Below are 57,671 nucleotides of genomic sequence, written 5' to 3' on the forward strand. Positions count from 1 at the left end.
ATGCCTGTCACATATGCACAGGTGGCCGATGAGAAGGAACGGCTGGACAGCCTGTATATAGAAGAGGTGGAGGACGGAAAGCACCGTACCGACAAAGTGCTGCATGCCGAACCGCTCTACATAGACCTCATTCGCGATCTTGGCGCCCGCAAAGGCGAACATGAGCTCAATATAGGCCTGGGCATCACCGATAACCAACGGTACGACCATTATACCACCCTTGTAGAATACGAGTTCGCCCCCATCGATCGCCTGGGGCTGGAGGTAGAGCTTCCATTCCTGTTTTACTACCCCAACCAGGCCGATGTAAAAAAGGACAGCATACCGTTCAGCCGTGTCAGCAGCCTTAAGACCGCCGCCCAATACTCCTTCTACGTTTCGGAGAAGCACAGTACATCAATGGCCATCGGCTACATTCACGAGGTGCTGCTGCCACCGCTCAGGCACTATGGCAAGGTCACATTCGTTCGCGGACATGGCTATAACCCCTTCTTTGTTGCCGCCAAACGACTGGGCAACAATTTTCACACGTTATTGTATACCGGGCCTTATATAGAGAAACAAGCTGCCCATAGCAGCCATACCGAATGGCATATGAACAGCAACCTGCATTATATGATACCCGGCACGCGCAACTTTATAGGACTGGAGCTGAACAAGAAATATGCGCACAATGGCGATACCAATACCCGCGACTTCGATATGACCATCAGGCCACAGATGCGCCTGGCCATAGCCGACAACCTGATGATAGGTATAGTGGCCGGTGTGCCCATAAAAAGAGAGAACGAGCGTTTCAGCACCTTTATGCGCCTCATATACGAGCCCGGCAGCCGCAGCAGTGCCCATAATATGTAGATACCGGTAAAAGGCGCTTTGCTGCCCAGTACCTACACCAGCAGGTCGGGCCGCTCCCTGTACACCTTCCATACGAACTCTCCGAACAGTGTGTTCGCCCATGCGAACCACGCCCGGGTATATTTCGTAGCATCATCCTTATGAAAGGCCTCGTGCATGAAGCCCGTACCGCCATGGCAGCCCTGTAGCATCTTCAGGCATTTTGTTATCTCATGTTCGTTAGTGGCCGTTATGCCGCGTATGGCTATGCTCATGGGCCATATATGGTCTACCCCCACATGGGGGCCGCCTATACCCTCTCCTGCCCTGCCCATATAATAAAAAGGATTATCAAATGACAGCACGAATTTCCTCGTGTTCAGGTACACTTTATCTTTCGCCATACCCGGCATCAGGTAGCCCAGGCCCAGCAGAGATGGTACATTGGCATCATCCATCAGGTTATAGCTGCCATAGCCATTCACCTCGTAGGCATATATGTCCCCATATTCCTTATGGTGCACAGTTGCGTTCTCTTTCAATGCTTCCCATACTTCCTTGCGCAGCGCAGCGGCCTCTGCCGCCACGGTCTTGTGGCCCATCGCGTTCAGCATTTCCTCCATTTGCCGCAGGCTCTCTACAGCAAAGAAGTTGGCAGGTACAAAGTGCGGGTACACTGTGGCATCATCGCTCGGGCGAAACATAGAGCATATCATACCATTGGCTTTGACAGGGTAGCCATAACCCGCCAGCGGCAGGCTGTCTGTGGCCCACTCGGTGCGCCTCATAAAGTGGTAAGGCCCCTTGCCCTCCTTTCGCTGCTGTTCTTTGAATGTCTTTATCACCAGTTTCATGGCTTCCAGCCATGCGTCGTCCAGTACTGTTGTATCACCTGTTTCCTTATAGTAGCCATGTGCCAGCCTTATGGGGTAGCAAAGGCTGTCTATCTCCCATTTGCGCTCGTGTATACCCGGCTGCATATCGGTCAGGTCGTTCTTCCACTCGCTTACTTTGTTCTCGTTCTTGTAAAAGGCATTGGCATAAGGGTCCTTCAATATGCATTTGGTATGGCGGTTCACTACCCCTGCTATCAGCAGTTTTAGTTGCGGGTCTTTTTTGCACAGCGGCAGGTAGGGCCATACCTGTGCCGATGAGTCTCTGAGCCACATGGCATCTATATCGCCCGTTATCACATAGGTGTCGGGGCGGCCATTTACCATGCTATGGTCTACCGTTGTATCCAGCGTGTTGGGGAAACAGTTGCCGAACATCCAGGCCAGTTCCTTATTGCCTATCCTGGCCTGTATCTCCCCTATCACTTCCTCTACGGCCGGGCTGGTGAAATTCCTTTTTTTCAAGGATATGCGCACCTCCGGGAATTTGGTACTACCGCTACCCCATGCCCTTGTATACGGCGCCAGCGCTATAGCGGCCCCTGCCAGCGATGCCTGTGTTATGAAACGTCTCCTGTCCATATGCCTTTTTCGTTCTGATAAAGATAGTGCTATGGACCACAAAACAAAAGAGGCCATCCATCAGGATAGCCTCTTTGTTATGAACATTTTTGTATTCGATAGTTATTATGCTTCTGCGCTTGCTTCGCCTTCTGTGCTTTCAGCACCTTCGGCGCTATCATCGGCAGTTTCAGCAGCAGCAGCCTTGGCCAGGTTCTTCTCTTCTATCTTGCGTACAGACTCTTTCATGGTCTCGTTGCGCTTGTCGGCCTTGTGCTTGCGGTGTGCTTCTTCACGGCGGGCTACCAGCTCTTCGTGTTCGCCATTCCACTTCTCGAATTTCTCCAGCGCTGTCTGCTGATCGAACAGGCCAAGAGATACACCACGCATCAGGTGTTTCAGGTACAGTACGCCTTTGAAAGACAGTATCCTGCGGCAGGTATTCGTAGGCTGCGCACCCTGGTCCAGCCAGTGCAGCGAGCGCTCACGGTTGATACGGATAGTTGCAGGAACGGTCAGCGGGTTATATGTACCCAGCTTTTCGATGAATTTACCATCGCGTGGAGCGGTAGTGCTAGCGGCAACAATGAAGTAGAAGGGGCGTTTCTTTGAGCCGTGCCTCTGAAGACGGATCTTTACTGACATAAATAATAGAAATTATTTTGTATGGGTTAAACAATAAAATTTTCAGATCGCAAATATAGCCCCTCACATTCAATTCTCAAAAAAAACAGCAGTATTTTAATGGTATTCTAATATTATTACCCATTATTTACTCCATTTTACCCGCGCAAAACGTGCCAAAGCCCTTGCCGCGGACGTCCATTTACCTACTGCTGACATTTGAGTATTTCCCGGTGCGGCATTGGCGGGCGGCACGGCCGCAATGGCGTTCCAATATCGCTCCAGGCATTTTTTCATAGCGAATTCCTGTTCGGCAACCGTCCTTGCCGCCCTCATGCGCCTGTCGGTAGGTATGGCTGCTACGGCTTTTATCTTGTCTACCGCATCGGCAATGCCGCCTATGCTGTATACTCCTATACAGTCTTTGGCCATGGGCAGATGCTCCATATCTTCTACACCGCTCACTCGTGTACCCACAAAACCACAGCCTGCGGCCAGCGCTTCCATCATAGATACCGGCATACCTTCCGAGTTCGATGTGAGCAGCAGTACATCTGTTCGCCGCAGCAGGTCCTGTACCCCATCATTGCCCAGCCACCCATGGAATGTCACATATTCTTCCACCCCCTCCTTTCTTAACATCTCAGCATATTCCGGCCTCGATGTCGCGCTATCGCCCGCTATATGCAGCCTGAAGGCCACGCCCTGCCTGTACAGCATGGCGCATATGTTCACCAGGTCGTATGCCCGCTTCTCATGGTCGGTAAGCCGCCCTACAAAGGCCATGCGGATCTCTGCATGGGCATCAGCGCTCTTGGTCATAGCAGGCAGGTTTATGCCGCAGGATATCACTTTTATCCTGTCGCGTGCTATGGCAGGGCATTTTTCCGCCAGCTTGCGCCCTATCCTGCCCGATACACATGCAGCCAGTGTCAGGTATGCCTTATATGCAATGGCTATATCGTAATAATGGTCCTGGTCGCCATGCAGTACACCTATCATGGGGTAAGAGCCCGCTACGCGGCTTGCCGCGTTCCACACATCCATATCGTCCGATACTACCAGCGGTGTCCCCTCCGGCACATTTTCCATTATCAGCCGTGTATATATGGATGAGCGATATGCCCCTGTACCGAACTCGAAAAGGAAACTGGCGGGTGCGTATACCAGCTTTATCTTATCGGCATAGGGCTGTATCAGGGCTGCCATTTGCTCCCTGCCTCCTGCATTCACAAATTCGCTCGTAGGCTTTACCGTCACGACCCATACTTCGCTATCCTCACTGGCGGCTATGGCCGCATCGGCCATCCAGCGGGTAACGCCGCCGCGGTGGTAAGGGTGGCACAAAAAAGCTATGCGTCTCTTCGGGGACATGGAGATATATTCGTTCAGTGGGCGAAAATAAACTCTTTTTATGCTATACTGCCGCAAAACTTCATACACACGCATATGCCTTGATCCGGCCTTTGAAATAGCTGCTTACTGCGTACATTTGCGCCATCACAACAACTATTATGAGCGAAGAAAGGTCACTGAACTTCCTGGAAGAGATCATTGAAGCAGATATAGCCGCAGGCACCCATGGCGGACGGGTACATACCCGCTTCCCGCCAGAGCCCAATGGCTACCTGCATATCGGTCATGCTACATCCATATGTCTCAATTTCGGGCTGGCTAAGAAGTATAACGGCAAATGCAACCTGCGTTTCGATGATACCAATCCCGTTACCGAGGAGACAGAATATGTAGAGAGCATAAAGTACGACATACAATGGCTGGGCTTCAAATGGGACAATGAACTCTATGCCTCCGATTACTTCGAGCAGTTGTACCAGTTCGCCGTTACGCTTATAAAGAAAGGCCTGGCCTATGTGGACGACAGTACTGCCGAGGAGATAGCCGCGCAAAAGGGGTCTACCACAGCCCCCGGCACCAATAGCCCCTACCGCGACCGCAGCGTGGAGGAGAACCTGCAGCTTTTCGCAGATATGCGTGCAGGCAGATACAAGGATGGTGAAAAGACCCTGCGTGCCAAAGTAGATATGGCCCACCCCAACCTGCTGCTGCGCGACCCGCTCATGTACCGCATCAAGCACGAGCATCACCACCGTACCGGCGATGCATGGTGCATATACCCCATGTACGATTTCGCCCATGGCCAGTGCGACAGCATAGAGGAGATCACTCACTCTATCTGCACGCTCGAGTTCATTCACCACCGCCCGCTCTACAACTGGTTCATAGAGCAGTTGGGTATCTTCCCCTCGCACCAGTACGAGTTCGCACGCCGCAACCTCACCTATACGGTCATGAGCAAGCGCAAGCTGCTGCAACTGGTGAATGAGAACCATGTAAGCGGCTGGAACGACCCCCGCATGCCTACCATCAGCGGTATGCGCAGGCGCGGCTATCCTGCCGAGGCGCTGCGCAATTTCAGCGATACCATAGGCATAGCCAAACGCGAGAATATAGTAGATATAAGCATGCTGGAGTTCTGCGTGCGCGAGGTGCTGAACAAGACGGCCAACCGCGTGATGGCCGTACTCGATCCGCTGAAGCTGGTGATAACCAACTATCCCGAAGGCCAGGTAGATCACTTCGAGACCGACAATAATCCCGAGGATGAAACCGCAGGCAGCCGCACCCTACCCTTTGGCCGTGAGCTGTGGATAGAGCGTGAGGACTTTATGGAAGATGCGCCTAAGAAGTTCTTCAGGCTGGCGCCGGGCAATATGGTACGCCTCAAAAGCGCCTATATAGTAAAATGTACCGGCTGCGTGAAGGACGAGGCCGGCAATGTGACCGAAGTACACTGTACCTACCTGCCCGAAAGCAAGAGTGGCAACGATACCAGCGGCCTCACGGTAAAGGGAACTATACACTGGGTAAGCGTAGAACACGCAAAGACCGCCGAGGTGCGCATGTACGATCGCCTCTTCCGTGTAGAGGACCCATCGAACGAGGATGGCAATTTCAAAGACTACATCAACCCCCACTCTATGGAGGTGCTGGAAAAGGTATACATAGAGCCCTCTCTGGCCACTGCACAGCCCGGAGACCGCTTCCAGTTCATGCGCAAGGGGTACTTCTGTGTAGATACCGACAGCACTGCCGACCGCCTCATCTTCAACCGTACCGTTACGCTGAAAGACGCATGGGCAAAGGAGCAGAAAAAGGGGTGAGACGAATAGCATTGATAAAACAGAAAGGCCGTGAACTTCTATCGTTCACGGCCTTTCTGTTTCAGTATATCTGCATATTCTATCTTTACTTGTCCTCGTCTGTGACGAGGATATAACGGCAGTGCGTTTGCAACGCGCTTGTATCATTAGTGTTTTGGCCGGTCTCCAGACCGGCCAAAACACGCATCAAGCCTCCGTTTGCCGTAGGTCGTACCTACTGCAAAAATGGTTGCCGGTATCTTACCGGCAACTTAAAGCTCATTACTTACCGCCTGTAGCTATCTGCAGCTTTGTTCACCTTGGGCAGAGGTTTACGGGGTAGCTTCTGTGTGCGCATGGCCGTGTGATATACGAAGGAGGCCACTATCACCGATGCCTGCTGCAGGTCGTTGGCGCTTACGCGGTCATAAGAGTCCATATTGGTGTGGTGGGTACGGGTACCATACTCCAGTGGGTCTTGTATGAATTGGAAGCCCGGTATACCCACTTCATCGAACGATATATGGTCCGTAGAGCCTGTGTTCCTGAGGGTCACAGTGGTAGCGCCAAGGTCGGCAAATGGCGCCAGCCAGCCAGCGAATATACTGCGCACCTCATCATTCTCCTGTGCAAAGATGCCCCTTATCTTGCCTCCGCCATTGTCCAGGTTGTAGTAGGCCGATACCATCTTTTGTCCCGGCTTCAGCTTCATGGTCAGCCTGTCGCCAAAGTGTTTCTTCACATACCCGCGCGATCCCAGCAATCCCTGCTCCTCGCCGCTCCACAGGGCCAGCCTTATGGTGCGGCGGGGTTTTGCACCTATTGCCTTCAGTATCCTTATGGCCTCCATCATCACCGCCGATCCCGTACCATTGTCGGTAGCCCCGGTAGATGCATGCCAGCTATCCAGGTGGGCGCCCAGCATCACCACCTCATCTTTTAGCTGCGGGTCGGTACCAGGTATCTCGGCTATCACATTATACTCGGTAGAGTCGGTAGTTATGAACGATGTCCACGAATCCATTTCCAGCGTCACCTTCTTGCCTGCATCCAGCAGGCGGCCCAGTATGGCCAGGTGCTCATTGCCCATTTCCATCTCGGGCAGCACGGGCTTCGCATCCCACTTGCGCGATGCCCCGTTCGATGTGAATACCGTACCCATCGTTCCCCTGCCGCCGCTCAGTACCGCTATGGCACCCTCCTCCATCAGGAAGGAGTCTATCTGTGGCCGCAGGTTCACCCGGGGCCTGCCAGGCTGTGCCTTACGGCTCAGGTTGGTGGCCACTTCTTCGGTATGGTTATCCATTTCCATCTTGTGCAGCTCTTCGTCCGTCAGCCTGCGGGCATCGGCGGTAAAGTTGGGCTTCGTCTCATTGTTCAGTGTCGATAGTACTACCATCTTGCCACGCAGTTTGCCGCTGTATTGTGCCATATCTTCCAGCTTCTCTATGCGCACCAGTATGGCGTCTCCGCGCAGCATACCTTCGGTGCCCGGTGTCCATGCACGCGGTACGCCTATCAACGGCTGGTAGTATGGCTCGCGCATGGCTATATAGCTCTTGTCTATCTGCCAGCCCTTGCCAAAGCCGCCCCAGCGCTCTATATGCACATTTTGCATACCCCACTTCTTCAACTGTTTGGCGGCCCATAGCTCGGCGGTATACATTCCCTGCGACCCCGTAAGACGTGGGCCGTTCACATCCGTCAGCTCGAACAATGTATTCATTACCTGCGAGTTGCGAAAGCCCTCGTTCTTAATGAGCGATACGGTATGCATATCTACCTGCCCCGCATTATCGCCCCTGAACGACATGCTTATTATGGCCGCGCCGGCAACTGCGTATTTGGCTATTTTTCTCATGGATATATTTTTATGACAGTGCGAAAAGTAAGCAAAAACATCCATATCGGCCAGCCCTTATCGTCCCTGCACACTGCCTATACCGCAATATCCCCCTATCTCCTCCCCTTTTTCCTGGCGGAAAATATATGGCAGTATGCTATTGTACTTCACGAATTTTTATATCTTCGCCCTAACAAAAGCGATATTATGACAAAAATTTTTGTTCCTGTATTTGCTGCCGCCTTACTAACCATTGGCACGCTGAATGCACAAACACCAAAGGGCAAACCTGCCCCTGCGGTAAAAAAAGAGACCGCTCCTGTCAATAAGGTGCCCGTTCCTGTGGCCAGGCCGGTGGTCCCCGTTACCAAGCCTGCTCCGTCTGTAGTGAAGCCGGCCGTTCCGGTGGCCAAGCCTGCCGTGGCTGCTCCCGCGCCTGCACCCAAGCCGGTTCCGGTACCTGCCGCCAAGCCAGTAGCAACTCCCAAACCCGTACCTGTGCCTGCTGTCAAGCCGGTACCAGTACCTGCAAAACCAGTTGCGGCCAAGCCTGCAGCACCTGCAAAAAAAGCACCCGCTACTATATCTAAGGCTCCTGTAAAGAAAGCCGCTGTAGCTAAGAAAGCCGCAACAAAGAAGCCAAAGGCCTCTCCTGTGACCGAGGACGAAATAATGCCATCGCGCGTAGCTCCCAGGAGCCGTTACAGCGATGACGAGCCTGTACGCAGGGTAGAAGAAAAACGCATAGTGATACGCGAAGAAATGGAGTCTGACAACGAGCATGAAGAAAAACCATGCTGCGCCAAGAAGGCATCTTGCAAGTCTTACACTGACGGTTGCGCCCAGGAGTGCTGCCGCGGCAGGTACAGCAAAAGGCGCTACGACAAGTACAACTACCTGATGAACTACTACAAAGAGAAGAACGACGAGTTCAGGAAGGCACACAGCAAAGGCGAGTGTGGCCACCACTAAACTCGATCCTTACCATATCTAAAGAGAGCCTTTGAATATCCCTTCAAAGGCTCTTCTTTTTATACCGTACTCCCCTAGTGTTAACATTTTCCTGTACCAACTTCATCTTACTTTTGGCAGCTCAAAGAACCGGATAAGAACCACATGTATCTCACCATACTCACCATCATCGTTACCGTCATTATTTCCATAATGGCCTTCAGCAACAATGAGCTTATGGACAAGTTCATACTTTGGCCCCGCCGTATGGATAGCCCGCAGGAATATTACAGGCTGCTCAGTTCGGGCTTCATTCATGCCGACTGGAACCACCTGCTGTTCAATATGTTCTCGCTTTATTTCGTAGGAACGTATGTAGAAATGGTACTCGGGTTCGGGTTCTTCACCCTTTACCTCACCGGCATCATAGTAGCCTCGCTGCCCTCATTTATCAAGAATAAGAACAATTCGTATTATCGTTCCCTGGGTGCCTCCGGCGGGGTATCGGCTGCCATGTTCTTTTTTATATACTTCCAGCCATGGAGCTCCGTCAATATCATGTTCATCCCCATCGGTATCTATGCCATCGTATTCGGTGTCATATACCTGGCCTGCGAGGTATACATGTCCAAAAGAGGGATGGGAAATGTGAACCACGATGCCCATATATGGGGTGCTGCCTATGGTCTTTTGTACGGGGTGCTTATCGATCCCACGCACGGCGCCGGCTTCATACAGCAGATGCTGCATCCACCGTTCTGATCATTTTGCCGTTCGTGTCACCACTAGTACCTGCCTGGTAGATGGCCGCACCTTGAAGCGCTCATCGGGCCTTATGCCCGCTATCCACACAATGCGTTTGTTGCATTCCAGCACCCATACATGTTCTTTTTCGTGCAGGGGCACTTTCAGGTCTATCAGCAGGCGACTCACTTTTTTCTTTTTCATGCCCATACCCAGCGGGTACAGGTGATCGCCGGTACGCCACCGGCGCAGCAGTAGCGGAAAGGTGATGGCCCCTGCATCTATATACGCTACATCCTTATCGGCAGGTATACTCGCGGGTACATCTTTTATGGCAAATGAGAAGCTGTATCTGTCCGTATCTATAGTACAGGGCGCGCCTTCTACCTGTATCATGTCGGCATCGGCCGGGGCCAGCGCGGTTATCACCAGGAACTCCCTGTCGCGTATCACCCTGTGCGTGCCCGATGTCATGTACTTACCCGCACCTGCATCCAGCAGGGCCATGGCCTGGGGTATTTGCGCTGCGGTGAACCCGAACGGCTGCAATAGCTCATAACATATGGTGGCCAGCGGTGTACGGTGGCGCAGCTTGCGTATGGCTATGTAGTGGTCGCTGCCGCGTTTTTCTATCAGTATTACTATCTCGGCCTTTACAGCTTTGTTGTACAGTTGTTCTGCCTCGGCAAAACGGCCTATGCTGCCGTTCACATTATCCACCATTCCGGGGAAGAGCTTCTGCACCTCGGGTATCACATTATGGCGTATGGCATTGCGCAGGTAGTCGTCGCTGGCATTGCTTTCGTCATCGCGCCACGTTATGTTATTGGCCACAGCATACTCCATTATCTGCTCGCGCGTGGCCCATAGCAGTGGGCGCACCAGCTTGCCGTTATCGGGCAGTATACCATGCAGCCCCTGTATACCCGTACCCCGAAAGAGGTTCATCAGCAGGGTCTCTACATTATCATTGGCATGGTGTGCGGTCACCGTCCTCACATACCCGAACTCCTGCTGCAGATCCCCGAACCACTCATAGCGCAATATCCGGGCCGTTTCCTGTGTACCCTTCTTCCACTCTGCGGCCATTTCTTTGGTGGCAAAGCGGGTGATATGGCATACCACGCCCGCCTGCAGGCAGCGGTCGCGCACCAGTACCTCGTCCAGGTCTGATGCCGCTCCCCGCAGCCCGAAGTTGCAATGCGCCACGGCAAACGGTATACTGCTGTCTATGAATAGCTGCAGCAGCGCCATAGAGTCTACACCGCCGCTTACGGCCAGCAGCACGGGCTTGCCGCCCAGCGCTGCAAATGCACTATGCCAGTGTGTACGGAACTGCGCCAGTAGGTCGTTCAAGATGTTCGCTTTTTTATTGGGTGTATCAGTATACAAGGTCCTCATATGCGCCCTGTAGCTCGTTGTAGCTGTGCATATCCTTGGCGGCCTTGGCGGCAGCCATGCCGCGTTCGTATATGGCTATAGCCTCCTGCTGCGCGCCGGTACGTTCCAGCAGCTTGCCCAGGTGGTAGTAGGTGGCCACATAGCCCGGGTCGTTGGTCATATTCAGCTCGAAGTGTGTACGCGCCGCGGCCTCGTCGCCGGCCTTCACATATTCCAGCGCCAGCGCATGGTTCAGAAAACAGTCCTTCGGACTCGCCTCCAGGAATTTTCGTAATTTCTCTATTCTTTCTGTCATTGGTATCTGCTGCTGGGAAGGTCAAAGTTACACACACATCGTTATGCAGGCCGTACGAATTCGTGCAGGTTGGCCATTGCATGTTCCAGCATCTTTTGGGTGGTATCCGCGTTCAGCACCTGGTAGCGGGCGTCTATGGCTTCAAATTCCTTTAGTTCATCATAGAGCTTCGCAAAATCCTCCACGCTGGTCGATGCCTCCAGCAGTTCCCGGTTCAGTACATATACCTTCAGCACATCGTCCAGCACCTGCGCCATCTCGGGCGCGCCCAGCTTGTAGAACTGCTCTACCATATTGGGCAGCAGGCCCACATATCCATTCTGCAGGAACTGTATGAAGCCTCCCTGCCCTACCTGCATATGCATATAGTCGCTGGTGAGCAGCAGTTGCTGCTCCCACGATAGCTCGTCCAGGAATTCAAAGGTCTGCCGCTTGTACAGCTCCTCATGCAGTGGCTGCACCAGCATATCGAACACCCGCTCCTGGTCGCCTGCCTCGTATGCTTTTTTTATTTGGTCTATATCGGCTACAGGCAGAAAATTACTACTCATAACATTATCTTTGGGCGCTTGGTATATTCTTGGGGTATACCGCAATTCTTATTTTTAATGAAGGCAACATTACTAAACTTGCCCAACACGGCCAAACAGGCCGTGTTCATATCGTGTCTTGCAGCACTTGTTCTCCTCAACATCTTCTTTGCCTTTCCGCCCCCTGCCGCCCTGGCCATGGGTATAGCCATAGCCCTGGTCACCGGTCACCCCTACATACACCTCAATAAAAAAGCCACTACCATGCTGCTGCAGGTATCGGTGGTATGCCTCGGCTTCGGTATGAACTTCGAGCATGCCATGAAGGCAGGTAAAGAAGGCTTCCTTTTTACGGTATGTACCATCGCCGTCACCCTTGTTGTCGGTTATTTCCTCGGCAAAAAATTGAAGATCGACGACAATACGTCCCTGCTCATTTCCAATGGCACCGCCATATGCGGCGGTAGTGCTATAGCGGCCGTAGCGCCCATAGTAAAGGCCAATGACAACCAGATAAGTGTGGCCCTCGGTACGGTATTCATACTCAACTCTGTGGCGCTTTTCATATTCCCACCCATAGGTCATGCGCTTGGCCTCACGGCCGAGCAGTTCGGCACCTGGTGCGCCATAGCCATACACGATACCAGCTCTGTAGTAGGCGCCGCATCGGGCTACCGCGATGCAGCCGGCAACGATGCCCTGGGCATAGCCACCACCATAAAGCTGGAGCGCGCGCTGTGGATCATCCCCATTGCCCTTGGCACTGCCTACTTTCAGCGCTCTACCGGCAAGGTCAAGATACCTTACTTCATCCTGTGGTTCATAGTGGCCATACTGGTATCTACCTACCTGCCACGTCTTGTACCCGCCCTCAACGATACCTTTGCCGATAAGACCATCTTTCAGCACCTCTATACCCTGGGCCGCAAAGGGCTTGTCATTACACTCTTCCTTATAGGTTCGGGCCTCTCGCTCAAGACCATACGCCAGGTGGGCTTTCGCCCTGTGTTACAGGGAGTTATACTGTGGATACTCATCGGCAGCATCTCCCTATCCGTCATAAAAGGTGTTATTTAAGTAGCTTCCTATTAATTGTTCACAAGCTATTTAAATAAAATTATATCAGACAAAACACAACTTTCTTGTAAATTGCCGCCCCATCCGGTCATCTGTGTCATTGTTCGTTATACATGTGCATGAGTATGCGTACATGATCGGTGGTTATTTTAATCAGGTAAAGTGATAATGAGAGTATTTACTGCTACACTTCTGCTTACTGCTATATGTGCAGCGGCCCACGGACAGGACCTGAAGAAACAGGCCGCTCCGGCCAATGACCTGAAAGCAGAAGGGCTCAGGGGAAAGGTGAAGGTGATAACAACGCGCGGCTTCAAGGCCACAAAGGGTGTGCAGAATACTGTGCTGAAGGGCAGCCTTGTGCATACTACCATAAAGCGGTACAACCCTGCAGGTTACCTTATGGAAAGCACTTCCAGCATAGGTGGCAATACCATCAATGGCAAGGAAATGCCCTACCGCTCTGCCCGCATAGTGTATAAGTACGATAATCATTACAACCTGGTAGGCAGCTGCAGCTATGATACTTATGGCAAGCTGCAGGATTCCTCTGTACACTTCGTAGATAAGATGGGAAACCGCATATACTGGCAGATATACAAGGGCAATGGCTACCAGGAATGGGAATACATCTCTGAGTACGATAACGCAGGCAACCTCCTCGAGACCAACGATTTCCATTACGGTAAACTCGTTACGCGGCATACCTACAAGTACAACGACCGCGGCGAATGCGCTATAGAGAACGACCTGAACCCCGATGGTACGCTGAAGGCCAAAAGGCTTTTCAAATACGACGACCGCAGCAATCGCATAGAGTCGGAGGAGTGGAACGGTAATGGTTCCTTCTCGGTAAAGCACACATACCGCCATAATGCTATGGGCAAGGTAGTGGAAGAGCGCGAGTACAAGCAGGATGGTGTGGACAAGTACTCCAAAATACTCACCGACTACGATGCCGAAGGGAATGTGATAGAGATAAAGCAGTATGGCGAAAATGGCAAGCTCATGTACATGGGCAAGATGGATAAGTATGGCAACCACCTGGCCGATGTGGGCTACAACCCCGATGGCAGCGTGCACGACAAGATAACTGCCGAGTACAAGTATGACGAGTATGAGAACGAGATAGAGGAGATCCTCAACTACAGCGATGGCAGCCCATTGGTGAAAAGTACCTACAAGTACGTTTACGATATGGACCTGAACTGGGCCAAGAAGACGGTTTGGGAAGATGGCGACCCGGTACGCGTTACCGAGCGCGAGATAGAATATTACTGATCTCCTACCTATATACTACCACATGCAGGCGAACTGGGAAAAAGAGGCGAAAGAGCATCAGAAGGCATACAAACATATGCTGGAAAAGGGCAACAGGAACAAAATGCTCCGCGAACTGCCGCGCCTGCACGAGGAAGCATTCAGCAAGATAGATTGCCTGCAGTGCGCCCGCTGCTGCAAGAACCACTCTCCCCGCTTCAAGCAGCCCGATATAAAACGTATAGCCAAAGTACTGCGCATAAAAGAGGGCGACCTTGTGGCCCGCTACCTGCGGCTGGATAGTGATGGCGATTATGTGACCCAGAAAAGCCCCTGCCCCTTCCTGGCCGATGACAATACCTGCAATATCTACGACGACCGCCCCAGCGACTGCCGCCGCTACCCCTATACCGATGAGGATGTACTGCTGAAGCGGGTGCAGCTAACGCTGAAGAACGCCACGGTATGCCCCGCCACCTATGCCGTGCTGGAAGAGCTGCTGAAGCTACAAGGTCACTGATCGCCAAAGCCTATCAGCAGTATGGCCGTAAGGGCCAGTATCAGCCCGGCTATACGCCATTTGCCCGCCCGCTCGCCAAAGAACAATATGGCTGTGATGGCCGTTGCTATCAGTATGCTCACATTCAGCAGCGGTATAGTTGCCGAGCTCTGGAAAACCCCGCTGTGCAGCGCCTTCACCAGGAAGAATATGGAAAAGAAATTGGGTATGCCCACGCATATGCCCGCTACTATGTTCTTTAATTTTATTTGGGTCTTCCCCATCAGCACCATAGCCGTAAGGATGATGACACCTGTCGCCCCTGCCGTGGCAAAGCACACTATGGTACATGCCGCCTGAGCCTCGTTGGTGTGCAGGTAGGTGATCTGTATATGGTTCACCAGTGTGTCCAGGCTGCCACTGGCCACAAAGAGCAGGGCCGGCCACAGCAGGTTGCGCGATGCACCCTCACCTCCCTCGCAGGTGCGGGTTATGAGGTATACCGCAGGAAAGGCCATTATTATACCCGTTATCTTAAAGGCTCCTGCGCTCTCGTTATACAGTACCAGCGAGCATATCACCGGTATCACCAGCGATAGCTTGTTGGCCAGCACCATGGTGGTCATGCCGCTCACCTTGGTACAGTAGGCCATCAGGTTGAAGATGGAAATGAAGGCCACACCCATCATCAGGGTCCATGGCAGCCAGGGGGCCTGCAGTGTGGTGGTATTAAAAGGCATCTGCCCCGTGAACAGGCAGCCCGTCACCACACATACGCAGTAATTCACCACTATGGCCTGCAGTGGGTCTATTCTGAAACGCCCGAATAGCTTCAGTATGGCCGATATGACCACATTCGTCAGTACAGTGGCTATGAAGTAGAACAAGGGTGGAGATGTTTATGCAGTAAGGCCTTATTTACCCTTTTTCTCTTCCAGCAGTATCTTTATGTGGCTTACCAGGGTGTCCAGCTTGTTGTCGTCCAGGCCGTCATACATACCCCTTATCCTGCCGTAGTTGTCTACAAGTACATAGTGGTTGTCGTGTATGAAGTCCTTATCTATGCTTATGCCCGTAGTATCGTCCTCCGCATTTATCAGGTAGCTGTAGCGGGCCATATCATATAGTTGCTTTTTATCGCCCGTCAGGAACATCCATTGTGTTGCATCGGCATCGAATTTCATGCTGTATGCTTTCAGTGCGGCTACAGTGTCTTTCAGGGGGTCTACCGTATGCGATAATATCATCACATCTTTGTTGCCTTTGAATTTTCCATATATCTTCGACAGATTCTCGTTCATCTTCGGGCATATACCCTTACATGTAGCAAAAAAATATTCCACCACCACTACCTTGTCCTTTACATCCTCATTGGTTATGGTCTTGCCATCCTGGTTAATGAACGAGAAAGGCGCTACCCGGTGTTCGGGCACATTGCCCAGTACGGGTAGCGAGGGTTTGGTGATATTGGCCCTTGTTACCTTGTAATAGTAACCAAGGAACGCAACACCGAATATCATGAAAAAAACTATGAGAAATATACTTGTCTTGCTGGTCTTCATGCGGCAAAAATAACGAAAACAAGAGGCATGTTACCATCAGGTAACAGTAAAATAAGTTGCGTTCCATTATCACATTTTTTCGTGTCATATGTTCATTTTCTATACTGCTTACAAAAAAGCGTGCCCGATCTTTGTTTTTACATGGATAATCCCTACTTTGCGTATTATATTGCCGAATTGTAATTATATTAACTTTTAGCAGTATTGTTCTTATCACATAAGAGCATTCGCTGAAAATATGTTCATTCGGTAATGACCTGCATCAAACCACTCTTTTTTGTATGAAAAAAAGTATACTTCTATCTACTGCGGTCCTGCTTTCCCTGGCAGCATCTGCGCAAAACACGGTGTATGTCTACGCCAGCGGCCCTACAGGTTCGTTCACTACCGGCAACTCTACCAACACCACCCGCAACGATAACAACATCGTTACCTCTAATACCCCGGGTACGCGCGGATATGCTGTGTTCGACCTTACTACTATGCCGGCCACAGCTATTGTGAACAATGTAGATCTGTTCTACAATATGGCCGTGGTAAGCCCCGGCGGCGGTTTTGGCTGGAATACGCGTGGCTATACCGGCGACCTGTCCACCATCACGGCCGCAGGCGCGCTATATACTACCATGGGCCTTGCCCCCACCATATGGACCACCGCCTACCCTACTACCCCGGGCAATTATTCTTTCGCATCCATACCTGCGGCGGTCACCTTCATCGATACCAATATAGGTCGCAAGGTATCTTTTATATGGAACACCAATTCCAGCAGAACATATACTATCACCGGCGAAAGCGGCACTACCACCAGAACAGGTACCCATGCTCCCTACCTCGCCATCACCTACAACTGTGCCGATATCACATCTATATCGGCCGGAGGGCCGGCGGTAGCACCCTGTCCTAATACTGCATTCGCACTCTCGGGCACTGCTACAGGCTCTATAGCCAGCTATCTGTGGAATGGCCCTTCCGGCTTCACCTCCACTATGGCCAACCCTACTGTGAGCAGCGGTCTCCCTGCTACAGGCGGTTATACGCTTACCGTTACCGATGTAAATGGCTGTACGGCAAGGGCGTTCACAACTGTGAACGTGACCCCTGCGCCCTCATCGGCTGTCAGTGCTCTTACAGCGGTGGCATTCTGCGATGGTGGCAGCGCTACCCTCAGCGCAGTGATGCCCGGTATGGACTACCAGTGGTACGATGGCGGCACTGCCATTGCCGGCGCTACCGACCAGACGTATGAGACCTTCGGCTCGGGCGAATACACGGTAGAGGTGAGCGATCCTGCTACTACCTGCTCATCCATATCTTCGACGCCTGCACGCACAGTTATGCTGTCCAACCCCGATGTGACCCCTGCCGATTCTGTCCTTCTCTGTACAGGTAGCGTAGGTACCCTTACCGTCAATACCAATGGTGTTACCACGGGTATCACTTTCCAGTGGCAAAAAAATGGTGCCAATATCCCCGGTGCAGGCGGAGCCAGCTACACGGTATCGGAATCCGGCATATACCATTGTGTGCTCAATGTGCCTGCCAATAGCTGCAACACCACATCTAAAGATGTGAAGGTAGTGGTGAACGAGTATCCCATTCCTACTGTCAGCTACTCGGGCGCTATGCTCAGTACTCCGGCTATCTACTCACACTACCAGTGGTTCCTCAATACCGTGGCCATACCCGGCGCTACCAATGCCACTTATGCACCCACTGCCAATGGCAGCTACCGCGTGCGTGTTACCGATGCCGCCGGTTGCATAGCTTACTCTACAGGTTATTCTGTCAATACGGTGTCTGTCGCCAATATCACCGGCAGCGATATCAGCCTCTACCCCAACCCCGTTAGCAATGTGCTGAAGATAGCTGCTACAGGTACGGTAAAGGCCGTTGTGAGCACTATAGAGGGTAAGGTACTGCTTTCACAGGATGCTGCTGTTTCCATAGACTTTTCCTCATTCCCTTCAGGTATGTACATTGTCACTATATATAGTGCCGACGGACAACGCAGGCTGATAGAGAAAGTGACCAAACAATAAAAGCATCAAAAGGAAAATATTTCATTTGTCATCCCATAACATTCACTGTTTATAATAATATGAAAAAGATACAGGCCCTCGTTCTAGCTTGTAGTATCGGCATGGCCGCTCAGGCCCAGATAACAGCCATAAGCCCTACCGGTGTCGGTGGTTTCGAATCCGGTACCGATCTCTCTTCTAACGGCTGGACGGAGATCAACCCGGGTACTGTGGCCAACCAATGGGTGGTCAACAATGCAGCTCCTGCCTACGCAGGCGCCCGCGGCGCTCACGTCAGCAACGATGGTACCGCATACGCATACACCACCACTGTGGCCCGCACTTGCCACTTCATGCGCGATGTGGTGATACCTGCCGGTGCAGATGTGATAACACTTTCCTTTTATTGGAAAGGTATGGGCCAGGTAGGTTTCGACCGCCTGCTGGTATATACCACTACCCCGGCCATAGTACCTGCTCCCAATGTTCCGGTGTCGCCTGCCACAGGTATAGGCGGCGCTACCCTGGTATGGCAGCAGTCTGCTACGGCTGCCGCCTATACACTGGCCACTGTGAGCCTGCCAAATACACTGGCAGGTACCACGGTACGTCTCCTGTTCACATGGCAGAACGATGCCACTGGCGGTACTTCGCCCGGTGCGGCCATAGACAACATATCGCTTACATATGTGTGCGGCACACCTGCCCCCATCACCGGCAATGCGCCTGTATGTATCGGCAATAGCGTATCTGTCGGTAATGCGTTCTCTGGCGGCACATGGGCAAGCGGCAATACTGCTGTAGCCACTGTATCACCCACAGGGGTGATAACAGGCGTAGCGGCCGGTACAACACTTATCACCTATACTTCTGGCTCCTGTGTCAGCAATGCGGTGGTATCAGTTAGCCCTTTCCCTGCCGCCATCACCGGTCGCGATACCGTATGTGTAGGCAGTACTACAGCATTTGCCAATTCTGTTATGGGCGGTACATGGAGCAGCAACTACCCTGTGGTAGCGTCTGTGCTCACTACATCGGGTGTCATTACAGGTCATATCGCTGGCGCCTCTACCATTACATACACTATGCCCGGTGGCTGCTATATCACCGATACCGTTAACGTTGTCAGCAATCCCGGCGCTATCACTGGTGGTATGTCCATATGCCCCGGTACTACTACCACACTCAGTTGTGCTCCATCAGGTGGTAAATGGCACAGCCTGAACCCCGGTAGTGCCTCTGTCAACCTTAACTCCGGCATGGTCACAGGCATCGCTGCCGATACCGCTGTTATAAGGTATACCACACCTGCGGGCTGTTCTTCTTTCGCTACTGTTACTATCAATCCGCTGCCTGCTCCCATCATAGTGCGCAACATCAGGTGCGCACAGGGCCTGGATACGGCATACAATGCTACACCGGGTGGTGTGTGGAGCTCGCTCACCCCTTCCCTGCTTACCATCAGTACCCTCACCGGCGAGTTCACGCCTACGGGTGTGGCCGGTACAGGTACCATCAGGTATACCCTGGGTACAGGGTGTAGTACCACAAAGAGCGTTACATTCAACCCCTTGCCCGCCATTACCGTTTATTTCGACGGCTTCTCTAATACCCTGTATACCGACACCCCATATGTTCATTACCAGTGGTATCACAACATATTCGGCAAGGTCGTAGGTGCCAACACCTTCAAGACGGCAGGCCTTTTCAATGGTTCTTATTATGTTGAAGTGACCGATACCAATGGCTGCGTAGGAAGGTCGGCCATGTTCGCATACAATACCGACATGAGCGCCGGCATTATAGCAGGTGCAGGCTCGGTACAGGTATATCCTAATCCCGCTACCGATGTGCTCCATATAAATGCCGCCGTTCCGGTAGATGCTGTTATCACCGCCATGGATGGCAAAGTGCTCATGAGCACTAAGAACGCCCGCAGTATGAATGTGAGCCAGTTGCCTTCGGGCCTCTACATGCTCACCGTTTACGATGCCGAGGGCAGAAAACTGGCCATAGAGCGATTTGTGCGCCGGTAATGGGCGCAAAGTGACAGAACAGAGATACCGCGTAAGCTGTATTTTACTAACTTTATACTACCGAACAACGCCTTATCAAATAGCTAGCAGTTATACCTGCGATACTCAGAACTGGTAACCGTATTTTTTGAACAACTTATTGATAGCTGAATGAAGAAGTTATTCTTTTTGTTTATAACCTGCTTTTTAGGCCTTACCGTATCGGCGCAAACATATTCGCCCTCGGCGGTCACTTCCTTTACCGGTGCCAATACCTATTGTGTAGGCGCTGCCATCACTACCCCGCTGGTAGTGAACTACAATACCTGTGCCGGTGGTGCAGGTGCGCCAACCGGTGTTACCTGTACCGTTAACTGGTATTACAATACCACCAATAGCACTGCCATACCCGGCGCTACACTGGTAAGCGGCCCCAATATAGTTACCTGCGCGGCTGCGGCTACAGGGTCTATCTCTTATACCCCCAGCACAGCGTCACTGCCTGTTGGCGGAGATTACTACTTTTTCTGTGTCATTTCCTGGACAGGCGGTGTGGGTGCATGCCCCGCCACTGGTTCCATTACTACCAGCACTACGCAGCTCATACGCGTACAGCCGGCTCCCATCACCCCTACTGCTCCCGTACTCAATGTTTGCGTAGGTTCTACACTTCCGCTGTCGAACCCCATGGGCGGTGGTAACTGGAGCAGCTTCAACCCTGCTGTTGTGAGTGTCAATGCCAGCGGTGTTGCTACAGGTGTTTCGGCAGGCGGTTCGTTCATCACCTATACTATAGGTTCCTGCTATGTTACCGCATATGTATATGCCAATGACACTCCTTCTACCATCACTACATCCAGCAACTTTACCCCTTGCGAGGCTACTACGCTCACGCTGAATAGTACTCCCGCCAGCGGCACATGGACATCTAACAATACTTCTGTTGCCAACATCAATATATCATCGGGCGTTGTCAACACAGGTTCTGCTGGTACAGCACGCATCACATATACCAATTCTGCCACCGGCTGTTTTGTTACCCGTGTGCTCACTGTCATAGCCAACCCTCCTGCTATAACAGGCACAACGGGTGTTTGTATCACCAACAATACTACCCTTAGCAACCTTTCTCCCGGTGCATGGAGCAGTAGTAACCCTACAGTTGCATCCATCACTTCGGGCACGGGTGTTGTTACCGGCAACAACCAGGGTACTGCTATCATTACCTTCACAGCATCGTCCAATAACTGCCGTGTTTACACCACAGTTACAGTAGGTCTGCCTCCCAACCCCATTACCGGCCCCAATACGGTATGTGCCGGTAGCAACATCACACTGGCCAATACCATATCGGGTGGTGCATGGAGCAGCCAGTCGGCTGCCGTTGCCACGGTCAATGTATCTACCGGCGTAGTAACAGGTGTTACCAATGCCACGGTCAATATCAGCTACACCACACCCGGCTGTACTGCCGTGTTCAAGAACATCACTGTCAATCCCCTGCCCGGCACCATACTTGGTGTGCTCACTACCTGCTATGGCCAGTCCACATCGCTTACCAGCACAGTATCGGGCGGTACATGGTATAGCGATATTCCCACTATAGCATCTGTAGATAGCGTTTCCGGTGTTGTCAGCGGTCACTCTATGGGTTCTACCATTATCACTTACAAGGTAGGTTCCGGCTGTATGACCATGGCCAATGTCACCGTTAACCCGCTTGCGCCCATCGTTGGTCCCGATAGTGTTTGTGTTGGCTCTAAGATCCTCCTTACCGATATCGTAGGTGGCGGTACCTGGATCAGCAGCAACCCTGCCATAGCATCTATCGATCCCGCTTCCGGTGTTGTTACCGGCCTCATCAATGGTATCACATTCATAGGTTATACACTGCCTACGGGTTGTGCCAGTACTTTCTTCCTCAATGTTATTCCACCACTGCCTCCTATAGCAGGCCCTATGGAAGTATGTAGCGGCTCTACTGCAGTACTGTCCAACGGTGTGGGCGGTGGCCGCTGGGGCACCAGCAATATGTATGTGGCCGAGATAGACAGTGTTACAGGTGGTATCATAGGCCGCTTCCCCGATACTGCCACTATCACTTACACAAGGTTCGGTTGCATCACCAAGACCCATGTCACCGTTAACCCGCTGCCTGTCGTTACCCTTACATACGACTGGCTGATAGCCAAGCTCAGCACCCTGCCAGTATATGCATCATACCAGTGGTACGATAGCACCGTTGGCGCCATACCCGGTGCTACTACCAATACGCTCATACTACCTAATGTAAAGGAAAGCTACTACCTGCGTGCTACCGACTTCAAGGGCTGTGCCAACAATTCCGAATGGTTCCGTTTCCCTCTTGGCATGCGCGAGACCGATATGGCCGCTCAGTGCAAGATATTCCCTAATCCCGCTACCGCTATTGTACACATAGATGCGCCCATCAGGGTAAAGGCTGTTATCAGCACTATAGAAGGTAAGGCCGTATCTGTAACACCCGATGCCAGGGAAGTGAACGTGAGCAACCTGCCACCCGGCTTCTACCTTATAGGTCTGTATGATGACAGCGGACAACTGATAGTAATGCAAAGACTCACCAAAGAATAAACATTATACTTTCAAGCCAAGAGAGGCTGCACCTTAGGGTACAGCCTCTCTTGCTTTTGTGGGCGATCCTTTATCGCCCAACGGTCATTTGCTAATATCCATACTTCTCCTTCCAGCAATGGCGCAGGTATTCGCGTATACGCGCTTCCGATGCATTGTTGCCCGGGTCGTAGAGCTTGGTACCTTTTACGGCATCGGGCAGAAATTCCTGGTCTACGAAATTGCCGGGGAAATCGTGGGCATACTGGTAGTTCTTGCCATAATCTAGCTTCTTCATCAGGCCGGTAGGTGCGTTGCGTATATGCAGCGGCACGGGCAGGTCGCCGGTACGCGTGACCATTGACTGCGCATTGTTTATGGCCATATAGGCCGCATTGCTCTTGGCTGATGATGCCAGGTAGGTGACCGTCTGCGACAGTATGATGCGGCATTCGGGATAGCCTATCATCTCTACCGCCTGGAAACAACTAGTGGCCAGCAGCAGGGCATTGGGATTGGCATTGCCTATGTCTTCGCTGGCCAGTATTATCATGCGCCGGGCTATGAACTTGGGGTCTTCCCCACCCTCTATCATGCGTGCCAGCCAGTATACGGCCGCATTGGGGTCGCTGCCGCGAATGGACTTTATGAATGCCGATATGATATCGTAGTGCTGCTCACCGCTCTTATCATACAGCGCCATCTTGCGCTGCACTATGTCCTGCACCAGCCGGTTGGTGACGGTGGTATCGCCTACCGGCATAGAATCAGCTATTATTTCTGTCAGGTTCAGCAGCTTGCGGGCGTCACCACCACTCAGTTGCAGCAGGGCATCCCACTCTTCTATCACCAGTTGCTTGCTGTGCAGCCATTCATCTTTTTCCATGGCCTGCTGCACCAGCCTTTTCATATGCTCCTCGGTAAGGGGTTGCAGCACATATACCTGGCAGCGGCTAAGTAGGGCGCTTATGACCTCGAAAGATGGGTTTTCTGTGGTAGCGCCTATAAGGGTGATGATGCCCTTCTCTACCGCTCCCAGCAGGCTATCCTGCTGGGCCTTGTTGAACCTGTGTATCTCGTCTATGAACAGTAGCGCATGGCCTGCTTTGCGCGCCTGCTCTATCACTGCCCGCACCTCTTTCACGCCACTATCTATGGCGCTAAGGGTAAAGAAGAGCATATCAAGGGAATGGGCTATGATCTGCGCCAGGGTGGTCTTGCCCACTCCGGGCGGCCCCCAGAAGATGATGGAACGGGCATGCCTGTTGCGCACCATCTGTTCCAGCACTTTGCCGGGGCCCACCAGGTGTTCCTGCCCTACAAGGTCTTGGAGCGACCGTGGCCGCACCCGCTCTGCCAGTGGTATATGGTCGTTGGACATAGTAATAGTATTATGAAGGTTTTAAGTTATTAATGCCTAAATTAGCCGTTATGTTACGAAAGACGCTATTGGCCGTACTGCTGTCGCTGCCTGCATTATCGCAGGCCCAGCAGGATGTCAAAACTACGCAAAATAACCCCCAACCCAATATAGACTACAAGCAGCCGGGAGCGCCCCTGCCGCCCTTTATAGTGATGGCATACAACGATACATCGGCCAAAGGGAAAGAGAACCTGAAGAAGAAAGAACGCAGACGCTCTGCGAAGAATGTGGACTCTACAGGCGGCACCTATACTGTACTAACAGAGAAGGACCTGGACAATGGCGCCAACCTGCTGGTGATGATGTTCAACCCCACATGCCTGCACTGCGAGGATGTGACCTTTATGATGGAGAAGAACATAAGTGACTTCAAGCGATCGAAGGTGGTGCTGGTGGCCAGCAAACCGATGGCCGAGTATCTACCCGACTTTGCGCAGCGCCACCATATAGCCAGCTACCCTGCTATGTATATAGGATGGGATAGCTCCCGTATAATAGATAATGTATACCTGTACCAGGCCCTGCCGCAGATAAATATATACGATGGCAAGCGCAATCTGCTGAAGACCTATACAGGCGAAGTGCCTATAGACACGCTGAGGAAGTATATTGAATAAGGCGGTATATGGTAGTAGCAAAAGGGTCTCCTACCCCTTTGCGCGGTCTTTTACATAGTCGCGTATCTTGTGTACATAGTCCAGGTAGCCGCGCTTCATGCGCAGCCAGAAGAGGCCATATATGATGGCATCCAGCCCCAGGAAGGTGAACATTATCTTCTTATCGCCACCGCTGGTGAATAACAGCACTATAGCGGCCACAAGCAAAAAAATGCAGAAAATGATGATGAGCTGTGGGCCCCCGGCATCAAGCTGGCGTATGCTGGACCGCATGCTTATCCTCTGTCTTCCGTTGTTGCTTTTGAGGTCTACCCATGTGATAGGCAGTGTTTTTATGGATGTGACCTGCTCTGCATGCGGGGCTATACATAATCTTTCCTCCTGCTCGTAGATCTCGAAATCGAGGTTGTGAATGGTAACATGTTTTCCGATGAGCTTTTTCATGAACTCATCCCTGCTTCCGCCAAGGTCGAATTCGTAGGTACGCGTAAAGAACATAGATGATATTGTTTTATGGTGAGGTAGAACGATATATAAATATACACTATTCCATCTGGTAAATCAAAATGATAATGTCAAAAATATTTATAGGTGTCTATACACGGAAATGAGCAAGATTATTTATCATTAGTTAATATTATTGTGTTCTGTAGTAACAAGACGTGCGCATTCATATTTCTGTTAGTTAATGGAAAATATAATTATTATTTACAAACAGAAGGAATGATATGAGGTGGCACAAAATATATATCATCAAATAGAAGTGTGGTACATTTTTTGCTATTAGTAATACGACCTCTATTTGTCATAGTTTTGTTTGCTAGATAAAGGTGTATATATCTATTTTGTCATCACTTAACCAACGATCTAAACCTTAAAAGAACTCAAACAATGAAGAAAAGAACTCTACTTTTTGCTGCCGTAGCAGGCCTTTCTTATGTTACCCTATCGAGCTATGAGGCCGGACCTACAGTTGGCATATCCCCCACTCAAAGGACGGGCGCGAAAGCTAGCTCAACAAGTTGCGCTACGGGCGGATGCCATACGGGTACTACTGCTCCAACTTTGGATATCCGGGTCGACTCTATAGGCGGTGTGGAAGTGACCAAGTTCGTTTCCGGCATGACCTATACCGTGACCGTGACAGGCTCTCATGCTACCAACACCAACTATGGCTTCCAATACACTGCGGTAACTGGTTCGGGTGCATCGCAAACACCCGCAGGTACGCACTCAGGAGTAATGCCTAGCCAAGTGGCAAAACGCACCTTTGATGGCCTTACCATCATAGAACAGACCAGCGCCATAGCCGGTACAGGCACACCAAATACATTCTCTAAAACGTTTACATGGACAGCTCCCACAGTTACCGGCTCGCCCATAGACGTTAAGATGTACCTGACAGTGAACGCCGTGAACAACAACAACAATGCCGATGTGGGTGATGCATCTGCAAATATGTCCATCACACTGCAGCAGCACCCTACACCATCTGCCGTAGGTACTGTGAGCAATGGTATAAGCGTAAAGGCCTACCCCAACCCTGTGACCGACCTGCTGAACATACAGGCCAATGCATATGATACCTACACGATACAGGTATATGACGTAGCAGGCCGCCTGGTGAATGCCGGTAGCAATAATATCATCACCGGTTCTTCTACCATCAACACTGCAAGCTGGGCACCCGGTATGTACAATGTGGTAGTGGCAGGCGAAAATGGCGCTAAGACCATACAGGTGATAAAACAGTAGTCATTATCCTTTATACATCACGAATATGAGGGGCGCTTTATGCGCCCCTCATACATTTAGATGACAGATGATGTGCCGCGGTTCGTCACAATATCGTTTCTTTGCAGCCGGTATGAACTGGAGAATAATAGCCGGCCTTGTATTGCTGATAGTGGGCATAAGGGTGATGTACATAGCCATCAATGCCAGCGGTGGCAAGGCATGGAGCGTGGGGTTTGGTGGCGCCATATGGATAACAGTAGGTACCTTCCTGATAGTGAAGGCCATGATAAGCAAACCGCAGAATTAGTGATAAGGAAAAGAGGAGCGCTGAAATTATATTTCTTAACTTCACATCTATGATATTCACCAACGCTATCAGCTGGTTCGAGATCCCTGCCAGCGATATAGAAAGGGCTCAGCGCTTTTATGAGGCTATCTTCGATATAAAGATGATACCTCTTGATTTCCCCAACCTGCAAATGCGGATGTTCCCCATCAACAACCCTATGAACATAGGTGGCGCACTGGTGCATAATGCGGATTTCTACAAGCCATCGGCCACCGAGGGACCAATGATATACCTGAACGCCAACCCCGATGTGCAAACCATACTGGACAGGATACCCGCTGCCGGTGGTACCATACTGGTACCTAAGACAGAGATATCGCCCGATCATGGGTACATGGCCGTGTTCATAGATAGCGAGGGCAATCGTATGGCCCTGCACGCTATACCACCCGGCATGGCACAGTAAGCGGTATCAGTATCGGGTAAATGGCTTATGTCACTGGTGATCACCAGTCGTTCTTTGGGCGTTTCTCTATGCCCTCGGCTATGCGCGCATTACAAAAAGCCTCGAATACTTCTATATCTATACCGGATGTGTCGGAGACCTCTACCTGGTACAGCTTGTTGTCGGTACAGTCTATGGACAATATGCCATACCGTAGCAGTACGCGCTCCACGTCCTGCCATGGTATAGACCGCCTGCGCGATGTGACAGGCATACGCAGCCCGCCCTCATCTATGCGTATGTATAACTGCTGCCCGGCGCCACGCTCCCAGAAAATAGAGAACGCTATAGCAGCCGATAGAACACTGAATATACCAATAGGGAATTTCCACTGCTCTATGAGTGAAAGCGTGAGCATGGACAGCGATATGAGCAGCTCTATTACGCGAAAGGCAACATTCACATACCTGCTTGTTACCCATTTATTGCGCCCCACGGTGAGGGCTGCCATAAGCAGGCCGGCGAGCAGCAAGGCAAGGCCCCAATAGGTGATCTGGAAATTGTAAACGTATATAATAGCTCCTGTGCCTATGAATGCAAGGCTGCAGAACAGGTGCAGTGCTGTGACCTGCTGCGGCTTTACCTTGTCGCCCCTAATGGGCAGATCGAATACCATGGTGCAAAAATAAGCTAAACTATGAGGAAAGCCAGCCGGAGGCCGCCACCTGGGCACATATGCGGTCGGCAGCGCCGGTATTCTCTTTCATAAAGCGCGATACGGTATCGTGTATCTGCAGGCGGCGGGTATCATCTGTGGCGAGCTGGTGAAATATCGCCCGGGCGGCTGTGGCATCAGCCACGGGGAAGGCGCCGCCTATCTCTACCAGCCGCACAGCCTCCACGAATTTTTCATAGACAGGCCCCATCACCACCGGCAGACCAAAGATAGCAGGCTCTAATGTGTTGTGTATGCCGCCGCGTGCAAAGCCACCACCTACATAGGCCAGGTGGCCATAGGCATAAAGGCTGGATAGCATACCTATATTGTCTATGATAAGTATGCGCTTTTGGTACAGGGATGCATCTGCTGCCAATGCCGAATAGAGCGCACATTCGCCTGCAAAAAGCTCTTGTACCTGCCGTATGTGTGCGGCGTCTATCTCGTGCGGGGCTATTATCAGCTTCCAGCCGGTGGGGAGTGCAGGCAGGGCGTCTTTTATCAGCTTTTCATCATCGGGCCAGGTACTGCCCGCCACCAGCACTTTGCTATCGCCCCTGAAGCGCTCTGCCTCGGCTATGGGACGCAGGCGTTGCGCTATGGCCGTCACCCTGTCGTATCGCGTATCGCCCGATATGGAAACATTGTCTTTGATGCCTATACCGGCCAGAAGCGCTGCCGATGCCGCATCCTGTACATGAATGTGGCTGAAACAACGCAGCATACCGCGGAAGAAGCCGCCATATCCTTTGAAGAAGGACTGCTGCTGCCTGAATGCCGCCGATACCAGCAGCAGTGGTATGCCCCTGCGGTTTACCTCGTGCAGGTAATAATGCCAGAATTCGTACTTCACAAAGATGACCAGCTCGGGGTCTACGGCAGCCACAAAATGGCGGGCTGCTGCCGGGCCATCCATAGGCAGGTACAGGATGTGATGCACACCTGTATAGCCACGGCAGGCCTCGTAGCCCGATGGGGAGAAGAACGTAAGCACCACCTCGTATGCCGGATACCGCTGGCTTAGCAGTTCTATGAGCGGCCTGCCCTGCTCGAACTCGCCGAGCGATGAGCAGTGTATCCATATACGCTTTTTGCCGGGGGCGAGGGCTTTTTGTAGTTCCTGCTGCCAATTGCGGCGGCCTGCTACCCATTTGCGGGCCTTATCGCTGTAGAGGGCCGCGACCCTGATACCAAGGCCATACAAGGCAAGCGACAAGCGGTAGAGGAATACGGCGGCCATCATTCTGTTCGAGAGGGCAAAAATAATGGTTATCGCGTCAAAAGTCAGGGGCGGTGCTGCAGGTACTCCTGCAGCATCATAACTGCGCTCACTACATCTATCAATTCTTTTCGTTCGCGGTCGGTCTTGCGGAGGCCCATACCCGATATCTCTCGCGAAGCCATTTTCGATGTCATGCGCTCATCTATCTTCTCTACAGGCATTTGCGGGAAAACGTTCCCGAACTTGACAATGAACTTTTCTACTATGGGCGTAGCATGTGTAGGTGTATCGTCGAGGTTGAGGGGGTAACCTACTATCACTTTTTCCACCTTTTCGGTGGCCATGTACTTTTTGAGGTAGCCAATGAGCTCGCCTGTATCTACTGTATCGAGACCTGTGGCTATTATCTGCAACTCGTCGGTAACGGCTATGCCGGTACGTTTTTTACCTATATCGAGTGCTAGTATGCGGGCCAAGCGAGTAGTTAGTAGTTAGTCTAAAGTAGAAAGTCTAAAGTAGAAAGTAGTAGGTCTAAAGTAGAAAGTAGTAGGTCGTGGTGGTGCTATTGGGGGATATGGTAAGGAGCCGCTCTTGCGGCGGCTCCTTATAAGATAGTTGCGGTACTACTGCCGCTGGGCGGTGAAGGTGCCGCCTGTAATGGCCGTACCATCGGTACAGGTGAAGTTGAAGGTACCTTTTATCTCGGTAGCAGAAACATCGGTGATGGTAACAGAACCGCTGCTGGTGGTCTTGGCAACACTACCCGTAGACACTATATACTGCGCGAAATGGGAACCGGCAGTGATGGCGCCGAAATTGAATGTGCCTGTAGAGCCGCTCCAGTTCACAACTGAAATATTGATCTGAGGCGGACCGGTAACACCACCTGTAGTACTGCTGCCGGTAATAGCGAGGTTGGAGGAGACAACACCGGCGAGACATATAGTGCCTTCGAACGCGGTGCCACCCACCGTGGCCATCATAGGGAATGAGGGTGATGCGCTGCTGGAGGATGAGCAGGAAGAGAACAGCGATAATGCTGTGATGAAAAGTGCCGCAAGGGCCAAAGAGAACTTCTTCATGTAGGTATATTTTTTTTGGTCTACCATCAAAGTTAATAAAGGTTGTGATAACAGCAAGATGTCTGTACAGGAGATCATTGAGGCAGGGAAAATGCATATCGCATGGCCTCTGCAAGTACATCGATATTTATATCCTTCAGTGTTCTGAACTTGATACAGTAACCCGTAATGCTGGCCTTGCCTATCTTTTCGCCATAGGTGCCGGCCAGGAATTTCTTATCATCTATACCGAGGATATATACCGAGAACCCGGTCTTATTGGCGCTGATGCCTATCCGGAAGAATTCCTTCGTTTTCCCATTGGCGTATCTTATCACCATGAACCCATAGCCTATGGTAGGGTTGGTCACTACCTTGCCTGTTTCATCCACGCCTTCGTCGAACCATTGCCTACATGCGGGCGATACCTGTAGCGCCAGTTCATGCAGCTTTTGCAACTCTTCGCGTTTGGCTTCGGGCTGGCCGGCTATATGCTGCGCTATCTGTTCTTGTACATTCATAAAGAATACTCTGGCGTTTCAAAGCTCGCTTCTTTTCTGATCATCTGCAAACAGAAAAGGTGCATTTCAGACCTTTGTTTGCTTTTGCGCCAGTAAGCGCGAAGGTCTGAAATGCACATTAAAGAGTATGGTCTGCACTTGCCCGGGCGCCTACCGGAGGCCGCTCACCTGCCTGCCTTTGGGGTATTTTACCGTATAGCCAAAGGGCAGGCTCTTGCTTTCGTTAGGCTTCAGCGAGAGGGTCCATTTCAGTATGCCTGTAGCCTCTTCCAGCTCTGCGCTGCCGGTCTCTTTATCCTCTATCACTATATCCTTATCGTTGCTCACGGGCAGCTGGTCCTGTATCACTATGTTCACCACATCTTTACGGGTATTGCGCACGCTTATGGTATATGCGAATGTCTCGCGCACATTAGAGCCTATGTTCTTCACACTGCGCAGTTTTTTATCTTGCTCGCGGCGCACTACTATCTTCTTGTCCCTGCCCAGCGAGAAGGTGAGGGTATCAGTAGTATTGCGCACATCTATATAGCCCTGGCCCACATAGGTACCCTCGTAGTATATGTTGGTCTGGCCGGGTATTATGTTCAGGTCTTCCCAGTTGGTCACCTGTGCCTGCAGGAAGGCATCCTTATCCAGCCTTGGTACCGCATAGTAGCGGTAGGTAGCGGGCACGTCGTACTTCTTTATGGCCACTATATGCTGCTTGCCATCGTTCATTATGGTATAGGGCAGGTCTATATCGAAAGAAGTATTGATACCGGAGTTATCAACGGCCACATATTCGTTCATGGTGCTCGGTTTCCATGCCATATCTTTACCTGCTTCCTTGTCTTCATATGTTTCCGTTCTCGGAGCGGCACCCACGGCATAAGTATTTAACAAGGCTTCTTTTGACTTATACCCGACCGCCGGGTGGTAGAATGACAAGTACCATGGAGCTATGACAGGGGCATCAGCGCCCTGGTTGGGGTCTCCGGTAGAGAGGGTGAGGCGTACATTATCCCACTTCACACCGCTGTTCTGGTATACATTGGCCTTGTAAAAGAGGTTGGCAGGTTTAGAGATATCTTCTACCCTTATATCGTATGTGGGCGACCAGCCTGCATTGGGCACCGTATAAGTGATGGTGACATCGTTGGCTATAGCATCTTTTGCATAGAACTTCACCAATAGCTGGCCACCGGGTTGGTAACCTTTCTTGTTCTCCTCATCCAGTTGCTTGCGCAGCCGGGCAATGTATTCGTCCATCTTCTTCTGCTGTTCTTCCTGCTTGTGCTTCTGGTTCAGGTAGCCCTCCATACGCGTATTTACAAGGTCCAGCATCTTGGTAAGTTCCGCTACCGACAGCCCCGTGTTCTCCCCGCCCACTTTGCGGTTGGCCTGCAATACGGCTACCTGTTCGGTTATGGTAGTTATGCGGTCGGTCACCAGGCTGCGGGCATTGCTTACTATATCTATGCTATCCTTTATCTCCCTGGCGCGGGGCGACAGAACTTCTGACACCAGGTAATTGTTCTGGAACACGGCCGACTCTACCACTACCCCATTGCCTGCATTCACAGACAGGCTCTGGGTATTGATATCGCCTGCCACGTTGGTGAACAGGAACTCGTTCTCGCCCTTCTGCAGGCGCACCTTGGCCGTGCTGGTGAGCTGCGCACCGTGCAGAAATACTGTGGCCTGCTCTATATTTAGTTTTTGCTGCTGCTGTGCATATGTGCCTGTAGCTGTTGCTACCAATGCGGCAATGATAATGCTGCGTTTATGCATGTGTTTTGTTTTTTGATGTAAAAGACGGCAATGAACGTGCCAGTCCATAACAAGGCGTTATAAAATTATGTTAAGCCTGAATTTTATTTTGATCATTTGATTGAAATCATTGTTTAGATCAAGGGAAGGATAGTAACTTTGCTGTGCAATGGCAGCAAAAAAAGAAAATAAGGCCGTAGAAAAGAACGCCTCTACCGAAGAGAAGATAAAGGATGCTGCCAAGCGGGTATTTACCCAAAAAGGATATGCAGCGACCCGTACGCGCGATATAGCCGAGGAGTCGGGGTACAACCTGTCGCTTATCAATTACTATTTCCGCAGTAAGGAAAAGCTGTTCGACATAATAATGATGGAACAGCTACAGATGTTCATACACAGTGTTACCGACCTGCTAGACGACCACAATACCACCCTGCAGGAAAAAATAACACAGATAGTTGCGCACTATATAGATATGCTGAAGAAGAACCCGGGAGTGCCATTCTTTGTGATGAACGAGGTGAACACAGCTCCCGAGAAACTGGTGGCACGCATAAAGCTGCAGCGAAACGACCTGTATATAGTGAAACAGTGGATGGAGTTCGTAAAGAGCAGGCCACAGACAGCTCTGAACCCGGCACATATATTTCTGAACCTGTTGGGCATGACGGTATTTCCCTTTGTAGCAGCGCCTATGATAAGCCTGCGCCTGGGGCTCGACCAGCAACAGTTCGATGCACTGATGGACGAACGCAAGAAGCTGATACCTATGTGGGTGGCAGAAATGATGAATTAGGAATTGGGAATTGGGAATTGGGATCTGGAATTTGGGTTTTGGAATTTGATACCTGGGATTTAGAAAACACTATACGATATGTATAAAAGAGTATTTGGGGTATTGGCTATAATGACCGCGGCCTTTGCAGGGTACGGGCAAATGGCGTTCAATACCCTGGAGGAAGTATGGCAGTATGCTGACACACATAATACCGCCATAAAAAATGCCGCCTATGAGGTAAAGAAGGGCGAACGCGAGGTGCAGCGATCGTACCTGGACCTGCTGCCTGATGTGAACGCCAATGCGGCCTATACCGACAACCTGACGATACAGACCACCCTGATACCTGCCGTGATATTCGGCGGGCCGGAAGGTGTGTACCGCCCTGTGCAGTTCGGGCAGAAATATACCTACAATGCGGGTTTTACCGCGCAACTGGACCTGGTGAATGTGCAGACATGGTACAATACCCGTGTGGCCCGCGAGACCAAAGAACTGAACAAGGCCGGGCTGAACAACACCAAAAGGAACACCTACCAGCAGATAGCGGCCCAGTACTATGCCTACCTGCTGAACAAGGAGGCCCTGCGCCTGGCAGCGATCAGTGCGGCAGCGGCCGATTCGGTATATGCGGCGGTGAACAACCGCTTCAACGAGGGGGCCGTGAGCCTGCCCAATATGGATGTGGCCAAGCTGAACAGCGAACGCGCACAGCAGACACTCATAACGGCACGCTACCAGCTATTATCTTCTCTGAACTCGCTGAGGGGCCTGCTGGGGCTATCCGTATCGGACTCTATAAGTATCACACAATCGCTGGGCTCGGTATCGAATACAGTATCGCAGGAGGCCTTCCAGGAAGACCCATCCATAAGGCTGGCCTACCACCAGACATTGCTGAACTATGGCAGGTACCAGACCGCCAATGCCGGCGCCTTCCCTACCATCAGTGTACTGTACAGCAACAATACCCAGCAGTTCGATAATACTTTTCGCCCATTCGATGCTGCGGGGCCGCAATGGTTCCCGGCCACATACTGGTCGCTGCGGGCATCGTGGACGGTATTCAATGGCGGCGACAGGTGGCTGCGGTCACAAAAGGCAAAACTGACCTACCTGCAAAGTAAGGAGGATGAGGAACAGGCCAGGCGGCAGGCAGCTATAAACGACGACAACCTGCGGCTGGACCACCAGAAAACAGTGCTGCTGCTCAATAAGGCCGAGAGTGTAATGAACCTCTCCTACGACAACTACAGGCACATAAGCCTGCGCTACGAGGAAGGCCTGGCATCGCTGGAGGACAGGCTGCGCGCATTCACCGACTACATAAGCTACCAGAATCAGTACCTGAACAGCCTCTCGGAGATGCTGGTACGATCTTATAACATAAAACTCCGCCAACGATCATTCTAAGATGGAACGCACACTAGTATACATTGCCTGCGCGGCGCTGCTCGGCACGGCATCCTGCAAACCGAAGTATGACGAAGTATCGCCCAGGACAGGGCCGGTGACCGAGGCCGTGTTCGCATCGGGCAGCATAGAGCCAAAGGATGCCTATACCCTCACCTCGCTCTCTGACGGCTTCATAGTAAAAGCCTATGTGACCGAAGGAGACCTGGTAAAGGATAAGGAACTGCTCTTTCGCCTGGACAACAGGCAGCAGAACACACAGGTGGCCATAGCCGAGACCAATGTGGAATATGCCCGCATGAACGCGGACGGCAATGCGCCCGCCCTGCAGCAGATACGCGCGCAGATAGATGCCGCAAAGGTAAAACTGGTGGCAGACTCGCTGACGCTGGCCCGCTATGAGCGCCTGTACACCACACGCTCGGTATCGAAACAGGACCTGGACAATGCCGCCGTGGCCTACCAGTCGTCGCTCAGCTCGCTGCGCTCGCTGATGGAGAACTTGCGTGGTACAGCGGACAGGGCAAAACAGGAGTTGGCCAACTCGCGGTCGCAACTGCAGAACGTGAGGGCAGGCAACCAATACTACGACCTTATAGCCATTGGCCCGGGCAGGGTATACCAGGTATTCAAGAAGCAGGGCGACCTGGTGCGCCGTGGCGATAAGGTGGCACAGATAGGCAACCCCGATTCCATCATCATATACCTGGACATAGACGAGGGCAGCATAGGCAAGATAAAAGAGGGCATGCAGGTATTGGTAGAGCTGAACACCGATAAGGGAAAGACCTGGGAAGCAAGCATATCGAAGATATACCCGCACTTCAACGAGCAGACACAGTCTTACCGGGTAGAGGCCCGCTTTGTGAAGGATGTACCGGGCATCATATCGGGCACACAGCTACAGGCCAATATAGTGACCAGCCGCAAGGAGAACGCCCTGCTGATACCTGCCATATACATAAGCGCAGGCAACAAAGTAGTGATAAAGAAAGGAGATAACATGGACACCACCGTCATTACCACCGGCATACGGTCTGATGAGTGGGTAGAGGTACTGAGCGGCGTATCGGCAGGAGACAAACTCGTAAAACTGAAATAGCACCCACATGAAAATAAATGTGAACACCGAGATAGCGCTTACCTATCTTTCATCGCGCAAGAAGCAGACCGTTGTGGCCGCGCTGGGTGTGATGTTCGGAATATCCATGTTCATCTTCATGCAGTCGCTGATGAAGGGCACGAACGACTATTTCGAGAAGATGTCATTTACCAACACCCCTCATATACGCCTGTACAACGAGAACAAGGTGGCCGATAACCATATGCTGCGCGCCTTTCTGCCAGACCCGTCGGAGAAGATACTTACCAACCCCAAGCAGTTGAAAGAATCGCAGGGCCTTACGGATCCTTATGGTATCATAACCCTCATTCGCAGGAACAGAGAAGTAAAGAACGTAACACCGCAGGTAACAGGCAATGTGATATATACCAGCGGCAGCGTAGAGCTGCCCGGCAATGTGGCCGGTGTGCAGATAGAGGAAGAGAACGAAATGTTCGACGTACAGGGCAATATGGTAAGCGGCAACCTGCACGACCTGGACCGCGTACACAACTCCATACTCATAGGCAAGGGCATAGCCGACAAACTGAGTCTGCATGTGGGCGACAACATCACTGTACGATCGGGCAATGGCAATGCATTGGTGATGCGTGTAGTGGGCATCTTCTCTACCACCGTAAAAGCAGTGGATGAGACGAAATCATATGCCAATATATCGGTAGTGCAAAGCCTGATGGGCAAGGACCGTAGCTATGTGACCGAGATAAAAGTGAATGTGAACGACTACAACAATGCACCTGCCGTAGCGCGGGAGATAGAGGCCATAACAGGCTATAAAGCAGAGGATTGGATAAAAGCCAATGAACAACTGAAGGCCGGCTTCAAGATAAGGGCCGTGATATTGAACTCGGTGATAGGTGTGATACTGCTGGTGGCGGGTTTCGGTATCTACAACATACTGAACATGACCATTTATGAGAAGATAAAGGAGATAGCCATACTGAAGGCCCAGGGTTTTGCAGGCCGCGCCGTTACCAGCATATTCCTGCAGCAGGCCATTATGATAGGTGTGATGGGTGGTGTGGTAGGTATCACTTTCGGTTTCCTGCTCACCCTTATGGTATCACGGATATACATAGGCGCCGGTATGCTCAAATACCTGCCCATGTCGTTCTATGTACCACATTATGTAGAGGCATTGTGCTTCGGCATACTTACCACCATAGCAGCGGGGTATTTCCCTGCACGCAAGGCAGCAAAAGTAGACCCTGTAAACATAATACGCGGATAATGAACAATGCAGCATTAGTAGCCAAGGGCATCACCAAATACTTTCACGACCCTGTGACCATGCAGGTGCTGAAAGGTATAGATATGCAGGTAAGCAAGGGTGAGTTCGTATCGATAGTGGGTAAATCGGGTTGTGGCAAGTCTACCCTGCTCTATGTGCTCTCTACCATGGACACCGACTATGAAGGCACCCTGGAGATAAACGGCATCAGAACGACCGGCCTGTCGCAGAACCAATTGGCCCGCATCCGCAACGAGTCTATAGGTTTCGTGTTCCAGTTCCATTACCTGCTGCCCGACTTTACCTGCCTCAAAAATGTGATGATACCCGCCCTGCGCCTGGGCAAGCTGTCATATAAAGAGGCAGAGGAGACCGCCTATGCCAAGCTGAAGATGTTCGGCGTAGAGGAGCAGGCGCTGAAAAAGGCAGGCAAGCTATCGGGCGGGCAGCAGCAGCGTGTGGCCATAGCTCGTGCCCTTGTGAACGACCCCGCTATCATAATGGGCGACGAGCCCACCGGCAACCTTGATTCTAAGAACACCGGCATCGTATTCGACCTTTTCCGCCAGTTGTCGCAAGAGTATAAGCAGACCATCATCACCGTTACCCACGACAATGATTTTGCCCAGCGATCGGACAGGATAATAGAAATGGCCGATGGGGAGATAGTAAGGCATACGGGCGCATAAAGCCCCTGCTGTGCGGAATTGTGCTAATTTTGCGATAGCATTTCCGCACATGACCTTCAGCAAATATCACGGCACAGGCAACGATTTCATCCTTGTAGACAACAGGAATGGCAGCTACAGCTTCATGCAGCCACAGGTGGCAGCCATGTGCCACAGGCGCTTCGGTATAGGTGCAGACGGCCTGATGCTGCTGGAAAATGCCGATGGGTATGACTTCCGTATGGTGTACTACAACGCTGATGGCAATGAGAGCACCATGTGCGGCAATGGCGGCAGGTGCATAGTGGCATACGCCCAAAAGCTGGGCATAATTACAGACAAGGCGCACTTCCTGGCCATAGATGGCCCCCACCATGCTACTATACACACTAATGGAGTAGTGAGCCTGCAAATGCAGGATGTAAAGGAAATGCTGGTGCAGGAAGGGCATACGGTGCTCAATACGGGATCGCCACATTATGTGACCTGGGTAAAGGATGTAAAGAACATAGAGGTATTCACCGAGGGGCGCACCATACGCAACAGGCAGGAATACAGCCCCGGCGGCATAAATGTGAACTTTGTACAGACCAATGGCGACAAGCTGCGGGTGCGCACCTATGAGCGTGGTGTGGAAGACGAGACCATGAGCTGCGGTACGGGTGTCACGGCGGCGGCCATAGCATCTACCTGCCATGGCACGGGCGCTTTCAGCACACATATAGAGACCCCCGGTGGCGACCTTATGGTATCTTTTACTAAAGATACCCCCACCTCTGCCCACGATGTGGTGCTTACAGGCATGGCCACATTCGTATTCGATGGCGAGATACCCGAGCCGACACTATAACACCCCGCTACTATGCATGCAGACCATATCATTGTAGGGCAGGGGCTGTGCGGCACACTATTGTCGCGCCTGCTGGTGCGTGAGGGTAAAAGTGTACTTGTTATAGATGACAGAGACCCGGCGGCAGCCGGGCGCAATGCAGGGGGTATCATCAACCCGGTAACGGGCAAGCGGCTGGTGCGATCGTGGATGATAGATGAACTATTGCCCTTTGCAAGAACCACCTACCGGGCCATAGAGCAGGAATTGCGCATACCCCTGCTTACCGAACTGAGCATACTGGATATGTATCATACCACCGATGAGCGCACCTTGTTCGAAGAACGGCAGCAGAGCGATAATGAATACCTGCATACCTACACGAACGACAAGTGGCAGCAGTATTTCAGCTATCGCTATGGCATAGGCGAGATAGCGCCCTGTATGCTGGTAGACCTGCGTATGCTGATGGATGCCTGGCGGGTGAAGCTGCAAAACACGAACGCTGTACTGGAAGAAAGGTTCGATATAGCGGCGTTGAAGGTGAACGAGGATGGCGTTTCCTATAAAGGCATCAGCGCAGGAAGCATCATTTTCTGCGATGGCGCCGCTTGCGCCGACAACCCATATTTCGATAGGCTGCCGTGGTCGAAAGACAAGGGAGAGGTATTGACAGTATCTATTCCCGGCCTGCCACGGGAACATATATACAAACAGGGCATCAGCATAGTACCGTGGCGCGATGGGCTTTTTTGGGTAGGAGCCTCGCACGACTGGAAGTACACTACCCTTTCCCCTACCCCGGCATTCCGAAAAAGTGTAACAGACCACCTGGACAACTGGCTACGGCTACCGTATGAAGTGGTAGACCATATAGCTGCGCTGCGCCCCGCCAATTTCGACCGCAAACCATTCATAGGCATGCACCCTATACATGAGCGAATAGGCATATTCAATGGCATGGGCGGCAAGGGCTGCTCTATGGCTCCCTACTTCGCACAGCATTTCTGCGACCACCTTGTGGGCCATACCTCTATCATGCCCGATGTGGATGTGAGGAGATATAATAAGATACTGAGCAAATGATCAGCTACCGGGAGGGCCATGAAATGTTCTTTCCGGGTACCGGATCATTTGTGCCAGCCGGGCTTCGATATGTTTCCATGAACAGGCTCGATGTACATAGCTGATGGGTTCATCAAAATTTATATCATTGTGCCAGGCAAGCGCCTTTAATGTCATTACGGCATTTCGAATATTGTATTTCTTTTCATAGGCATCTGTCATATCCTCCAAAGAAAGGTATTGAGACAAGAATGCGATATCTATGAAGTCCTTTAACCTTGTGCCATTCCCTATTATCGCATTCAGCTTCATAGCGGCAATATCTTCAAGGCCGGCCATGCGTACACCATCTACTGAAGCAGCATCCTTAACTAGCGGATATGCGTGCGTTATCAGATCGACCTGTACATTATCTACCTGCCCTTTAATAGTGTTCTTGTCAAGATAGGCCAAGCGCAGGCCGTATTCGCTACCAAGGTACTCGGCGAGCTTATTTTCTTCAAAGGCCGTTATTGAGAACAGGTCTATATCGATACTTATACGATGGCCTATCTGTAACGATAAGGCAGTTCCACCTACAAGGAAGAACTGACCCAGGGCCCTATCCTGCATCAATTTTTTCAGGAGTTCCAGTGTGCCTGGCGAGACCGTTTCAGTTCGTAGCATTTCATTTCAGATAATGGTATATCAAAATATACACTCACAAAATTCATATCCTTATCATTAAGATATGGCAATGTGCGTATTATCTCGGCCATGCCTTCTTTACCGTAAAGATCCAAAGCGGCATACCAGTCATCAGGGAAACCGCGCTCTACCACCCGCTGTACAACTACTTGTCGCATTTTCTGATAGTCGAAAGCCGTAAGGTCATACTCCCATAACAGACCGGGATCGATCCTTGCATCGGGGTGTTCCTTATATCTGTTCAGATTCATGAAGCTGTGTGCCGAATACCATTATAAAGATACGAGATCTGGCCGAGGTATAGGTATACAAGGATGCCTTCATTATCTCCGTTAACCTATTAACTTGTATTTTAGCAGCATGAAGCGATACCTGGCCATGGGGCTGTTGCTGGCAGCCCTGCCTTCTGTAGCACAACAGACCCGTCACTATTGGCAACAACATGTAGACACCCGTCTGCAAGTAACGCTGGATGATAAGCACCACATACTGCACGGGCATGCCGATATAACATATACTAATAACTCGCCAGACACACTGAGGTACATATATATGCACCTGTGGCCCAATGCCTACAAGAACGACCATACCCCCTATGCGCGCCAGCAGGATGGCAACCACAGCAGCACCTTTTACTACTCTGACAAAAAAGACCGCGGCTATATGGACAGCCTGGACCTGGTGCTGGATCATGAGGTACATGTAGATGCCAGCTCATCGGCCGATGCGCCGGATATAGTAAGGATAGACCTGCCCCACCCTCTGCTGCCCGGCAAAAAGCTGCGCATAGAGACCCCCTTCAAGATGAAGCTGCCCGTAGTATTCTCGCGCAATGGTCACACAGGGCAGGCATACTATGTATCGCAGTGGTTCCCCAAGCCGGCGGTGTACGACCACAAAGGCTGGCACCCCATATCTTACCTTGACCAGGGCGAGTTTTATAGCGAATTCGGATCGTACGAGGTGAGCATAACCCTGCCGAAGAACTATGTGCTGATGGCCACCGGCAACTGTATGACCCCTGCAGAGAACAAGCGCATGGATTCGCTGGCGGCATTACCGTTGCCACCGGCCACACTGTACAAGGACGACTTCCCTGCCAGCGATGCCGAAATGAAGACCGTAGTGTATAAGGAGGACAATATACACGACTTCGCATGGTTCGCCGATAAACGCTTCATAGTGAGGAAGGATACCGTGTACTCTCCCGGCACCAACAAGCTCATAACCACATGGAGCGCCTATATGCCCTCTTACCAGGACAAATGGAAAGATGCCAACAAGCACCTGGCCGATGCCGTGCTGCACTATGGCAAGTGGATAGGCCCATACCCGTACAACACCATCAAGGCCGTGCTGGGCGATATGAAATCGGGCGGAGGTATGGAGTACCCCACCATTACGCTCATAGACCGTGTGGCCAGTGCCAAGCTCAGTACCGTTATCATACACGAGGCCGGCCACAACTGGTTCTACGGTATGCTGGGCAGCAACGAGCGCGAGCACGCATGGATGGACGAGGGCCTCAATACATTCTACGAGCAGAAGACCACCAAGGTGATGAGCAAGGACAGTGCAGCACGCAAGCGCAAGAACGCACTGGATGAATCTTTGATATACTACCAGTTCGCCGCTACCAATGACGACCAGCCTATAAATACCCATTCCGAGCAGTACCGCAGCCTGAACTATGGCATAGATGTGTATTACAAAACAGCAGAGGCCCTGCGCTGGCTGGAACAATACATGGGCCCTGCCGAGTTTGAGGCGGCCATGAAGGATTACTTCGAGACATGGCGCTACCGCCACCCTTACCCCGAGGACCTGCGGGCTATATTCGAAAAACATACCTCCAAACCGCTGGACTGGTTCTTTGACGGTATGCTGAACACCGACCGCAAGATAGACTTCAAGATAACCCGTGCACGCGTAAAGAACGGCAATACCATAGTTACGGTAAAGAACCGCTCGGACATAAAGTTGCCGGTAGCCGTGGCGGCCTATAAGGGCGATAGTCTGACGGCTATGGAATGGGCCTCGCCCTTCAGCTACAAGACCATCTTCCTGCTGCATGGCAGCACCTGGGATAAGCTGGTGATAGCCGATGAAACACCCGATGCCAAGACCGCCAATGACGCCTACCGCAGGCGGGCGTTATTGCGCAAGTTCGCACCTACGGTAAAACCGGTATTGGGCCTCAACCGCACCTATAGCGAAAAACTCTTCGTAGCACCGGCGCTGGGCAGCAATGCCCATGATGGCTTTATGGCCGGCCTGCTGCTGCACAACCTTACCGTGCCCGAGAACCGCTTTGCCTTTGCGCTGGCGCCGATGTATGCCTTCGGCGCAGGTAGCTGGACCGCAGCGGGATCATTGGGGTATACTTTCTATCCCCGCAGTACCTTTAAGGACATAACACTAATGGCAGATGCCAAAAGCTTTCACAACGACAAGACCGACCTGAACCTGAACGAACCCGTCTATACACGTTATATCAAGGTGGCGCCATCGTTGCAGTTCACCTTCAGGGAAAAGGACCCGCGCAGTACCGTTACCCGTACCCTGATGCTAAAGGGATACAGCATAAACGAGGAAATGTTGGGTGTGGGTGTAGACAGCACAGTACCTCTCATTGTCACAAATGTGAATAATATATACGGCAAAGTGCGCTACCGCCACCAGAACGACCGTACTTACAATCCCTTCAACTACACCTTTGACGGACATGGAAATGGCGACTTCGTGAAGCTGAATGTGGAGGGCAACATACGCATCAACTACAACGTAAAGAACAAGTCGCTGTATGTAAGAGGCTACCTGGGCAAATTCATTGCTATGAACAATGACCCTGCCATTACCAACAGGTATATACTGAATGCCAGCTATAGCGGTGTGAACGACTACCTGTACGATGGCACCTACCGCGGCAGGAACAGAACGGACGGCTTCTGGGGGCAGCAGGTGAACGCATTTGGTGAGGGTGGGTTCAAAGTGCCCATATACAATGGCGCCTACCGCAGCGACAACTGGATGGCCGCCGTGAACCTGAAGACCGATCTGCCAAAGATAAAGCTGCCCATACGCCTCTTCTTCGATGCTGGGCTTATGCCCAACCCATCTCCGGGCTTCAAGAACATAAAGAGCACAATGATGATGTATGATGGCGGTATAGAGCTATCGTTGTCGCAGGATGTGGTGAGCTTCTACTTCCCCCTCATTATGAGCAAGGACTTCAGAGACCGCCTGGCAGATACCTATGGCAGCAAGAATGTATTTGCCCGCAGCATATCGTTCACCCTGCACCTGGAGAACATCAACTGGCTGCGGTTCCCATCAAAGATATTGAAGACGGCCGGCGGCTAACGAAGCATATCCCGTATACATCAAAATGGTGCAATAGGAAAGAAGACCGGCACCGGAAACGCAATAGAGAAAATGTAATTTAATTTCTTTTTGCATCGGAATATTATTATCTTCAAAACCAAATAGTCCATATGATGCTTTTGCGGCATATACCTTTCCTGAAGGCAGTATTCTTATACTCCTTCACCGCCTTTGGCGGGCCGCAAGGACATATGGGCATGATGATAAAGACCTTTGTACAAAAGCGAAAGGATGTAACAGAGGATGAGCTGGTAGAGTACAACTCATTTTGCCAAATGCTGCCCGGCCCCTCATCTACCCAAACGGTGATGCTGATAGCCCTGAAGCGGGGCGGCATACCGCTGGCCCTTGTCACCCTGCTGGTGTGGGTATCACCCGCAGCCGTGCTGATGGGGCTGTTCTCGTTCATCATACATTATTACCATATAGGCTATGGCCCGGGCAGGGTGCTGCCCATGCACCTGTTCTCTTATGTGCAGCCCATGTCGGTAGGGTTCGTGTTCTATGCTGCTACGCGTATGATGCAGACCACCATAAAGCATGTGGCCACGGCCACTATAATGGTGTGCAGCCTTGTGGCCACACTCTTCATCAATTCGCCATGGGTATTCCCGGTGCTGCTGCTGTTATCGGGTATCATCAGCAATTTCAGCAATAGGCGCATCCCCGATCCGCTGCAGAAGCCCAAACGCATCAACTGGATGCACCTGGGTGCCTTTGCAGGTATATTCATAGTAGCGGGTGTACTTAGTGAGTTGGCGCGTACCGAGGACTGGGCGCATGGGCGTATATTCAACATCTTCGAGAACTTCTATCGTTTTGGCGCCATAGTGTTCGGTGGCGGGCAGGCCCTGCTGCTGATGATGACCTACCAGTTCGTGAGCCGTCATGGTGCACGCGTGCTTACGGCGGGACAAATGCTTACCGGCTATGGTATAGTGCAGGCCATGCCTGGGCCGGTATTCTCGGTATGCTCGTATGTAGGTGGGCTGGCCATGAGCCAATATGGCGGTATGTGGCAGCTCATAGGCTGTGTAGTGGCCACTGTAGCTGTCTTCCTGCCCAGTACGCTGCTGCTGTTCTTCCTGTTCCCTGTATATGAGAACCTGAAACATCATGTAGTGATCTTCCGCGCGCTGGAGGGGATAAACGCCGCTATAGTAGGTATAGTGTGGGCATCGGGCATATTCCTGTTCCGCACCATAGCCTTCGATGCTTCGCTGTCCTTCGAATGGAGTAACCTCATAGTGGTCATCATCACCTTCTGCCTGCTGTACTACAGCAAGATACCGCCACCCTTCATAGTACTGGGCTGGCTGCTACTTGGCTGGAGCCTGCACTAGGGCTCGCACATGTCGTTGACAAAAATGACCGGGTATCGGTACAAGATCATCAGATATCGATGGCATGACAATGTTATATGACATGCAGGCGTGTTTTTTTAACGTAGAGGTTGTTATGATACCGCGCTATCTGCTATTTTTATAGCGCGTACAAAATACCACAACAATGGATGTAGCAATAGAGCAAAGCTGGAAAGAGCGGCTGCATGAAGAATTCGAGAAACCCTACTTCGAGCGGGTGGTGAACTTTCTGAAAGAGGAAAAAAAAGCCAATAAGGTGATATACCCACCGGGCAAGCTCATTTTCAATGCTTTCGAGTGTACTCCGTTCGACAATGTAAAGGTAGTGGTGATAGGCCAGGACCCGTACCATAATCCCGGGCAGGCACATGGACTGTCTTTTTCTGTGCCGGACAGGGTACAGCCCCCGCCATCGCTCATCAATATATTCAAAGAGATACATAACGACCTGGGCATCACCATCAATAGCACAGGCAACCTGGAGCCCTGGGGCCGCCAGGGGGTACTGCTGCTGAACGCATCGCTGACGGTAGAGGAGAACAAGCCCATGTCGCACGCGCAGATAGGATGGCACACCTTTACCGATGCCGTGATCCGCAAGATATCGGCAGAGAGAGAGCATGTTGTGTTCATGCTGTGGGGCCGCTTTGCACAGAACAAGGAAGTGCTGGTAGATGTTTCGCGCCACCTGGTGCTGAAGGCCGCGCACCCGTCGCCGCTATCGGCATATAATGGGTTCTTTGGCTGCGGCCATTTCAGCAAGGCCAATAACTGGCTGAAAGAAAAAGGAGAACGCCCTATAGACTGGAGCCTGTAGCATAGCCCATGAAGAAAGCAGCCGCACCACACCGCAAGCACCTGGTACTGCACCTCTGCGTAATAATAGCAGCGGTGCTGATAGCTTATTACAAGGTGTTCGGCGCGTCCTTCCTCAACTGGGACGATGCAGAATATGTGCTGCACAACAATGACATCAATGCCATAAGCGGCAGCAATATAAAGGCATGGTTCTCTACCTTCTATGTGGGCAACTATCACCCGCTCACCATGGCATCCTATGCTATAGACCATATATTCGGCGGGTCGCAGCCATTTGTGTACCACCTGTCGGGGGTGTTGCTGCATTTTATCAATTCCTGCCTGGTATACATATTCTTCAGCAAGCTGCAGCAGCAAAAGACCATAGCGCTGGCGGTAGCACTGCTTTTTGCCCTGCACCCCTCGCAGGCCGAAAGTGTAGCATGGGTGGCAGAGCGCAAAACAGTGCTGTGCGGCTTCTTCAGCCTGCTGGCCATGCTGCAGTACCAGGGCTATGTACGCAGGCCCACAGGCGGGCAAATGGTGCTGCTGCTGGTATTCTCGGCATTCGCCATGCTATCGAAGGGAACAGCGGTGGCGCTGCCGGTATCGTTCCTGGCCATAGACCTGTGGCTGGAACGCCCCCTCAATGACAAGGCCGTATGGACGGAAAAGATACCTGTCTTCCTTATGGCCATCATCACAGGCGTAGTGGCCATATATGCCCAGCAAAGCGGCCACTTCATGGAAGGGGGCAATGAATACGGCATAGCAGAGCAACTGGTATATGGCGGCTATGCCTATGTGCAGTACATAGTGCGCTTCTTCCTGCCTTTAGACCTATCTGCCATGTACCCCTACCCTGAGCAGATGGGCATCTTACATATTGCCTTTGCGGTAGCTGCGGCAGGTATGGTCACTTTATTCGTAATAGCGCTGCGCAGGCGCTGGCAGGTGCTGGCGGGCGGCATACTTTTCTTTACCGCCAATATAGCCATGGTGCTGCAATTCATACCCTTTGGCGAGGCCCTTATGGCGGACCGATATATGTATATGGCCTGCATAGGACTGGCCTACCCTGCCATGTACTACCTGGCCGCCTGGCTGTGGCAGCTACGAATGGGCAAACGGTATATGTACATAGGCGGCCCTGCGGCGGCTCTGCTGCTGGGGCTGTGCTTCATGCGGAATGATGTATGGCTGTCTGACATGAACCTGTACAATTCGCTGTTGGAACGTTTCCCCAACTCGGCAGTGGCACAGTACAGCGCAGGTGGCATGTACCTGAAAATAGGCGATATGGAACAGGCCGAGTACCACTTGGACAAAGCTGTGCGGCTGGCCCCCGGCAATGCAAAGGCATGGTACAACAAAGGGCTGCTGCACATGCGGCAGGGCCGCGCTATGGAGGCGCTGGAAGCGCTGGACCGCAGCATAGCCATAAACGACTACACCAAGGCACACTTCTCCCGCGCACTGCTGCACCTTTCTACCGGCAAGCCCGACCTGGCGCTGACCGATATAGACCATGTGCTGCGGGTGCAGCCCGGCAATGCACGCGCATGGTGCATAAAGGGAGACTGTATGGAACGGATGGGACGGCTGGAAGAAGCCCTGAACAACTATAACAAGGCCATAGAGCGCAACGCAGGCGAACCGCTGTTCTATGTACGGAGGGGCGCTACATATTGCAAGCTGGAAAGATATGCCCCTGCCATAACTGACCTTGATGCCGCACTCGATATGGACGCCTCCAATGGCGAGGCATACTACTGGCGGGCTATCGCCAAACAGCATATAGGCCAGGGGCCATGCAGCGATCTGCAGAACGCCATGCAGCGACGCTATGCACCCGCAAAGGACGCCCTGCAAAAGTTATGTAAATGATACCTGTGCTATAGGTGTCAGAGTGTACACTTCTCGTGTTTTTTGTAGCTGGCTATCACTGCCTCATACAGCTTTTCGTACTGGGGTATGATGTGCTGTTTCTCGAACTTGCGGGCATGTGCTATGGCAGCCTTTTTGAAGTGCAGCAACCGCTCGCTATCGCTGAGGATGTCCACTGCATTACGCGCCATATCATCTATATCGCCTACATCAGAGAGGTAGCCGGTCTTGCCCTGCACATTGATCTCGGGCAGGCCACCTGCATTGGTAGATATGACAGGCACACCACAAGCCATGGCCTCCAGCGCCGACAGGCCGAAGCTCTCTGTGGCAGATGGTAATACGAACAGGTCGGATATGCTAAGGATCTCGCTTATGTGCTCCTGCTTGCCCAGGAAGCGTACATCATTGTACAGCCCCATGTTGCGCGTCATCTCTTCCACGTTCTGCCTGTCGGGGCCGTCGCCTATCATCAGCAGTTTGGCAGGCAGTTGCTTTTTTACCTCGGCGAAAACCTTTACCACATCGGGCACACGCTTCACGGTACGGAAGTTGGATACATGCACCAGTATGCGCTCCCCATCGGGGGCCAGCATCTGCTTGAAGTGGTTCTTATCTGTCTGGTGAAAACGCTTTACGTCCACAAAGTTGGGAATGACATGTATGTCCTTTTCTATGGCAAAGGAGCGCAGTGTTTCCTCCTTCAGGTTGTCGGACACAGCGGTAATGGCATCCGATTCGTTGATGGAGAAAGTGACCACAGGTGCATAGGTGGCATCGCGGCCTACCAGTGTTATATCGGTACCATGCAGTGTGGTGATGAAGGGAATATCCTTGCCGGTCTTTTTCAGTATCTGCCGGGCGAAGTAGGCTGCCGAGGCATGTGGGATGGCATAGTGCAGGTGCAGCAGATCGAGCTGCTGATTGGTGATGACATGCACCATGGTACTGGCCAGCGCCGTCTCATAGGGCGGAAAATCGAACAGCGGATAGGTAGGCACCTTCACCTCGTGAAAATATATGTTGGGGTGAAAGCCCTGTGTGAGCCTTACCGGTTGCTCATAAGTGATGAAGTGTACCTCGTACCCTTTATCTGACAGGGCAAGACCCAACTCTGTGGCCAGCACACCACTGCCGCCGAATGTGGGGTAACATACTATTCCTATTTTCATCTATAGCGCCTTTTGTTCCTTGTATCGCCGGGCATGCCCGGAAAATATCCTGCAAATATCAGTACATATATTCAAGATGTGGCAATAGCGGTATCAGATCTAACGATAATGGAACACTATACCCAAAACAAACGAGGTGGCCCATGTACAGGCCACCTCGCTGATCAACTGTCATTATCACCCGGTCTATTTGCCCTGCGAGCCGGAACGCGTACCCGTAGAGGGGGCCTTTTGCCTGGCGCCGGTGCCGGCCGTAGGGAACCTCTGCAGGCCCATATCCTTGCCCTTGCCAAATGCTTCGGGGTTCTTGTACTTGCCCTTGTCGTGGCCTTTCTTATCGGCCTCTACCTGTAGCGGGTGTGCCAGGGCAAAGGCATCATGCCTGATGCCGGTCACCTGCCAGCTCACTTCTACATTAGGCTTGTCGGTCTTTATCACGAATTTGTTGTCGTGTATCTTCTGGCCTACTATGGCCTGTGCGAAGGTACCTATCACCGTCAGGTTGTAGCGGAAATCCTTGTTCAGCGCCTCGAAGTACGAGGGCAGCGTCACAGTGGCGGTACCGCTGGCATCGGTGGTGATGTTGCCGGTATAGAGGTTCATCATCTCGTTCGATTCTATACAGGCATGCGAAAGGTATTTGTTCTGCGGATCGAGCGGGTGATCTATCTTGAACAGCTTCAGCGCAGCGTCCATGATACCTGTACACCACATATCGCCATCGAAATAGCCTGCATAGTCTTCAAAAAGGCCCGAACCGTCGGTTCTGCCGTATACACCATAGTTATAGTCGGGAGAGCCTACTATGTTGCCATTACCCACACCGAAGATACCAGCAGCATACTCAGAGCTGGACTCTGTGAAACCATGTATGGCTATGTTCTCCGAACCCAGTGCGAAACCCTGGTAAGAGGCGTAGCCACGCACACCTTCCCATCCACCCTCGCCCAGCAGGCCTATGCCCTGGTCTATAGTGGTAGATGGCTGCGACTTGCCGAACACACCTATACTGGTAGTGCCCGTACCTGTGCCTATGTGCGTACCTGCCAGCACACCATTAGGTGCATCTACCGTAGTAGTGAACAGGCCCGCACGCGCATCGGCCGTGGTAGCTACTTCCATGGTAGAGGTAGGCGATGTGGTACCCAGGCCTATCCTGCCGGCAGACTGGTAGAGGCCGGAGTTATTGAGGTCGGTAGCAGTATTGAATTTGGAGAGATAGCCGCTGGAGCCCGATCCGGTAAGGCCGCTCACGCTGGCCAGTGTGGCAGGCGCCCACTGCGTGCCTGTCCACTGCAGTACCTGGCCGGTGCCGGGCGCTGTACCGCTCACATCGCGGTTCTGTATCTTTACTACCGTATTGGTGCCTATAGCGCCGGTAACATCCCCTGCCAGTGTACCGCCTGCGGCCACTGTGGCAGGGCCCCATGTGGTACCTGTCCACTGTAATACCTGTCCGGTAGTAGCGCCTTGCTGGGCTATCCTTAGCGGGGTGGCAGAGGTACCATTGCCTGCAAGTGTGGCATCGGTAACGGCTACCTGTGTGCCCCAGTTATCGGCACCACCTGCAGGACCGGCGGGACCCGTAGGACCTGCAGGTCCAGTTGGACCGGCGGGACCAGTGGCACCAGCCGGGCCTGTAGCGCCTGTAGCACCCGTGGGACCGGCCGGGCCTGCAGGACCAGTAGCGCCAGCCGGGCCCGCAGGACCGGCTGGGCCTGTGAGACCGGGACCATTGAGCGCATTCAGCGCAAAGGGCACGCTGAGCAGCTGGTTGGCGCCCAGGTTGGTATAAGATGTACCACCGGCGGGGTCTATCTCTACCTGCATATATTTATCGCCAGTACCCCATGGTATGGACGAGAACACACCACTAAGTACAGTACCCCCACCTACGGCCACATTGTACAGGCCATAGGCATTGGTGGTAACGGTCTGCCGTTCCTGGTACACCACGGTACCGGTGGCAGAGGCATTGCGGATGGTGAGTCGAAGCGCTATATTGGCAGTGGCCAGTGGCGCGCCCGTAGCATTGCGGGCCACACCCTGGTAGTTGAATTTCTGTGCCGGCTGTGCCCATGCGGACATACATGCCAGCAAAAAGGCTGCGGAGAATAGGAGGCGTTTCATATCGCGTATAGTTTAAAAGGGTGGATGATAGTTAGTTGAGTTTCTGTACCTTGAATGTATTGGTGGCTTCGGGGCCGTCCTGCGGCCTCAGGAACACCTGCAACATATAGTTGGCATTGGCCAGTTTGCTGATGTCGAACTGCTTTGTCACTGTTCCGGGCTGCACGGTAGAGCTGTTCTCCAGTATCACACGCCCGGCCACATCCATAAGGCGGTAAGTGAACGTCCCCTCCTGCTGCGTATTGAACTGTATGTTGACCGCAGAGCTGGCCGGGTTGGGGAATACATTGATGCCGGACAGTACAGGGCTCATAGGCACATCGGAGGTAGAGGACATGGGCTGCAGCACACCTTGTGTAACTATGACAGATGGCGCAGAAAAGGTACTTACCATTATCTCGCCTACCGACCACTCGTAGGTATTGCCCGCTATGGTGCCCGAGCCGCCCATATTATTGATGATGCTGGGGGTGATGCTTTGCCCGCGCACCATGGGCGCGCCTGCCAACGTAGCCAGCATGCATGACAGGATAAGTTTTGGTTTCATAAGCTTATTAGGTTTTTTATGTAAGGAAAACACCGGTAATACGGTGTATATAAAATTAAGTGAAAATAAACGAATAAAGAAAATTTTTCTTTTTTATAACTGCCTGCTAAGATCGGACGGCCCGAATATTTATCTGGGCCTTGTCATCCCGGAAAGATCGGAGAGGAGAAAATGGATCTAGCTTTCTATGCCGCCGCGCTCGCGTATGTTGTCTGCAGCAGGAAGGCCGGGCCTCAGCAGGCGCAGCATCTGCAATACCACCGATAGCAGTATGAGGCTCATGCCTATGATAAAACCCATGTTCAGCGTATGGGAGCCATCGAGGAAAATGATCTCGCGGTTCTCGTTGTAGAAGATGAATGCAAGCAATATACCGTAGACCGGCTCCAGGTTCACAGATAGTGTGGCCGTGAAGGAAGAGAGTTTTTTCAGCGCGTTCAGCGCCAGCGACTGCGCCCATACCGTGCAGCACAGGCTCAGCACCACCAGCCATATCCAGTCGTTGACGTACCAGAGTGTGGAAGATACCTGTGGCAGGTATACCGTGTCGGGCTGATACCAGAACAGCAGCGGCAGCAGCAGGGTGATGAAGCCCCAGCCGGTAGACATTTCGTAGAACACCATGGTACGCGCCGGGTACTTACTGGCTATCTGCTTATTGAGTATGGTGAAGACAGAACTGAGCAATGCCGCTATAACGCCCGCCAGTATGCCCCAGCCGTAGAACTGCTGGAAACGGTATATGAGGTATACACCTATTATGGCCAGCGAGCCCAGCAGCAGCTCCTTCATGTCGTGTTTGCCCTTGTTCATTATAGGATCGAACAGGGGTGTGAAGATACTGGCTGTGGACAGGCATACCAGCGCTATAGATACATTGGCCAGCTTGATGGAGGCATAGAAGGCCACCCAGTGCAGCCCCATAAGTATGCCTACCAGCGCCAGCCGGCGCATATCGCGCCGCTCTATGGGTACCCACTGCCTGCGGAACGTGAGGATAGCGGCCATGAACAGCCCTGTGAGCAGCATGCGGTACCATACCAGCATGGGCGCCTCCAGCGATATGGCACGTCCCAATATCCCTGTAAAGCCCCAAAGCAGTACGGCAAGATGCATTTGCACCAGCGCTTTCTTCATAAGTAAGTGTGCAAATGTAAGCGAACTACCGCTTTATAAAAGAAGATACTATCAATGACGGGTGAGCGGCAGGGAAACGAAGAAAGTACTACCCTTGCCCGGCGTGCTCTCGAACCATATATCGCCGCGCTGGTAGTCCATGAATTCCTTGCACATCAGCAGGCCCAGGCCTATACCCTTCTCCCTGTTGGTGCCATAGGTAGAGCGGGTCTTGAGGGTGAAGAGGTCGGCCTGCTGCTCGGCAGATATACCTATACCTGTATCCTGCACCGACAGGAAGGCCCTGTCGGTAGTAGTGGTCACTCTTATTGCTACCTCGCCGCCCTCGTTGGTGAATTTTATGGCATTGTTCACCAGGTTGCGCAGCACTATGTGCAGCATGTCCTTATCGCACACCACCTCCAGGTCGGGGTGTATGGAGTAGGTGAGCTTTATACCCTTCCGGGCCGCTATGGAACGTTTATTGCCTGCCACCTCTTCTACGAACGCTTTCAGGTTCTGCGGCACAAGGTGCACTGTCACGCCGTGCATCTGTGTCTTGGCCCACGACATCAGGTTCATCAGCAGGTCGGTGGTATATTTCGTCTGCACCAGCAGCTCTTCCTGTATCTTGTTTTTTTCGTCCTCGTCCAGCACATTGTTCGACATCAGCTCCAGGTATCCGCGAATGGAATCGAGCGGCGACCTAAGGTCGTGCGATATGATGGAGAACAGCTTGTTCTTCTCCTGGTTCACGGTCTCCAGCTCTGTGTTCTGTGCCGATATCTGCTCGTTCTGCTTTATGATGGCCAGGGACCGCTCGTCGGCAAGGCGGGCCTTGCGGTAGTAATAGCCGCGCAGGTAATTGGTGATGGCGAACAGGAAACTGACGGCAATGGCATATGTGACCGCGAGATCGAGGTAGCGTGCGGCCCTGTCGGGATAAGTGCCGGGTATCAGCGATGGATAGTTATACTCTATCACCAGCAATGTGGCCACTATCACAGTATGCAGGGTTATCCATACGAAGTGATGCTTGTGGTTGCCAAGTGTGATAAGGAATATGAGGGTAACGAAGAACAGGTATATGGTAGGCCCCGATGAGCCATCGTTCATGAAAAAATTGAGCGAAAGGACGGCATAGCTGAAGATAGCGAACATAGTGACCCCTATCTTGTATATCTTCCTGTAGCGCGACAGATAATAGACCAGGCCCAGCGGCAGCATCAGCAGCAGCATTACCGTTGTCATTATTGTCTGGGAGATGTAAATGTCTATGCTGATGCAGATAAGCAGCAGGAAGAATGTAACGACACAAACGAAATTGAACGCCCTATTCTCCATAGAGAATTCTTCAGGGTCGCCCGTCAGCCTATTCCAAAATGTAGATCTACCTTCTCGAAGACGGTCGGTCATCGGATATCATCCTTTGCAGGTCACTAAAGTACTGCTATGCAGTAGTAAGCCAAGTCGTATGGTCGTTCGTACACAAAAATACTCGATTTGTCTACATTTGTCAAACGCCTTAACACAAATTAACTTATTGCATGATGCGGTCAGCAGCCATATGATAATGACATGACATGCTATTTGTACAGCTCTATCGTCAGATCATCTACATATATCTCCGTTAGGTCGGTGCTCCAGGCAAAGAGCTTTATCATGTCGTGCTCATTTAGGCCTTCGGGTATACGCACAAAATAATGCACCCTACCCCATGTACGGATGTTGGAAGAGAACAATGTGCGGCCCGCCATAGGCGATGCAATGCTCGTATCGAAGATCTTGTTCTCTATCTTGGCGCCCTTCCATAGCTTACCATCCACGCTCAGCACCAGCAAATGCCTGAAATAGTAATGGCTTTCGGGGCACATGAAGCGGCCACTGCATTTTATCCACTTTGCTCCTGCGAATCTCTGCTTATCGTAAGGCACAGAGAGGTTGATGCGCTGGTGCTCCTCGCCATTCAGCAGGTGGTATACATACTTATGACCCGTAATTGGATCTACCACTGTGTGATCGGCTATGGTAGAGTCGTTATACTCTTCGCGGGCAAAGGTCCCTATCCTTACCAGCTTGCTGGTATCTGGCTGAAACTCGTCTATATCGTTCACTACAAGGTCGTCATAGGTAAGCTGTGTCTTGAAGAGCATCTGGTAATTGAATTTCCAGTTCGATTCCTCGCTCCATAGCAGACCCTTCATCTGCTGGTAGCTGTAGTTGATGTTGAGCGCTATGCAGAACAGTACACCTATCATGGTGGCCGCCTTTATGGCCCGCGGCCTGCGCCACAGCCACAGCAGAAATGCCGTGAGCGGCACCGACAACAAAGGGTACATATGCAGCATGGGCCGCGAACCCAGGCCATTTATATACCTGTAGCAGTACCAGCTATATATGATGTATATGTAGGCTGGCAGCAACAGCCATACAGCCAATGCCCATTGTTTTATGGGGCGCAGGCACAGCATACCCAGCAGGGCCAGCGCCATAAGCGGCGTATAAGGCAGCCATCCGTTAGCGAAATGAAAGAGGCCTTCCTTTATCCATGGTGTATCCCAGAAAAAGGTCTGTGAACCATAACTGTAATAAAAAAAATGTCCTGTCTTTATCTTCCAGTACAGTAGCTGTGGCAGCACAGGCAGTATCGCTGCAGCGGCTGTTAGACATATGTTCAGCAGGTTCTGCCGAATGAAAGCTATCTTTTTTCGCAGTGAGGGGCCACTGTATACATCGTATAGCAGGGGTATGATGGCACATATGATATCGGTGGGCCTGATGATGGCTATAAGCCCTATCACCAGCCCCATGGCTATGAATGTACCCCGGCGCGGCCTATCATGCACCGCTACGGTAAGGTACATGAGCAGGGCATAGAGGAAGAAAAGCGGCACATGCGACATACCCGTCTGGAATATGGCGAACCAGAAGAGATTGGTGCCCAGTAGCAGCAACAAAGTAGTGTACAGGGCGGGTGTCTCGTCGAAGAAACGCCGCAGCACCCGGTATACGAGCATCAGACCCAGCAGGGCATATACCAGTGAGCTGATCTTGATGGCCAGCTCGTAGCTGTCGCTATAGCCATTGGCCAGCGACCCTCGTACCAGCTCATATGCATGTGCCAGCAGGAAGAAGGGCGCCTCCATCAGTGCTACGCCATAGGTATACTGGTTCACATGTTTGTCATCGGGGGCGCTTTCGGGCGTAGGATCATAGTTCAGCACCATATCGCTGAGGCCGCGGTCGCGCGGCAGCGGCCTGTAAGTTATCAGGTCGTCATAGATGAATGTGGCGGTGAGGTAACGATAATACCCTGCGGCATCGCCATAGAAGGTGGTCTTGTGAGTAAGGTATCTGAAAACGAAGAGAGAGGTGAACAATATGCACACCAGCAGCGCTATCTTATTTGACCGTTTCAGGGGCATAGGCAGGCGCATTGAGCGAGTGAGGGCCATTAGCTGGTCTCCTCATCGCCATCCTCCGCCTTCGGCGGAACTATGGTCAGTTTCACACGGGTGATGCGCATCTTCTCTACGGCCATCACTGTAAAATCGTATTGCTGGTAAGAGATGACCTCGTTCACAGACACGAACTTGCCGGCTATCTCCAGCACCAGCCCTGCCAGCGAATCACTCTCGCCCCTGGCCTTGTCAAATTCATCCGACGGCAGGCCTATCACCCTACATACATCGTTTATGAGGGTCTTGCCTTCGAATATGAAATTCCTGTCGTCGATCTTTTTATAATGCAGGTCGTCCTCGTCAAATTCGTCCTTTATGTCGCCTATTATCTCCTCCATTATATCCTCAAGGGTGATGATGCCCGATGTACCACCGAACTCATCTACCACTATTGCGAAATGCTGCCTTTTTTGCTGGAACTCTTTCAGCAGGTCCTCTATCAGCTTGCTTTCGTGTACAAAGAAGGCAGGGCGCATAAGGGTATGCCAGTCCAGCTCGTCATTGTCTATGTGCGGCAGCAGGTCTTTGGTATGTATCATACCTGCTATGGTGTCCAGGTTGTCTTTGTATACCGGCAGGCGCGAATAGCCTACCTCTATACAGTACTTGCGCACTTCAGGAAAGGACATGTCGTGGTCAAGGCCACTTACATCCAGCCGGGTGCGCATGGCCTGTCTCGCAGTGATGTTGCCGAACTTCAGAATGCCTTTGAATATGTTCACCTCCTCGCGCGTGGCAGTATGGCCTACGGTGAGCTCTATGGCATGCTCGAAATCCTCGCTTGATATGTTAGAGGCCTTAGTACCTATCTTGCCCTCTATGAAGCGGGTAGATGATACCAGTATCCTGCTTACCGGGCCGAACAGCCATGTAAGCCCCTGCAGGAAGGGCGCCGAGAAGAGCGCCATGCGCAGGTTGTTCTGCGTGGCATATACCTTGGGCAGCACCTCGCCAAAGAGCACCAGCAAAAAGGTGACACTTACCACCTGTATAAGGAAGGTAACGATACCCTCGGGATGGGCTTCAGGGAACATGGAATGGATCATGGAGTTCACCAGCATATCCGTAGTGATGACTATGGCTATGTTGATGAAGTTGTTGGCCACAAGTATGGTGGCCAGCAGTTTCTTGGGCTGCTCCAGCAGTTGCGAGGCCGTGCGTGCGCTGGCCTTCTCCTTGGTCTTAAGGAAATTGATGTCCTTTGCCGAAAGCGAGAAGTATGCGGTCTCTGCGCCTGCGGTAAGGGCCGTCATCATAAGCAATACCAGTACAACGAATATAAGGATGGTAGTGCCTGATGGCGACAATGAGGTCCCAGATATTTCGAGAAGAAACGGTATAAGGTTCGTGTCGCCTTCGCTGCTTTC

General features: G+C 51.9%; 51 protein-coding genes (1 of these 51 only partly in view). 25 read left to right on the forward strand and 26 right to left on the reverse strand.

The features are described 5' to 3' along the window. On the forward strand, positions 1-858 hold the 3' portion of the coding sequence (locus ABD843_RS00575) for an HAEPLYID family protein (protein WP_345076900.1). It extends 54 nt beyond the left edge of the window; only the last 858 of its 912 coding nucleotides appear in the window; its start codon lies beyond the left edge, outside the window; it ends in the stop codon at positions 856-858. 32 nt (positions 859-890) lie between these two features. Here ABD843_RS00575 and ABD843_RS00580 read toward each other — a convergent pair whose 3' ends face one another. The 3 genes from ABD843_RS00580 to ABD843_RS00590 form a co-directional block, all read right to left on the reverse strand. Then, positions 891-2,312, reverse strand: coding sequence for a glycoside hydrolase family 125 protein (locus ABD843_RS00580; RefSeq protein WP_345076903.1), 1,422 nt, complete (start codon positions 2,310-2,312; stop codon positions 891-893). Positions 2,313-2,417: 105 nt separating this feature from the next. Further along, positions 2,418-2,936 carry a 30S ribosomal protein S16 gene (rpsP, locus tag ABD843_RS00585; protein WP_345076906.1) on the reverse strand — a complete coding sequence of 173 codons (519 nt, stop codon included), beginning with the start codon at positions 2,934-2,936 and terminating at the stop codon, positions 2,418-2,420. 123 nt (positions 2,937-3,059) lie between these two features. Next, complete coding sequence (locus ABD843_RS00590) at positions 3,060-4,289, reverse strand: glycosyltransferase (RefSeq protein WP_345076909.1); 1,230 nt, start codon at positions 4,287-4,289, stop codon at positions 3,060-3,062. Between the two features lie 140 nt (positions 4,290-4,429). On the opposite strand from ABD843_RS00590, the gene ABD843_RS00595 reads away from it, so the two are divergent. Beyond that, positions 4,430-6,097 carry a glutamine--tRNA ligase/YqeY domain fusion protein gene (locus ABD843_RS00595; protein ID WP_345076912.1) on the forward strand — a complete coding sequence of 556 codons (1,668 nt, stop codon included), beginning with the start codon at positions 4,430-4,432 and terminating at the stop codon, positions 6,095-6,097. A gap of 265 nt (positions 6,098-6,362) precedes the next feature. Here ABD843_RS00595 and ABD843_RS00600 read toward each other — a convergent pair whose 3' ends face one another. Continuing rightward, positions 6,363-7,937: a M28 family metallopeptidase gene (locus tag ABD843_RS00600; RefSeq protein ID WP_345076915.1), complete on the reverse strand. Its 1,575-nt coding sequence runs from the start codon at positions 7,935-7,937 to the stop codon at positions 6,363-6,365. A gap of 189 nt (positions 7,938-8,126) precedes the next feature. On the opposite strand from ABD843_RS00600, the gene ABD843_RS00605 reads away from it, so the two are divergent. Beyond that, entirely contained in the window at positions 8,127-8,891 is a 765-nt protein-coding gene (locus ABD843_RS00605) for a hypothetical protein (RefSeq protein WP_345076918.1), read from the forward strand. Between the two features lie 144 nt (positions 8,892-9,035). Continuing rightward, positions 9,036-9,632 (forward strand): rhomboid family intramembrane serine protease, encoded by a 597-nt coding sequence (locus tag ABD843_RS00610; RefSeq protein WP_345076921.1) that lies wholly within the window; start codon positions 9,036-9,038, stop codon positions 9,630-9,632. On the opposite strand, the gene tilS is transcribed toward ABD843_RS00610, so the two are convergent. The 3 genes from tilS to ABD843_RS00625 are packed head-to-tail and all read right to left on the reverse strand — an operon-like array spanning position 9,633 to position 11,861. Continuing rightward, the gene (tilS, locus tag ABD843_RS00615) at positions 9,633-10,970 is read right to left on the reverse strand and encodes a tRNA lysidine(34) synthetase TilS (protein ID WP_345076925.1); all 1,338 of its coding nucleotides are present in this window, start codon (positions 10,968-10,970) and stop codon (positions 9,633-9,635) included. A 25-nt stretch (positions 10,971-10,995) separates the two neighbouring features. Further along, positions 10,996-11,310, reverse strand: coding sequence for a hypothetical protein (locus tag ABD843_RS00620; protein ID WP_345076929.1), 315 nt, complete (start codon positions 11,308-11,310; stop codon positions 10,996-10,998). Between the two features lie 41 nt (positions 11,311-11,351). Next, on the reverse strand, positions 11,352-11,861 hold the full coding sequence (locus tag ABD843_RS00625) for a DMP19 family protein (protein ID WP_345076932.1): 510 nt from the start codon (positions 11,859-11,861) through the stop codon (positions 11,352-11,354). 57 nt (positions 11,862-11,918) lie between these two features. Between ABD843_RS00625 and ABD843_RS00630 the strand changes: the two genes are divergently transcribed. The 3 genes from ABD843_RS00630 to ABD843_RS00640 all read left to right on the forward strand — a co-directional run bounded on the left by ABD843_RS00630 (position 11,919) and on the right by ABD843_RS00640 (position 14,697). Beyond that, the gene (locus tag ABD843_RS00630; protein WP_345076935.1) at positions 11,919-12,917 is read left to right on the forward strand and encodes a YeiH family protein; all 999 of its coding nucleotides are present in this window, start codon (positions 11,919-11,921) and stop codon (positions 12,915-12,917) included. Between the two features lie 168 nt (positions 12,918-13,085). Then, positions 13,086-14,198 carry an RHS repeat domain-containing protein gene (locus tag ABD843_RS00635; protein WP_345076938.1) on the forward strand — a complete coding sequence of 371 codons (1,113 nt, stop codon included), beginning with the start codon at positions 13,086-13,088 and terminating at the stop codon, positions 14,196-14,198. Between the two features lie 22 nt (positions 14,199-14,220). Continuing rightward, positions 14,221-14,697, forward strand: coding sequence for a YkgJ family cysteine cluster protein (locus ABD843_RS00640; protein WP_345076941.1), 477 nt, complete (start codon positions 14,221-14,223; stop codon positions 14,695-14,697). Here the strand turns inward: ABD843_RS00640 and ABD843_RS00645 are convergent. Both ABD843_RS00645 and ABD843_RS00650 read right to left on the reverse strand, forming a co-directional pair. Continuing rightward, complete coding sequence (locus tag ABD843_RS00645) at positions 14,691-15,563, reverse strand: hypothetical protein (RefSeq protein WP_345076944.1); 873 nt, start codon at positions 15,561-15,563, stop codon at positions 14,691-14,693. The two genes, ABD843_RS00640 and ABD843_RS00645, sit on opposite strands and share 7 nt — an antisense overlap. A 27-nt stretch (positions 15,564-15,590) precedes the next feature. Further along, positions 15,591-16,196, reverse strand: coding sequence for an SCO family protein (locus tag ABD843_RS00650; RefSeq protein WP_345076947.1), 606 nt, complete (start codon positions 16,194-16,196; stop codon positions 15,591-15,593). Positions 16,197-16,519: 323 nt separating this feature from the next. On the opposite strand from ABD843_RS00650, the gene ABD843_RS00655 reads away from it, so the two are divergent. From ABD843_RS00655 to ABD843_RS00665, 3 genes are all read left to right on the forward strand, one after another. Further along, entirely contained in the window at positions 16,520-18,280 is a 1,761-nt protein-coding gene (locus ABD843_RS00655; protein WP_345076950.1) for a T9SS type A sorting domain-containing protein, read from the forward strand. A 59-nt stretch (positions 18,281-18,339) separates the two neighbouring features. Next, the gene (locus tag ABD843_RS00660) at positions 18,340-20,295 is read left to right on the forward strand and encodes a T9SS type A sorting domain-containing protein (protein ID WP_345076953.1); all 1,956 of its coding nucleotides are present in this window, start codon (positions 18,340-18,342) and stop codon (positions 20,293-20,295) included. Positions 20,296-20,445: 150 nt separating this feature from the next. Next, positions 20,446-22,887 carry an Ig-like domain-containing protein gene (locus ABD843_RS00665; RefSeq protein ID WP_345076956.1) on the forward strand — a complete coding sequence of 814 codons (2,442 nt, stop codon included), beginning with the start codon at positions 20,446-20,448 and terminating at the stop codon, positions 22,885-22,887. 91 nt (positions 22,888-22,978) lie between these two features. Here the strand turns inward: ABD843_RS00665 and ABD843_RS00670 are convergent, their stop codons facing one another. After that, a complete protein-coding gene (locus tag ABD843_RS00670; RefSeq protein WP_345076959.1) occupies positions 22,979-24,247 on the reverse strand; it encodes a replication-associated recombination protein A in 1,269 nt (422 codons plus the stop codon). Positions 24,248-24,297: 50 nt separating this feature from the next. Here ABD843_RS00670 and ABD843_RS00675 point away from each other — a divergent pair, with 50 nt between their 5' ends. Continuing rightward, complete coding sequence (locus tag ABD843_RS00675) at positions 24,298-24,906, forward strand: hypothetical protein (RefSeq protein WP_345076962.1); 609 nt, start codon at positions 24,298-24,300, stop codon at positions 24,904-24,906. 30 nt (positions 24,907-24,936) lie between these two features. On the opposite strand, the gene ABD843_RS00680 is transcribed toward ABD843_RS00675, so the two are convergent. Then, the gene (locus ABD843_RS00680) at positions 24,937-25,404 is read right to left on the reverse strand and encodes a hypothetical protein (protein WP_345076965.1); all 468 of its coding nucleotides are present in this window, start codon (positions 25,402-25,404) and stop codon (positions 24,937-24,939) included. A 393-nt stretch (positions 25,405-25,797) separates the two neighbouring features. On the opposite strand from ABD843_RS00680, the gene ABD843_RS00685 reads away from it, so the two are divergent. The 3 genes from ABD843_RS00685 to ABD843_RS00695 all read left to right on the forward strand — a co-directional run bounded on the left by ABD843_RS00685 (position 25,798) and on the right by ABD843_RS00695 (position 27,398). Then, the gene (locus ABD843_RS00685; protein ID WP_345076967.1) at positions 25,798-26,661 is read left to right on the forward strand and encodes a T9SS type A sorting domain-containing protein; all 864 of its coding nucleotides are present in this window, start codon (positions 25,798-25,800) and stop codon (positions 26,659-26,661) included. Between the two features lie 112 nt (positions 26,662-26,773). Further along, positions 26,774-26,950 (forward strand): hypothetical protein, encoded by a 177-nt coding sequence (locus ABD843_RS00690; RefSeq protein ID WP_345076970.1) that lies wholly within the window; start codon positions 26,774-26,776, stop codon positions 26,948-26,950. A gap of 49 nt (positions 26,951-26,999) precedes the next feature. Then, positions 27,000-27,398, forward strand: coding sequence for a VOC family protein (locus ABD843_RS00695; protein ID WP_345076973.1), 399 nt, complete (start codon positions 27,000-27,002; stop codon positions 27,396-27,398). 40 nt (positions 27,399-27,438) lie between these two features. Here the strand turns inward: ABD843_RS00695 and ABD843_RS00700 are convergent, their stop codons facing one another. The 6 genes from ABD843_RS00700 to ABD843_RS00725 all read right to left on the reverse strand — a co-directional run bounded on the left by ABD843_RS00700 (position 27,439) and on the right by ABD843_RS00725 (position 32,672). Further along, on the reverse strand, positions 27,439-28,053 hold the full coding sequence (locus ABD843_RS00700) for a hypothetical protein (RefSeq protein ID WP_345076976.1): 615 nt from the start codon (positions 28,051-28,053) through the stop codon (positions 27,439-27,441). A gap of 19 nt (positions 28,054-28,072) precedes the next feature. Further along, complete coding sequence (locus ABD843_RS00705; RefSeq protein WP_345076979.1) at positions 28,073-29,338, reverse strand: 3-deoxy-D-manno-octulosonic acid transferase; 1,266 nt, start codon at positions 29,336-29,338, stop codon at positions 28,073-28,075. A gap of 41 nt (positions 29,339-29,379) precedes the next feature. Beyond that, positions 29,380-29,793, reverse strand: a complete 414-nt coding sequence (gene ruvX, locus ABD843_RS00710; RefSeq protein ID WP_345076982.1) for a Holliday junction resolvase RuvX — start codon at positions 29,791-29,793, stop codon at positions 29,380-29,382. Between the two features lie 147 nt (positions 29,794-29,940). After that, entirely contained in the window at positions 29,941-30,399 is a 459-nt protein-coding gene (locus ABD843_RS00715) for a hypothetical protein (protein ID WP_345076985.1), read from the reverse strand. Positions 30,400-30,473: 74 nt separating this feature from the next. Continuing rightward, entirely contained in the window at positions 30,474-30,899 is a 426-nt protein-coding gene (locus tag ABD843_RS00720; protein ID WP_345076988.1) for a DUF1801 domain-containing protein, read from the reverse strand. A gap of 150 nt (positions 30,900-31,049) precedes the next feature. Continuing rightward, complete coding sequence (locus ABD843_RS00725; protein WP_345076991.1) at positions 31,050-32,672, reverse strand: DUF4139 domain-containing protein; 1,623 nt, start codon at positions 32,670-32,672, stop codon at positions 31,050-31,052. A 148-nt stretch (positions 32,673-32,820) separates the two neighbouring features. On the opposite strand from ABD843_RS00725, the gene ABD843_RS00730 reads away from it, so the two are divergent. The 7 genes from ABD843_RS00730 (at position 32,821) to ABD843_RS00760 (ending at position 39,779) form a co-directional block, all read left to right on the forward strand. Next, positions 32,821-33,447, forward strand: coding sequence for a TetR/AcrR family transcriptional regulator (locus tag ABD843_RS00730; protein ID WP_345076994.1), 627 nt, complete (start codon positions 32,821-32,823; stop codon positions 33,445-33,447). 78 nt (positions 33,448-33,525) lie between these two features. Further along, on the forward strand, positions 33,526-34,842 hold the full coding sequence (locus ABD843_RS00735; RefSeq protein ID WP_345076997.1) for a TolC family protein: 1,317 nt from the start codon (positions 33,526-33,528) through the stop codon (positions 34,840-34,842). A 1-nt stretch (position 34,843) separates the two neighbouring features. Further along, positions 34,844-35,944 (forward strand): efflux RND transporter periplasmic adaptor subunit, encoded by a 1,101-nt coding sequence (locus ABD843_RS00740; protein WP_345077000.1) that lies wholly within the window; start codon positions 34,844-34,846, stop codon positions 35,942-35,944. Positions 35,945-35,951: 7 nt separating this feature from the next. Then, on the forward strand, positions 35,952-37,196 hold the full coding sequence (locus ABD843_RS00745) for an ABC transporter permease (RefSeq protein ID WP_345077003.1): 1,245 nt from the start codon (positions 35,952-35,954) through the stop codon (positions 37,194-37,196). Further along, positions 37,196-37,885, forward strand: a complete 690-nt coding sequence (locus ABD843_RS00750) for an ABC transporter ATP-binding protein (protein WP_345077006.1) — start codon at positions 37,196-37,198, stop codon at positions 37,883-37,885. Before ABD843_RS00745 ends, ABD843_RS00750 begins: the two co-directional genes overlap by 1 nt. Positions 37,886-37,934: 49 nt before the next feature. After that, the gene (gene dapF, locus ABD843_RS00755; RefSeq protein ID WP_345077009.1) at positions 37,935-38,714 is read left to right on the forward strand and encodes a diaminopimelate epimerase; all 780 of its coding nucleotides are present in this window, start codon (positions 37,935-37,937) and stop codon (positions 38,712-38,714) included. A 12-nt stretch (positions 38,715-38,726) separates the two neighbouring features. Further along, on the forward strand, positions 38,727-39,779 hold the full coding sequence (locus tag ABD843_RS00760; RefSeq protein WP_345077012.1) for an NAD(P)/FAD-dependent oxidoreductase: 1,053 nt from the start codon (positions 38,727-38,729) through the stop codon (positions 39,777-39,779). Here the strand turns inward: ABD843_RS00760 and ABD843_RS00765 are convergent, their stop codons facing one another. Continuing rightward, positions 39,780-40,424 carry a nucleotidyl transferase AbiEii/AbiGii toxin family protein gene (locus ABD843_RS00765; RefSeq protein WP_345077014.1) on the reverse strand — a complete coding sequence of 215 codons (645 nt, stop codon included), beginning with the start codon at positions 40,422-40,424 and terminating at the stop codon, positions 39,780-39,782. Continuing rightward, a complete protein-coding gene (locus ABD843_RS00770; RefSeq protein WP_345077017.1) occupies positions 40,379-40,696 on the reverse strand; it encodes a DUF6922 domain-containing protein in 318 nt (105 codons plus the stop codon). The genes ABD843_RS00765 and ABD843_RS00770 overlap by 46 nt, the downstream gene beginning before the upstream one ends. Before the next feature lie 109 nt (positions 40,697-40,805). On the opposite strand from ABD843_RS00770, the gene ABD843_RS00775 reads away from it, so the two are divergent. From ABD843_RS00775 to ABD843_RS00790, 4 genes are all read left to right on the forward strand, one after another. Beyond that, a complete protein-coding gene (locus ABD843_RS00775) occupies positions 40,806-43,808 on the forward strand; it encodes a M1 family metallopeptidase (RefSeq protein WP_345077020.1) in 3,003 nt (1,000 codons plus the stop codon). A 131-nt stretch (positions 43,809-43,939) separates the two neighbouring features. Next, entirely contained in the window at positions 43,940-45,172 is a 1,233-nt protein-coding gene (gene chrA / locus ABD843_RS00780; RefSeq protein ID WP_345077023.1) for a chromate efflux transporter, read from the forward strand. A gap of 166 nt (positions 45,173-45,338) precedes the next feature. Further along, on the forward strand, positions 45,339-46,010 hold the full coding sequence (gene ung, locus ABD843_RS00785) for a uracil-DNA glycosylase (protein WP_345077026.1): 672 nt from the start codon (positions 45,339-45,341) through the stop codon (positions 46,008-46,010). An 8-nt stretch (positions 46,011-46,018) separates the two neighbouring features. Next, the gene (locus ABD843_RS00790; protein WP_345077028.1) at positions 46,019-47,878 is read left to right on the forward strand and encodes a tetratricopeptide repeat protein; all 1,860 of its coding nucleotides are present in this window, start codon (positions 46,019-46,021) and stop codon (positions 47,876-47,878) included. Positions 47,879-47,895: 17 nt separating this feature from the next. Here ABD843_RS00790 and bshA read toward each other — a convergent pair whose 3' ends face one another. The 7 genes from bshA to gldE form a co-directional block, all read right to left on the reverse strand. Continuing rightward, complete coding sequence (bshA, locus tag ABD843_RS00795) at positions 47,896-49,050, reverse strand: N-acetyl-alpha-D-glucosaminyl L-malate synthase BshA (protein ID WP_345077030.1); 1,155 nt, start codon at positions 49,048-49,050, stop codon at positions 47,896-47,898. 186 nt (positions 49,051-49,236) lie between these two features. Continuing rightward, entirely contained in the window at positions 49,237-51,180 is a 1,944-nt protein-coding gene (locus ABD843_RS00800) for a hypothetical protein (RefSeq protein ID WP_345077033.1), read from the reverse strand. 31 nt (positions 51,181-51,211) lie between these two features. Then, the gene (locus tag ABD843_RS00805; RefSeq protein ID WP_345077036.1) at positions 51,212-51,727 is read right to left on the reverse strand and encodes a T9SS type A sorting domain-containing protein; all 516 of its coding nucleotides are present in this window, start codon (positions 51,725-51,727) and stop codon (positions 51,212-51,214) included. Between the two features lie 177 nt (positions 51,728-51,904). Further along, positions 51,905-52,864, reverse strand: a complete 960-nt coding sequence (locus tag ABD843_RS00810; protein ID WP_345077039.1) for a DMT family transporter — start codon at positions 52,862-52,864, stop codon at positions 51,905-51,907. 51 nt (positions 52,865-52,915) lie between these two features. Continuing rightward, positions 52,916-54,187: a sensor histidine kinase gene (locus tag ABD843_RS00815; protein ID WP_345077042.1), complete on the reverse strand. Its 1,272-nt coding sequence runs from the start codon at positions 54,185-54,187 to the stop codon at positions 52,916-52,918. Between the two features lie 242 nt (positions 54,188-54,429). Further along, a complete protein-coding gene (locus ABD843_RS00820) occupies positions 54,430-56,268 on the reverse strand; it encodes a glycosyltransferase family 39 protein (protein WP_345077045.1) in 1,839 nt (612 codons plus the stop codon). 29 nt (positions 56,269-56,297) lie between these two features. Continuing rightward, entirely contained in the window at positions 56,298-57,611 is a 1,314-nt protein-coding gene (gene gldE, locus ABD843_RS00825; RefSeq protein WP_345077047.1) for a gliding motility-associated protein GldE, read from the reverse strand. Positions 57,612-57,671 lie beyond the last annotated feature (60 nt).

Source organism: Nemorincola caseinilytica (genome assembly GCF_039540515.1).
Classification (GTDB): Bacteria; Bacteroidota; Bacteroidia; order Chitinophagales; family Chitinophagaceae; genus Nemorincola; species Nemorincola caseinilytica.

Bases quoted from the DNA above. Each gene is read 5' to 3' on its own strand.
- ung (WP_345077026.1), top strand. From the start codon at position 45,339: ATGGATGTAGCAATAGAGCAAAGCTGGAAAGAGCGGCTGCATGAAGAA.
- dapF (WP_345077009.1), top strand. From the start codon at position 37,935: ATGACCTTCAGCAAATATCACGGCACAGGCAACGATTTCATCCTTGTA.
- ABD843_RS00745 (WP_345077003.1), top strand. From the start codon at position 35,952: ATGAAAATAAATGTGAACACCGAGATAGCGCTTACCTATCTTTCATCG.
- rpsP (WP_345076906.1), bottom strand. From the start codon at position 2,936: ATGTCAGTAAAGATCCGTCTTCAGAGGCACGGCTCAAAGAAACGCCCC.
- bshA (WP_345077030.1), bottom strand. From the start codon at position 49,050: ATGAAAATAGGAATAGTATGTTACCCCACATTCGGCGGCAGTGGTGTG.
- ABD843_RS00705 (WP_345076979.1), bottom strand. From the start codon at position 29,338: ATGATGGCCGCCGTATTCCTCTACCGCTTGTCGCTTGCCTTGTATGGC.
- ABD843_RS00655 (WP_345076950.1), top strand. From the start codon at position 16,520: ATGAAAAAAAGTATACTTCTATCTACTGCGGTCCTGCTTTCCCTGGCA.
- ABD843_RS00730 (WP_345076994.1), top strand. From the start codon at position 32,821: ATGGCAGCAAAAAAAGAAAATAAGGCCGTAGAAAAGAACGCCTCTACC.
- ABD843_RS00725 (WP_345076991.1), bottom strand. From the start codon at position 32,672: ATGCATAAACGCAGCATTATCATTGCCGCATTGGTAGCAACAGCTACA.
- ABD843_RS00610 (WP_345076921.1), top strand. From the start codon at position 9,036: ATGTATCTCACCATACTCACCATCATCGTTACCGTCATTATTTCCATA.
- ABD843_RS00595 (WP_345076912.1), top strand. From the start codon at position 4,430: ATGAGCGAAGAAAGGTCACTGAACTTCCTGGAAGAGATCATTGAAGCA.
- ABD843_RS00760 (WP_345077012.1), top strand. From the start codon at position 38,727: ATGCATGCAGACCATATCATTGTAGGGCAGGGGCTGTGCGGCACACTA.
- ABD843_RS00820 (WP_345077045.1), bottom strand. From the start codon at position 56,268: ATGCCCCTGAAACGGTCAAATAAGATAGCGCTGCTGGTGTGCATATTG.
- ABD843_RS00640 (WP_345076941.1), top strand. From the start codon at position 14,221: ATGCAGGCGAACTGGGAAAAAGAGGCGAAAGAGCATCAGAAGGCATAC.
- ABD843_RS00605 (WP_345076918.1), top strand. From the start codon at position 8,127: ATGACAAAAATTTTTGTTCCTGTATTTGCTGCCGCCTTACTAACCATT.
- ABD843_RS00790 (WP_345077028.1), top strand. From the start codon at position 46,019: ATGAAGAAAGCAGCCGCACCACACCGCAAGCACCTGGTACTGCACCTC.
- ABD843_RS00805 (WP_345077036.1), bottom strand. From the start codon at position 51,727: ATGAAACCAAAACTTATCCTGTCATGCATGCTGGCTACGTTGGCAGGC.
- ABD843_RS00770 (WP_345077017.1), bottom strand. From the start codon at position 40,696: ATGAATCTGAACAGATATAAGGAACACCCCGATGCAAGGATCGATCCC.
- ABD843_RS00720 (WP_345076988.1), bottom strand. From the start codon at position 30,899: ATGAATGTACAAGAACAGATAGCGCAGCATATAGCCGGCCAGCCCGAA.
- ABD843_RS00800 (WP_345077033.1), bottom strand. From the start codon at position 51,180: ATGAAACGCCTCCTATTCTCCGCAGCCTTTTTGCTGGCATGTATGTCC.
- ABD843_RS00680 (WP_345076965.1), bottom strand. From the start codon at position 25,404: ATGTTCTTTACGCGTACCTACGAATTCGACCTTGGCGGAAGCAGGGAT.
- ABD843_RS00650 (WP_345076947.1), bottom strand. From the start codon at position 16,196: ATGATATTCGGTGTTGCGTTCCTTGGTTACTATTACAAGGTAACAAGG.
- ABD843_RS00815 (WP_345077042.1), bottom strand. From the start codon at position 54,187: ATGGAGAATAGGGCGTTCAATTTCGTTTGTGTCGTTACATTCTTCCTG.
- ABD843_RS00665 (WP_345076956.1), top strand. From the start codon at position 20,446: ATGAAGAAGTTATTCTTTTTGTTTATAACCTGCTTTTTAGGCCTTACC.
- ABD843_RS00775 (WP_345077020.1), top strand. From the start codon at position 40,806: ATGAAGCGATACCTGGCCATGGGGCTGTTGCTGGCAGCCCTGCCTTCT.
- ABD843_RS00685 (WP_345076967.1), top strand. From the start codon at position 25,798: ATGAAGAAAAGAACTCTACTTTTTGCTGCCGTAGCAGGCCTTTCTTAT.
- ABD843_RS00660 (WP_345076953.1), top strand. From the start codon at position 18,340: ATGAAAAAGATACAGGCCCTCGTTCTAGCTTGTAGTATCGGCATGGCC.
- ABD843_RS00750 (WP_345077006.1), top strand. From the start codon at position 37,196: ATGAACAATGCAGCATTAGTAGCCAAGGGCATCACCAAATACTTTCAC.
- ABD843_RS00765 (WP_345077014.1), bottom strand. From the start codon at position 40,424: ATGCTACGAACTGAAACGGTCTCGCCAGGCACACTGGAACTCCTGAAA.
- ABD843_RS00740 (WP_345077000.1), top strand. From the start codon at position 34,844: ATGGAACGCACACTAGTATACATTGCCTGCGCGGCGCTGCTCGGCACG.
- ABD843_RS00580 (WP_345076903.1), bottom strand. From the start codon at position 2,312: ATGGACAGGAGACGTTTCATAACACAGGCATCGCTGGCAGGGGCCGCT.
- ABD843_RS00690 (WP_345076970.1), top strand. From the start codon at position 26,774: ATGAACTGGAGAATAATAGCCGGCCTTGTATTGCTGATAGTGGGCATA.
- ABD843_RS00590 (WP_345076909.1), bottom strand. From the start codon at position 4,289: ATGTCCCCGAAGAGACGCATAGCTTTTTTGTGCCACCCTTACCACCGC.
- ABD843_RS00810 (WP_345077039.1), bottom strand. From the start codon at position 52,864: ATGAAGAAAGCGCTGGTGCAAATGCATCTTGCCGTACTGCTTTGGGGC.
- ABD843_RS00670 (WP_345076959.1), bottom strand. From the start codon at position 24,247: ATGTCCAACGACCATATACCACTGGCAGAGCGGGTGCGGCCACGGTCG.
- ABD843_RS00630 (WP_345076935.1), top strand. From the start codon at position 11,919: ATGAAGGCAACATTACTAAACTTGCCCAACACGGCCAAACAGGCCGTG.
- ABD843_RS00695 (WP_345076973.1), top strand. From the start codon at position 27,000: ATGATATTCACCAACGCTATCAGCTGGTTCGAGATCCCTGCCAGCGAT.
- ABD843_RS00675 (WP_345076962.1), top strand. From the start codon at position 24,298: ATGTTACGAAAGACGCTATTGGCCGTACTGCTGTCGCTGCCTGCATTA.
- ABD843_RS00620 (WP_345076929.1), bottom strand. From the start codon at position 11,310: ATGACAGAAAGAATAGAGAAATTACGAAAATTCCTGGAGGCGAGTCCG.
- chrA (WP_345077023.1), top strand. From the start codon at position 43,940: ATGATGCTTTTGCGGCATATACCTTTCCTGAAGGCAGTATTCTTATAC.
- ABD843_RS00635 (WP_345076938.1), top strand. From the start codon at position 13,086: ATGAGAGTATTTACTGCTACACTTCTGCTTACTGCTATATGTGCAGCG.
- ABD843_RS00715 (WP_345076985.1), bottom strand. From the start codon at position 30,399: ATGAAGAAGTTCTCTTTGGCCCTTGCGGCACTTTTCATCACAGCATTA.
- ABD843_RS00625 (WP_345076932.1), bottom strand. From the start codon at position 11,861: ATGAGTAGTAATTTTCTGCCTGTAGCCGATATAGACCAAATAAAAAAA.
- ABD843_RS00600 (WP_345076915.1), bottom strand. From the start codon at position 7,937: ATGAGAAAAATAGCCAAATACGCAGTTGCCGGCGCGGCCATAATAAGC.
- ABD843_RS00735 (WP_345076997.1), top strand. From the start codon at position 33,526: ATGTATAAAAGAGTATTTGGGGTATTGGCTATAATGACCGCGGCCTTT.
- ABD843_RS00700 (WP_345076976.1), bottom strand. From the start codon at position 28,053: ATGGTATTCGATCTGCCCATTAGGGGCGACAAGGTAAAGCCGCAGCAG.